At 43.9% G+C, this 57,671-nt stretch carries 48 protein-coding genes (1 of these 48 running past the window's edge); 24 read left to right on the top strand and 24 right to left on the bottom strand.

The genetic code is table 11. The annotated features are described in order from the left end of the window. The first annotated feature begins 1,287 nt into the window (after positions 1–1,287). The 7 genes from ABD960_RS21005 (at position 1,288) to ABD960_RS11915 (ending at position 9,791) form a co-directional block, all read left to right on the top strand. Positions 1,288–1,365 (top strand): potassium-transporting ATPase subunit F, encoded by a 78-nt coding sequence (locus ABD960_RS21005; protein ID WP_425563480.1) that lies wholly within the window; start codon positions 1,288–1,290, stop codon positions 1,363–1,365. Between the two features lie 12 nt (positions 1,366–1,377). Beyond that, the gene (gene kdpA, locus ABD960_RS11940) at positions 1,378–3,093 is read left to right on the top strand and encodes a potassium-transporting ATPase subunit KdpA (RefSeq protein WP_345331384.1); all 1,716 of its coding nucleotides are present in this window, start codon (positions 1,378–1,380) and stop codon (positions 3,091–3,093) included. 13 nt (positions 3,094–3,106) lie between these two features. Continuing rightward, positions 3,107–5,131, top strand: a complete 2,025-nt coding sequence (gene kdpB / locus ABD960_RS11935) for a potassium-transporting ATPase subunit KdpB (protein WP_345331383.1) — start codon at positions 3,107–3,109, stop codon at positions 5,129–5,131. 7 nt (positions 5,132–5,138) lie between these two features. Further along, positions 5,139–5,696, top strand: a complete 558-nt coding sequence (kdpC, locus tag ABD960_RS11930) for a potassium-transporting ATPase subunit KdpC (protein ID WP_345331382.1) — start codon at positions 5,139–5,141, stop codon at positions 5,694–5,696. Between the two features lie 31 nt (positions 5,697–5,727). After that, positions 5,728–6,810, top strand: a complete 1,083-nt coding sequence (locus ABD960_RS11925; RefSeq protein ID WP_345331381.1) for a porin — start codon at positions 5,728–5,730, stop codon at positions 6,808–6,810. Positions 6,811–6,906: 96 nt separating this feature from the next. After that, the gene (locus ABD960_RS11920; protein WP_345331380.1) at positions 6,907–8,037 is read left to right on the top strand and encodes a sensor protein KdpD; all 1,131 of its coding nucleotides are present in this window, start codon (positions 6,907–6,909) and stop codon (positions 8,035–8,037) included. Continuing rightward, entirely contained in the window at positions 8,034–9,791 is a 1,758-nt protein-coding gene (locus tag ABD960_RS11915; RefSeq protein WP_345331379.1) for a HAMP domain-containing sensor histidine kinase, read from the top strand. Before ABD960_RS11920 ends, ABD960_RS11915 begins: the two co-directional genes overlap by 4 nt. 340 nt (positions 9,792–10,131) lie before the next feature. Here ABD960_RS11915 and ABD960_RS11910 read toward each other — a convergent pair whose 3' ends face one another. Further along, positions 10,132–11,256: a hypothetical protein gene (locus ABD960_RS11910; RefSeq protein ID WP_345331378.1), complete on the bottom strand. Its 1,125-nt coding sequence runs from the start codon at positions 11,254–11,256 to the stop codon at positions 10,132–10,134. Between the two features lie 181 nt (positions 11,257–11,437). Between ABD960_RS11910 and ABD960_RS11905 the strand changes: the two genes are divergently transcribed. Continuing rightward, entirely contained in the window at positions 11,438–11,641 is a 204-nt protein-coding gene (locus ABD960_RS11905) for a hypothetical protein (RefSeq protein WP_345331377.1), read from the top strand. Between the two features lie 702 nt (positions 11,642–12,343). Then, positions 12,344–13,741, top strand: coding sequence for a hypothetical protein (locus ABD960_RS11900; protein WP_345331376.1), 1,398 nt, complete (start codon positions 12,344–12,346; stop codon positions 13,739–13,741). Between the two features lie 102 nt (positions 13,742–13,843). Here ABD960_RS11900 and ABD960_RS11895 read toward each other — a convergent pair whose 3' ends face one another. The 3 genes from ABD960_RS11895 to ABD960_RS11885 form a co-directional block, all read right to left on the bottom strand. Then, positions 13,844–14,491, bottom strand: a complete 648-nt coding sequence (locus tag ABD960_RS11895) for a hypothetical protein (protein WP_345331375.1) — start codon at positions 14,489–14,491, stop codon at positions 13,844–13,846. Positions 14,492–14,685: 194 nt separating this feature from the next. Continuing rightward, a complete protein-coding gene (locus ABD960_RS11890) occupies positions 14,686–16,227 on the bottom strand; it encodes a hypothetical protein (protein WP_345331374.1) in 1,542 nt (513 codons plus the stop codon). A 58-nt stretch (positions 16,228–16,285) separates the two neighbouring features. Further along, positions 16,286–17,272: a DUF6985 domain-containing protein gene (locus ABD960_RS11885; RefSeq protein ID WP_345331373.1), complete on the bottom strand. Its 987-nt coding sequence runs from the start codon at positions 17,270–17,272 to the stop codon at positions 16,286–16,288. A gap of 371 nt (positions 17,273–17,643) precedes the next feature. Here ABD960_RS11885 and ABD960_RS11880 point away from each other — a divergent pair, with 371 nt between their 5' ends. Both ABD960_RS11880 and ABD960_RS11875 read left to right on the top strand, forming a co-directional pair. Then, a complete protein-coding gene (locus tag ABD960_RS11880) occupies positions 17,644–17,838 on the top strand; it encodes a cold-shock protein (protein WP_345331372.1) in 195 nt (64 codons plus the stop codon). A 71-nt stretch (positions 17,839–17,909) separates the two neighbouring features. Then, positions 17,910–18,362: a cold shock domain-containing protein gene (locus ABD960_RS11875; RefSeq protein WP_345331371.1), complete on the top strand. Its 453-nt coding sequence runs from the start codon at positions 17,910–17,912 to the stop codon at positions 18,360–18,362. A gap of 326 nt (positions 18,363–18,688) precedes the next feature. Here the strand turns inward: ABD960_RS11875 and ABD960_RS11870 are convergent, their stop codons facing one another. After that, on the bottom strand, positions 18,689–19,321 hold the full coding sequence (locus ABD960_RS11870) for a TetR/AcrR family transcriptional regulator (RefSeq protein ID WP_345331370.1): 633 nt from the start codon (positions 19,319–19,321) through the stop codon (positions 18,689–18,691). Between the two features lie 453 nt (positions 19,322–19,774). On the opposite strand from ABD960_RS11870, the gene ABD960_RS11865 reads away from it, so the two are divergent. After that, complete coding sequence (locus tag ABD960_RS11865; RefSeq protein WP_345331369.1) at positions 19,775–20,425, top strand: DUF3667 domain-containing protein; 651 nt, start codon at positions 19,775–19,777, stop codon at positions 20,423–20,425. Between the two features lie 5 nt (positions 20,426–20,430). On the opposite strand, the gene ABD960_RS11860 is transcribed toward ABD960_RS11865, so the two are convergent. From ABD960_RS11860 to ABD960_RS11825, 8 genes are all read right to left on the bottom strand, one after another. Next, positions 20,431–20,895, bottom strand: a complete 465-nt coding sequence (locus ABD960_RS11860; RefSeq protein WP_345331368.1) for a hypothetical protein — start codon at positions 20,893–20,895, stop codon at positions 20,431–20,433. Between the two features lie 12 nt (positions 20,896–20,907). Next, the gene (locus ABD960_RS11855) at positions 20,908–21,318 is read right to left on the bottom strand and encodes a DUF4267 domain-containing protein (RefSeq protein ID WP_345331367.1); all 411 of its coding nucleotides are present in this window, start codon (positions 21,316–21,318) and stop codon (positions 20,908–20,910) included. 80 nt (positions 21,319–21,398) lie between these two features. Beyond that, positions 21,399–21,977, bottom strand: a complete 579-nt coding sequence (locus ABD960_RS11850; protein ID WP_345331366.1) for a Crp/Fnr family transcriptional regulator — start codon at positions 21,975–21,977, stop codon at positions 21,399–21,401. Continuing rightward, complete coding sequence (locus tag ABD960_RS11845; RefSeq protein ID WP_345331365.1) at positions 21,931–22,902, bottom strand: EamA family transporter; 972 nt, start codon at positions 22,900–22,902, stop codon at positions 21,931–21,933. Before ABD960_RS11845 ends, ABD960_RS11850 begins: the two co-directional genes overlap by 47 nt. 192 nt (positions 22,903–23,094) lie before the next feature. Continuing rightward, positions 23,095–24,165 carry a phytase gene (locus ABD960_RS11840; protein ID WP_345331364.1) on the bottom strand — a complete coding sequence of 357 codons (1,071 nt, stop codon included), beginning with the start codon at positions 24,163–24,165 and terminating at the stop codon, positions 23,095–23,097. Beyond that, complete coding sequence (locus tag ABD960_RS11835) at positions 24,166–25,200, bottom strand: hypothetical protein (RefSeq protein WP_345331363.1); 1,035 nt, start codon at positions 25,198–25,200, stop codon at positions 24,166–24,168. A gap of 24 nt (positions 25,201–25,224) precedes the next feature. Beyond that, entirely contained in the window at positions 25,225–27,933 is a 2,709-nt protein-coding gene (locus tag ABD960_RS11830) for a TonB-dependent receptor (protein WP_345331362.1), read from the bottom strand. Positions 27,934–28,151: 218 nt separating this feature from the next. Then, positions 28,152–29,717 (bottom strand): tetratricopeptide repeat protein, encoded by a 1,566-nt coding sequence (locus ABD960_RS11825; RefSeq protein ID WP_345331361.1) that lies wholly within the window; start codon positions 29,715–29,717, stop codon positions 28,152–28,154. A 234-nt stretch (positions 29,718–29,951) separates the two neighbouring features. Here ABD960_RS11825 and ABD960_RS11820 point away from each other — a divergent pair, with 234 nt between their 5' ends. Next, positions 29,952–32,282, top strand: coding sequence for a DUF7133 domain-containing protein (locus ABD960_RS11820; protein WP_345331360.1), 2,331 nt, complete (start codon positions 29,952–29,954; stop codon positions 32,280–32,282). Between the two features lie 11 nt (positions 32,283–32,293). Here ABD960_RS11820 and ABD960_RS11815 read toward each other — a convergent pair whose 3' ends face one another. After that, positions 32,294–33,103 carry a 3-keto-disaccharide hydrolase gene (locus ABD960_RS11815; protein ID WP_345331359.1) on the bottom strand — a complete coding sequence of 270 codons (810 nt, stop codon included), beginning with the start codon at positions 33,101–33,103 and terminating at the stop codon, positions 32,294–32,296. A gap of 159 nt (positions 33,104–33,262) precedes the next feature. Beyond that, positions 33,263–33,991, bottom strand: coding sequence for a GntR family transcriptional regulator (locus ABD960_RS11810; protein WP_345331358.1), 729 nt, complete (start codon positions 33,989–33,991; stop codon positions 33,263–33,265). 206 nt (positions 33,992–34,197) lie between these two features. On the opposite strand from ABD960_RS11810, the gene ABD960_RS11805 reads away from it, so the two are divergent. The 3 genes from ABD960_RS11805 to ABD960_RS11795 are packed head-to-tail and all read left to right on the top strand — an operon-like array spanning position 34,198 to position 39,807. Next, on the top strand, positions 34,198–35,997 hold the full coding sequence (locus tag ABD960_RS11805) for a class I mannose-6-phosphate isomerase (RefSeq protein WP_345331357.1): 1,800 nt from the start codon (positions 34,198–34,200) through the stop codon (positions 35,995–35,997). 18 nt (positions 35,998–36,015) lie between these two features. Continuing rightward, the gene (locus ABD960_RS11800; protein WP_345331356.1) at positions 36,016–37,413 is read left to right on the top strand and encodes a sugar porter family MFS transporter; all 1,398 of its coding nucleotides are present in this window, start codon (positions 36,016–36,018) and stop codon (positions 37,411–37,413) included. Between the two features lie 27 nt (positions 37,414–37,440). After that, entirely contained in the window at positions 37,441–39,807 is a 2,367-nt protein-coding gene (locus ABD960_RS11795; RefSeq protein WP_345331355.1) for a GH92 family glycosyl hydrolase, read from the top strand. Positions 39,808–39,820: 13 nt separating this feature from the next. Here ABD960_RS11795 and ABD960_RS11790 read toward each other — a convergent pair whose 3' ends face one another. Beyond that, a complete protein-coding gene (locus ABD960_RS11790) occupies positions 39,821–41,806 on the bottom strand; it encodes a LuxR C-terminal-related transcriptional regulator (RefSeq protein ID WP_345331354.1) in 1,986 nt (661 codons plus the stop codon). Between the two features lie 225 nt (positions 41,807–42,031). Here ABD960_RS11790 and ABD960_RS11785 point away from each other — a divergent pair, with 225 nt between their 5' ends. The 7 genes from ABD960_RS11785 to ABD960_RS11755 all read left to right on the top strand — a co-directional run bounded on the left by ABD960_RS11785 (position 42,032) and on the right by ABD960_RS11755 (position 48,054). Next, positions 42,032–42,364, top strand: a complete 333-nt coding sequence (locus tag ABD960_RS11785; RefSeq protein WP_345331353.1) for a magnetosome magnetite crystal formation protein family — start codon at positions 42,032–42,034, stop codon at positions 42,362–42,364. Between the two features lie 7 nt (positions 42,365–42,371). Further along, entirely contained in the window at positions 42,372–43,151 is a 780-nt protein-coding gene (locus tag ABD960_RS11780; RefSeq protein WP_345331352.1) for a hypothetical protein, read from the top strand. Positions 43,152–43,164: 13 nt separating this feature from the next. Further along, entirely contained in the window at positions 43,165–43,665 is a 501-nt protein-coding gene (locus tag ABD960_RS11775; RefSeq protein ID WP_345331351.1) for a hypothetical protein, read from the top strand. A 3-nt stretch (positions 43,666–43,668) separates the two neighbouring features. Further along, complete coding sequence (locus tag ABD960_RS11770; protein ID WP_345331350.1) at positions 43,669–45,105, top strand: ankyrin repeat domain-containing protein; 1,437 nt, start codon at positions 43,669–43,671, stop codon at positions 45,103–45,105. Between the two features lie 11 nt (positions 45,106–45,116). Further along, a complete protein-coding gene (locus ABD960_RS11765) occupies positions 45,117–46,091 on the top strand; it encodes an ankyrin repeat domain-containing protein (protein WP_345331349.1) in 975 nt (324 codons plus the stop codon). 86 nt (positions 46,092–46,177) lie between these two features. Further along, positions 46,178–47,122, top strand: coding sequence for a helix-turn-helix domain-containing protein (locus ABD960_RS11760; RefSeq protein WP_345331348.1), 945 nt, complete (start codon positions 46,178–46,180; stop codon positions 47,120–47,122). Between the two features lie 86 nt (positions 47,123–47,208). Continuing rightward, positions 47,209–48,054 carry an SDR family NAD(P)-dependent oxidoreductase gene (locus ABD960_RS11755; protein ID WP_345331347.1) on the top strand — a complete coding sequence of 282 codons (846 nt, stop codon included), beginning with the start codon at positions 47,209–47,211 and terminating at the stop codon, positions 48,052–48,054. 278 nt (positions 48,055–48,332) lie between these two features. Here the strand turns inward: ABD960_RS11755 and ABD960_RS11750 are convergent, their stop codons facing one another. The 5 genes from ABD960_RS11750 to ABD960_RS11730 form a co-directional block, all read right to left on the bottom strand. After that, positions 48,333–48,485 (bottom strand): hypothetical protein, encoded by a 153-nt coding sequence (locus ABD960_RS11750; protein ID WP_345332857.1) that lies wholly within the window; start codon positions 48,483–48,485, stop codon positions 48,333–48,335. A gap of 253 nt (positions 48,486–48,738) precedes the next feature. Next, positions 48,739–49,356, bottom strand: coding sequence for a dethiobiotin synthase (gene bioD, locus ABD960_RS11745; protein WP_345331346.1), 618 nt, complete (start codon positions 49,354–49,356; stop codon positions 48,739–48,741). Next, positions 49,346–50,497 (bottom strand): aminotransferase class I/II-fold pyridoxal phosphate-dependent enzyme, encoded by a 1,152-nt coding sequence (locus ABD960_RS11740; protein WP_345331345.1) that lies wholly within the window; start codon positions 50,495–50,497, stop codon positions 49,346–49,348. The genes bioD and ABD960_RS11740 overlap by 11 nt, the downstream gene beginning before the upstream one ends. 55 nt (positions 50,498–50,552) lie before the next feature. Beyond that, entirely contained in the window at positions 50,553–50,906 is a 354-nt protein-coding gene (locus ABD960_RS11735) for a Spy/CpxP family protein refolding chaperone (protein ID WP_345331344.1), read from the bottom strand. A 69-nt stretch (positions 50,907–50,975) separates the two neighbouring features. Beyond that, positions 50,976–51,749, bottom strand: a complete 774-nt coding sequence (locus ABD960_RS11730; protein ID WP_345331343.1) for an XRE family transcriptional regulator — start codon at positions 51,747–51,749, stop codon at positions 50,976–50,978. An 82-nt stretch (positions 51,750–51,831) separates the two neighbouring features. On the opposite strand from ABD960_RS11730, the gene ABD960_RS11725 reads away from it, so the two are divergent. Beyond that, positions 51,832–52,191, top strand: coding sequence for a GIY-YIG nuclease family protein (locus ABD960_RS11725; RefSeq protein WP_345331342.1), 360 nt, complete (start codon positions 51,832–51,834; stop codon positions 52,189–52,191). Positions 52,192–52,215: 24 nt separating this feature from the next. Here ABD960_RS11725 and ABD960_RS11720 read toward each other — a convergent pair whose 3' ends face one another. The 3 genes from ABD960_RS11720 to ABD960_RS11710 all read right to left on the bottom strand — a co-directional run. Further along, on the bottom strand, positions 52,216–52,698 hold the full coding sequence (locus ABD960_RS11720) for a fasciclin domain-containing protein (RefSeq protein WP_345331341.1): 483 nt from the start codon (positions 52,696–52,698) through the stop codon (positions 52,216–52,218). 131 nt (positions 52,699–52,829) lie between these two features. Further along, a complete protein-coding gene (locus tag ABD960_RS11715) occupies positions 52,830–56,051 on the bottom strand; it encodes a DPP IV N-terminal domain-containing protein (protein WP_345331340.1) in 3,222 nt (1,073 codons plus the stop codon). A gap of 61 nt (positions 56,052–56,112) precedes the next feature. Beyond that, a protein-coding gene (locus ABD960_RS11710; protein WP_345331339.1) for a penicillin-binding protein 1A crosses the window boundary here: on the bottom strand, positions 56,113–57,671 show its 3' portion. 769 nt of this gene lie beyond the right edge of the window; 1,559 of the gene's 2,328 nt are visible here — the last part of the coding sequence; the start codon falls outside the window, past its right edge — the gene reads right to left on this strand; its stop codon occupies positions 56,113–56,115.

Genomic DNA, 57,671 nt, shown 5'->3' with positions numbered 1-57,671 from the left:
CTTAAATATAAAACTGCGAAAAATGCAAAGAACAATAAATGTTTTAAAGTGATGTTTTTCATGAATTTGAAGTGATTAGCCTATAGATAACATATACACCAATCGGTATGTTCAGTAAAATATTTGAAGAATAACGAAAAAAGTACATATCAATGTAACCTGTTTAGCTGCCATCATAATTAAACATTTGCTGAAAGCTACAATTTACGCTTTCCTGAAGCTCTGAATATAACCAGAACATTGCGTTTGCAAGGCTCTCCATTATTGACGTAAGAGATGCCTCGCTGGCCGTCGGATTAGGTGATATCAACTTTAATCCATCCCTTGCATGGAAGACCCTGCTGATCCGCACACATTGCAACCTTAAGGGAGTTGGTGTCAGCGATGGCATTTATTACGGTTTAGAACAGAAGCAATATGATCCTAGAGCAGTACCCCTCGTCGGTTAAAGACCGCCCTCCGCTGAAATTACAAAGATTATAACAGACGTACGCAAAATGGCAATCAGTCTTCCATTTTGAAAGGGTATCACATATGTAAATATTCGATGGCTTCTGTTTAAATATATAATTATCAGGAGCCTATATTTTCATTAGGGTTTTGGCACCTGATTGGCAACAGGTGTTCACAAAAAACAGATCATGGATGCTTTTAGTCCCTCGTTCAACACGCAAAAAAGAGCTCAACGTGGATAGGAGGTGGTACCTGATATGGCATTGGTCAAAGTCCGGTAAACCTCTTAGTTACGTTTATTGCGGGTTCTCGTTATTGTTGCTTTTTAGGGTATTGTGCCCAACTGAAAAATTTACTATTTGAATGGCTGTAGGGCAGATACTGAACTGCTTACCAATTATTTTTTTAAAAGCGTTTTGCCAGCAAGGCTGATAAGCGTATTGATGGTTTCAGTGAGGGCTTTATCGCCGAACTATAGAGCATCAGTATACCCGCGGAAATAAGACAGAGGCGGCCCGTTGCTTAATACCGGTTTGACGACGCTTTTGCCGTAAACTGGAGTGATACCAGGTGAATTGACATTACCCTTTCCTAATGAAAAAGACCCTTCCATTTTGAAAGGGTTTTTTAGTTTCTGCTTTTTTATAATACACAATATTTAATTGTATAACAGGCAGTTAAGTTTATGAAAATCTCACTGGCACTTATTTGGCATTAGCTGTATCAAAAGTTTATAGTTATGCTCACATTACTACTTGTTCTGGCCATCATCGTCTGTATGTGGCTGTTCTGCAAATCCGTTGATTGGTTCGAAAAGATCTAAAATTTAAAGACATGATCGCATTATTCATTATTTCAATCGCAGTGTTCTTATACATGATATACGTCCTGCTTAAACCCGAAAAATTCTAAACTACATTAACCATGAATTCAGAGATCTTAGGCGTTGTCGCCTCCTTCCTGATGACCCTGCTCATCGCCGTTCCGCTGGGTAGGTACCTGGCCAAGATGTTCGCCGGCGAACGCGTTTGGACAGATTTTATGAAACCACTCGAACGCGGCCTGTTTAAATTGGGCGGCGTTAACCCGAATGAACCTATGGACTGGAAACAGTTCCTGAAAGCCATGCTTGCAATCAACCTTTTATGGTTGGTTTACGGCTTTTTTGTGCTGATATACCAGGACAAGCTTCCACTGAACCCGGATGGCAACCCAGGAATGACGCCAGACCTGGCTTTCAATACGATCATCAGCTTTGTGGTGAATTGTAACTTGCAGCACTACAGCGGCGAAAGCGGGCTGACCTACCTGACCCAGCAATTTATCATCATGTTCCTGCAATTTACCAGCGCGGCAACTGGTATTGCCGCTGCGGTAGCCCTATTCAAAGCATTCCGTGATAAAACCACAGAGAACATAGGCAACTTCTGGGACTTCTTTATCAAAAGTATAACCCGTCTTTTACTGCCCCTGTCCATCGTTGTAGCGCTGATCCTGACTTTCAACGGTACGCCATCAAGCTACGCCGGAAAAGATCAGTTTATTTCCATGCAGGGTGATACCGTAAATGTATCACGCGGCCCGGCCGCACAGATGATTGCCATCAAACACCTCGGCACGAATGGCGGTGGCTATTTTGGCGTAAACTCTGCGCATCCGCTGGAAAATCCTAACTACCTGACCAACATGACAGAGATTGTTGCTCAATTTATTATCCCTACCGCGATGATCCTGGCATTCGGCTTCTTTATCCGCCGTAAAAAATTAAGCTGGACCATTTTCACGGTGATGATGCTGGGCGTTATGATGCTCATGATCCCATCTATTAGCAGTGAAGTGGGCGGAAATCCGATGATCGAAAAAATGGGTGTAAGCCAAACCACGGGGGCCATGGAAGGCAAAGAGGTGAGATTCGGGCCAATTGCTACGGCCTACTGGAGCACATTAACCACAGTGACCTCAACAGGATCCGTGAATGGCATGCATGATAGTACAATGCCTTTGACGGGCGCCTGGCAATTGCTCGCCATGATGATCAATGGGTTCTTTGGAGGGTGCGGTGTAGGTATCCTGAATTATTTTGTTTATCTCATTATTGCTGTATTCATCTCCGGTCTGATGGTGGGCCGCACCCCGGAATTCCTGGGCCACAAGGTAGAGGCGCGCGAAGTAAAGATTGCTGCCCTAATTACCTTGCTCAGTCCATTTCTGATCATGGCCGGAACTGCGCTTGCTGCATTTGTATTTACCAATTACGGCAATGCGGACTGGGCGGTTAAACCATCGAACTGGCTAAATAATCCTGGCTTCCACGGTTTCTCAGAAATGCTTTACGAGATGACCTCGGCCAATGCCAACAACGGTTCAGGTTTTGAAGGTTTGGGTGATAATAATGTTTTCTGGAACGTATCAACCGGCTTTGTGCTTATCCTGGGCAGATTCCTGCCTATCATCGGTCCGTTAGCTATCGCTGGCCTACTGGCCAAAAAGAAGTATATACCCGAGTCTGCCGGTACACTGCGTGTGGACACCATGACCTTCGGTTTGATGACGTTCGCCGTGATCCTGGTGCTGAATGCGCTTTCTTACTTCCCGGCACTGGCCTTAGGTCCTTTGGCCGAGTATTTTTCCATGAGATAATAGTTTGAATAAAATGAAAAATCAATCTAATAAATTGTTTGAACCGGCTCTTGTTCAAACCGCTTTGAAAGAGTCGTTCATTAAACTGAACCCTAAGGTAATGCTGCGCAACCCGGTAATGTTCACCGTGGAAGTAGGTACCGTCATTATGGCTTATGTAACTTTCTACAGTTTGACCCATAAAGACCAGGGCTCTTTCGCATATAACATGCTGATCTTTCTGATACTATTGCTAACCTTGCTCTTTGCTAATTTCGCTGAGGCGATCGCCGAAGCACGTGGTAGAGCACAGGCCGACAGCTTACGTAAGACCCGCGAAGAAACACCGGCCAAAGTGATGAGTAACGGTTCGGTGATCACCAAATCATCGAATGAACTAAAAAAAGGCGATGTCTTTATTTGTGAGCCTGGCGATACTATTCCAACTGACGGCGAGATCATCGAAGGTTTGGCAACGATCGATGAATCAGCTATCACCGGTGAATCTGCTCCCGTTATTCGCGAGGCAGGCGGTGATAAATCATCGGTTACAGGTGGTACCAAGGTTTTATCTGATAAGATCAAGGTTCAGGTAAGCACACAACCGGGCGAAAGCTTCCTGGACAAGATGATCGCATTGGTGGAAGGCGCTTCCCGCCAGAAAACACCAAACGAGATTGCCTTGACCATTCTTTTGGCCAGCTTTACCCTGATCTTTATTATCGTGTGTGTAACGCTAAAACCCTTTGCAGATTATGCGAATACGCCGATCACGGTTGCAGCACTGATCTCATTATTCGTCTGTCTGATACCGACCACCATCGGCGGTTTATTATCAGCCATTGGCATAGCAGGTATGGACCGTGCACTGAGGGCAAACGTGATCACTAAATCCGGTAAGGCTGTAGAGACCGCCGGTGATATCGATGTTTTATTATTAGATAAAACCGGTACGATTACTATCGGGAACCGTAAGGCTACACAATTTTGGCCAGCGCCAGGTGTTCAGGCGGATGACCTGGTGCATGCAGCAGTACTATCCTCGCTGGCTGATGAAACCCCCGAAGGTAGATCTATTGTAGAACTGGCTGCAACCCACATCAAGTTGCCAAGTGCCCCGCAGGATTCTCAGTTTATCAAATTTACAGCGGAAACCCGTTCCAGCGGTATCGACACCCCCGATGGCCATGCCATTCGTAAAGGTGCTTTCGACTCGATGCGCAACCTGGCCCAAAAAGCCGGAAAGCAGGTACCTGCGGAAGTAGAGGAACGTGTGAAAATGATCTCATCAAACGGCGGTACACCTTTAGTAGTTTCATCGAACAGTAACATACTGGGCGTGATCGAATTGCAGGACATCATTAAACCCGGAATTGCCGAACGCTTCGAGCGCCTGCGTAAAATGGGTGTTAAAACGGTTATGGTGACCGGTGACAACCCGCTTACCGCCAAATTTATCGCAGAGAAAGCTGGTGTAGATGACTTTATTGCCGAGGCCAAGCCCGAAGACAAGATGAACTACATAAAGCACGAGCAAGCTACCGGAAAACTGGTAGCTATGATGGGCGACGGTACCAACGATGCACCGGCACTGGCCCAGGCGGATGTTGGCGTAGCCATGAACAGCGGCACCCAAGCGGCCAAAGAAGCCGGTAACATGGTAGACCTGGACAACGACCCGACCAAACTGATCGAGATCGTAGAGATCGGTAAGCAATTGCTGATCACCCGTGGTACCTTGACCACCTTCTCGATCGCTAACGATGTAGCCAAATACTTCGCTATCGTTCCGGCTTTATTCATCGCTTCGATACCAGCATTGCAGCACCTGAATATCATGGGCCTGAACAGTCCGGAAAGCGCGATCCTATCGGCGGTAATCTTTAACGCGATCATTATCCCGATGCTGATTCCATTAGCTTTAAAAGGCGTGGAATATAAACCGATCGGTGCCAGCGCTTTATTGCGTCGCAACTTATTGATCTACGGCTTAGGTGGGGTGATAGCGCCTTTTATTGGTATTAAGCTGATCGACCTTTTAGTTGGACTATTTATCTAATCAAAAAATGAAAAAATACTTTATACCCGCAATACGCTTGACCGTTGTTTTAACCGTATTGCTATGTGTGATCTATCCCTTGCTGATCTCTACCGTAGGCAAATTAGCTAAAGGCAAAGGCGACGGCGAAACGATCAGCCTGAATGGAAAAGTTGTAGGCTATGCCGATGTAGGCCAAAAGTTTGACAAGCCCGGCTATTTTTGGGGCCGTCCTTCGGCAGTGGATTATAACGCTGCCGGTTCAGCTGGTTCTAACAAAGGCTCAACCAACCCGAATTACCTTAAACAGGTGAGCGACCGCGTGGATATGCTGTTAAAATACCACCCTTATTTAAAGAAGAGCGACATCCCTGCGGACATGGTAACAGCCAGTGGCAGCGGCCTTGATCCGGACATATCTCCGGCAGGTGCACAGATCCAGATCCAGCGTGTTGCAAAGGATCGCGGTGTAAGCGTTGAGCAGATCACAAAACTGGTTGAGGAACATACCGAAAAACCAGCTTTGGGTCCGTCAACAATCAATGTGTTGAAATTAAATATAGCGCTGGACGAGCTGAATAAATAAGCGTCCGACATATCTCTATACTACTTGTAAAATGAAAAAATTTTTAATTGGTGCAGCTGTATTGGGCTGCACCTTATCTGCCCTTGCGCAAGACACGGTAAAGAAGTCAAGCAATCTAAACATCAGCGGCTATGCTGAACTGTATTATGGTTACGATTTTAATAAACCGTCGAACAACACGCGCCCGGGCTTTATTTATTCACATAATCGCCACAACGAAGTAAGTGCCAACCTGGCTTTTATAAAAGCCAACTATGACAATGGCAGCATCCGTGCAAACCTTGCGTTGATGGCGGGCACGTATGCCAATGCTAACCTGGCCGCTGAACAAGGTGTTTTAAAGAATATTTATGAGGCCAATGCCGGCATCAAAGTTTCAAAAACGGCCAACTTGTGGCTGGATGCGGGTATCTTCTCATCGCATATAGGTTTTGAGAGCGCCATTTCGAAAGACTGCTGGGTATTAACCAGAAATATCTCATCAGAAAATACGCCTTATTATGAATCGGGTGCGAAGCTGACCTACACTACCAATGATGGGAAACTGACCCTTGCCGGTCTTTACTTAAATGGCTGGCAACGCATTAACCGCCAGGATGGCAATAGCCGTCCGGCGGGTGGTGTGCAGGTTTATTACAAAGCAACAGATAAGATCACGCTGAATTACAGTAATTACCTGGGAACTGAAGGTGCTGACTCGGTACGCGTCCGCCGATTTTACCATAACTTTTATGGTGTTTTTCAGTTGACTAATAAGCTGGGGCTAACCGCGGGCTTTGATTACGGTACCCAGCAAAAAGCCAAGGGCAGCGACGAGACCAACCATATAATATCTCCGGTAGCCATTGTACGTTACCAACTGGCCGATAATTGGGCCATGGCCGGGCGCTTCGAATACTATCAGGACAAGAACGGGATGATCATAGCCACCGGTACTACCAATGGTTTCAGTACCAAGGGATACTCGCTGAACCTGGATTATTCACCGATCACCAATGCGGTGATCCGTTTGGAAGGTAAGGTTTACGACAGCAAAGACAAAATATTTATCCGCAACAATACGGCGGTCAATAACAACCCGTTGATCACGGCCAGCTTCGTGGTTGCATTTTAATGATTTAAGGATTTAGTTTTAGTTTTGTTGACCTAAGCCTTGTCAACAACCCGACCGCCTGGCCTGGACCTGGCGGTCATTTTAACCAAATAAGATATGATCAGTGATAGTAAAAACGGCTCGATAAAAGATTTTCTTGAACTGGTCAAAAAGTCCAGACGGGGTAAGTTAAAAGTCTACATTGGGATGAGTGCCGGTGTAGGGAAATCTTACCGGATGCTACAGGAGGCGCATTCCCTGCTGAAAAACGGCATTGATATCCAAATTGGATACATTGAAACGCACCTGCGTGCAGAAACCCATGCCTTGCTTGACGGTTTACCTGTGATACCGCGGCGGCACGTTTTCTATAAGGGTAAAGACCTGGAAGAAATGGACTTGCAGGCGGTGCTTAACCGGCACCCGGAAGTGGTTGTTGTAGACGAGTTGGCACATACCAACATCGAAGGCAGTAAAAATAGTAAACGCTGGCAGGACGTTATGGACATCCTGGAAGCCAGCATCAGCGTGATTACGGCTGTGAATATCCAACACCTGGAAAGTTTGAATGAAGAGGTAGAAGAGATCACGGGAATCACCATTACTGAACGCATTCCGGATAATATACTGCAGATCGCTGACGAGATCGTCAATATCGACCTTACGGCAGATGAACTGATCGAGCGCTTGAGGCAGGGCAAGATCTATGACAAGGCAAAGATCGAACGGGCACTGCAGAACTTTTTTCAGAGCGATAAGATTCTGCAATTGCGGGAATTGGCGCTGAAAGAAGTAGCTCACCACCTGGAGCGGAAGATAGACATAGAAGTGCCTAAACAGATCAAGTTAAGACCGGAGAAGTTCCTGGCCTGTATCTCTTCCAATCATGAAACGGCTAAGGTCGTCATCCGTAAAACGGCCAGGCTGGCGTCGTATTACCGCTCACCCTGGATCGTGCTTTATGTGCAGAGTAGCAGCGAAAGCATGGATCGAATTAAACCGGACAAACAACGTCATCTTATCAATAACTTCAAGCTGGCTACCGAGTTAGGCGCGGAACTCATCAAGATCAAAAGCGACCAGATCACCAAAACCATCATGAAAGTGGCAGATGAGCGTGAGATCACTACCATTTGTATCGGCAAACCGCACCTCAGCTTATTCCAGGTAATCTTGCGGACAGCTGTATTTAATGAGTTACTTAATAATATCGCAGCTAAAGAAACTGACTTAGTTATACTATCATGAAAATAAAAGCCAAATTGCGTCTCGGCTTCGGCTTCCTGTTCGCCGTAGTACTTTTTTTCGGCACTTTATCGATGTTTTACATCAATGAGATTGCCAAAAGTTCACGGGTTATCCTGAAAGATAACTATGAAACGCTGAACTATGTGCGCGAAATGCGAAAAGTACTGGATCAGAACCCCCTGCGTCTTGACAAAGATGACATCAAGCGCTTCAATATTTACCAGGACAAAGAAAAGCGTAATATCACTGAGCCCGGTGAACGGGCTGCCGTAAATGAGTTGGCTGCTGCATTTAATGCGCTTAACACACCATCAGCACCTGAAAGCGTACTGATGGCTGAACAACGCCGCATACGCGCCGCCTTGCTCCAGATCGAAGTAGTAAACATGCAGGCTATTGTCCGTAAAAATGATGCAGCGCAAAAATCTGTCGAAAATACAACGGTTTTGCTGGCTTTTGCCGGTACTTTTACGTTCCTCGTGCTTTTCAGCTTCAGCGTCAACTTTCCAGGATTTATATCAGGGCCCCTGCGAAAACTTCAGAATGGTATTGCCGAGATCAGCCGCCAAAATTATTCGGCCCGGCTGGATCTTCCCCACAATGATGAATTCGCTGATGTGGCACGTGCCTTCAACAGCATGGCCAGTCGTTTAAAAGATTGGGAAAACAGTAATCTTGCAACTGTACTTTCTGACAAACGAAGGATCGAAGCTATCATCAGAAAAATGCGCGATGCGATCATTGGCGTAGAGGAAAAAGGAGAAATACTGTTTATTAACCCTGCGGCAAAGGAGATATTGAACCTTGAAGAGAAAATGCCAGAGGGAAAAAAGATTAGCGAAATCAGCATGCATAACGACCTGCTGACTATGATCGTCAACGAACAGACGGCCAATAAACCCTTGAAGATCGTTGTAAACGGTAAAGAATCGCATTTTGTATTGGAGACCCATGAAGTAACTGTGCCTAATCTGTCCGGCAACAATGCTGAAGGTGTCAAGTATGCGGTTCGGCCGGCCGGGAAAGTTTATATACTGCGCAACGTTACCGAATTTAAAGAGCTAGACGAAGCCAAGACAAATTTTATAGCGACGATATCCCACGAGCTAAAAACGCCTATATCATCCATTAAAATGAGTTTAAAACTTATGCTGGATGAGCGCATAGGTAGCCTCAACGCTGAGCAGCAACAATTACTGCAACACATTAAAGATGATAGCGAACGATTGTTAAAGATCACCAGCGAACTTTTGGATCTTTCGCAGGTAGAGACCGGTAATATTATATTGAATTTCATGCCAGCTGATCCATTGCAGATCGTCAATTATGCATTGGACGCTGTCAAGTTCCAAGCCGAGCAAAAACAGGTTGAATTGGTTGTGGATGCTGACAAGAGCTTGCCCAAGGTTCAAGTAGATGTGGAGAAAACAGCTTGGGTGCTGGTTAATTTCCTATCAAACGCGCTTAGGTATAGCCCGGAAAAATCTAAGGTATTGATCGACGTTCACAAGATCGGCCCGGAAGTGGAATTTGCGGTAACCGACTTTGGTAAAGGTATAGATGAGCAATTTCAAAAACGATTATTCGACCGTTACTTTCAAGTTCCAACCGATGGGCAAAATAAATCGGGGTCGGGCCTCGGCTTAGCGATCTCTAAAAACTTCATTGAAGTGCAACAAGGTAAGATCGGATTGAAGAGTGCGCTTGGTGAAGGAAGCAGATTCTATTTCAGGTTGCCTGGTGTACAAGCTTAATAACGAGATTATGGCTATGAAAGACCTGTTAGAGTAGTTATCTAATTGGTTACACCATTACTTTAAAGGGTGCTAATATCTATTACGCTCACAGCCGGATGGCTATTTGTAAAACAGTAGGCTTGACCGTAGGGTGCATTTTTGGCTTTATTTGATTTAAAAGCTCACCGCACCACTCCAGATCAATCACATCAACTTACATATCAGAAACACCGCTGACCCTGCTCATCCGGGCACTTTAAGTATGAAGAATTACAAGCGTGGGACATAAGAAAGTCGAAATGATCACCGAATTTAAAACTGGCGTCTCAAGTCAAAAGATGGTTCAGTGCTCTAACGCTCATTTTGCTGATATGCTGTTGTCTTTACGCCGTTTAATTATATAAAGCTTTTTGTCATTATTAGTGAACAAAGCATATGCAATATTTTCGTTCGTGTAATACATATAGCCATCAATTATAGCCGGGGGCTGCGCTTTATTTTTGGTAAGCGTGCCGATACTTTTGCCATTTATTTTTATATCGGAAACACTCCGATCGTTAAACTCATACATAAATTCCTTTAATTTTAATGTATCATTTTTATACAATACATCAGTAAAGAGATTGCCATGGTAGAGCATCACGTCAAACCCCGGTGCATTACCGCCGCCACCCGAAAAGCGAACTTTTTCCAACTTAAGCTTTTGATAATAACGGTATTTTACATGAGGACGTAGAGTGATTTCTTTACCTCCCGGTACTTTTGAATTATGGTGCTTAAAAGGATTGTTCAACAGTAGTTTTTCTGTGTAGATATACGGAAACCTGTCCGTTACATCAAGCGTTGTGATAAATTTAAAACAATCACCATTTATGAAATAGGTCAGCATTGCGTAAGTATTCATGGCTTGTGTAGTTGGTATTTCGTCGCCAACCGGCTTGTTGGGCTCCGGGCTTATATAGTCATAGTCTACCAAAACCCAGGGAGAAGCATTTACGATATTTGAGATTTGTTCCTGCTGCTTATTCACATCCCAATCCAACCGATCATTTTGCATGGTGATTGGATAGGCTTGCTTATTGCCATTAAAACTCCATGTGTAATAATTGCGTTTTTTTTTATCTATGATAAACCCGTTCACAAATACGATATCATGAGGTTTGCTATGGATAATTAAGTAATCGGTGATCTCTCCGGCCTTATCGACCTTCGTAAATCGATTGTCTGTTTTGTTTTGAACTGAATAGGTGATCATTTTATTTTCCGGGGTAAAAAAATATTGTATGTCTTCCGTGCTCTCCAAAAACAGCGCCATTGACAATTTTGCGGATCTGACAATTTTTACGCTATCAAATGATTGATAACGCTCAAATTCGCTCGGCAGTTTGTCGCTTTCTATCGGTTTATTATTAAATATTTTTAATCCTAAAAAGGTAAAAAGCCCCCCAATTGTTACACCGCAAAACCAATAAAACATCCTCATATATTAGTTTAATACCCAAAATTAGTAAATATCACAACATTGTGATATAAATAAACCGTATTGCTTTACGTTTAAGATTTTTAGCCAAAGCTTGCTTATAAAAGATAAGTGATCATCCTATATCAATGAACGAATTCAAAGATTTTAATCGAGTTGAAGACAAACTTACGGTATTACGAGTTTGCCCGGTATTGGAGAAATTACGATTGAATTAAACCTGGAAGACAGTCTGGGTACAGACGAGCTTAAAGAAATAGCAGACCGGGCAACGTCATGGTTAAATCAGTTTAACGGAAGCGTGTTACAGGAGTTGAAGATGCAAATCGTTGCTGAGCTCACGGATGCGGCACGCCTTAAATTTAAAGCTCAAACCTTCGGACACTGAATTTATAAAACTTGGAGCTCACTTGAGCTTATAAAAATTTGCTTTTATCGGGATGCGGAAACCTCACTTAATTTTTGAATCGAAAATAGAGTATCCTGATATGTATATTTACTGTTTCTTAGATGAATCATCTTGATATCCGATCTTTTTGTTGACTACAAATAAATCTCCGTTGGTTGGTTTGGGGTGGAATCCTATGTATGAGGATGGGTTAAATTACTTTCAGTAAAAACAAAATTTATTTAAGATCATTTGATCTTAGGTGCATTTGATGTTATACATGTTTTATTGAATATAACTAAACCAAAGCTTATGGAACTTCTGAGAATATTTCAAAATTTAATTTCTTTAGTTGCGCCATTACTGGTATTTACTGCAACTGCATATTATTTGATACGAAGAAGAAATTTAGATTCCATTTTTCTATTTGTAGGAGCCGGAATAGGGTTTATTATGAGTTGTTTATTTACTTATCTTCCCTATTATGCAGAGTCGCGGGCTATGACCTCAGAAAATATGATCACTTATTATACGATAGGAGGAATTATTAGCCTGTTGGGTACGGTCGTCTTCGCTATAGGCCTGTTCATGTTAATTGATAGAGTTATACGGCTTAGTTCCAAAGAAGATTTATCAAAGAAACACTATAACATGTAATTGCAATTAATGGATATGTTATGTTTCAGCTGTGCAGATAAAATTATGAGAACTATTGTAAATCATATATTGCTGCTGGCTCTGCTTACGAGCAGTGCCTGCGGACAGACTAAAACTTTAAATGGAGTTTATGCCGGCCTGGAAGTTGTTCCTTCGGCTGTAATGGGCGGCGGAATGGATAGGTATGATAATGCATTTTTGTTCCGTCCGAACGGTACGTTTACCGATAAGCTTGAAGAAACAGACTGGAAAACCCGCGTTGATGGCAGCTACACCGTATCGGGTAAAAACATCACGCTAAAATTTACTAAAAGTGGTCGTACACATCAATACAAGCTGGATTCAGACGGTAATATAGACGCCGGAGGTTATTCACTGGTTTACCAGCCAAGTGATTCCAGTATACCTGCCGGCGTTTATGAGTTTAGTAAAATGAGCAGCTCCGGCGGAGGCAGCAGCGGTACGGTATATGTAGGCGTTGGCACAGATAATACACTGCGGTTTGACGGGAAAGGCCACTTTAGTAATAACAAGGCAAGGGCAACGGCTGTAATAGGTAACGTTGGCGGTGGCAGCAGCCGTAAAAGCAGCGGGGAAGGTACGTATACAATTAACAAAGGGCTCCTGACGCTTAAATTTGATAACGGTAAAACGGAAACCCATTCGTTTTTCTGCAGACCAGCTTATAAACCCATTATGGCCGTTATCGATGGCGGAATCTTTTTTATGAAAAATAAAGAAGGGCAGGAAGATAAAAGTACAGCTGGAAATAAGACCGGTAATGCGGCAATTGCTGAAAGTAAAAGCAACCGTACCGGAACAACTGAAACTACCTCTGTAACTGACCCTAAAGAAATGCTGCTTAAAGCCAATGCAGTACATGGAGGCACAATATTGGATGACTTAAAATTCATAGGTTTTACTGCAACCATGCAGGGATTAAAGATCAACAGTTATGTAGATATAGCCGGGCAGCGGTTAAGGCTTGAAGTTAGACAGAATGAAAAACTGGTGCAAGTGGAACAGGTTGAGGGGCAAAAGGGCTGGATGTGGCAACAAGACAAAATAAGTCAGTTGCCGGCTAACCGTGTTAGCGAAATGAGGGCTGCATTCAGCTCCGGTATTCTCGGGCTTCGTAAGGAACAACTGCGAAGACTGTCCATAAAAAACATCAAGGCCTTTAAGGCAGGAAACGCCATAACAACCGTGAAAGACGGTAAGCAATTTGTATTTATGCTCAACGAAGAATTTCAGCTCGTGGGCGAAGCAAATAACGCAGGAAAGTCGGTATCGAGCTCTGTTTACAAAGACTTGCGTACGAGCAATGGTTTGCTTTTGCCTTTTCAGGAAACGGCATCTTCAGGCGTACAGAAAAACGTTATACGGTATGATAAATATGAAGTAAATATTACATATCCTGAAACCATTTGGGATAAACCATAACATTATTAAGTTATTTTAGCGACAAGGCCTTATAACAAATGTTTGCGGGTAAGGTTATCTGTAAAGGCACTTTCCTTTATAATTAAGATATTTTATTCTATATCAATGGCCTGAGGATTCATCGTATTCAAAGCGTTTCAACCTGGCACTCCATTTAATGATTAAAGGAGATTGATCATTTCCTATGTTACGGGAAAGACCTATGGTTTGCTTGCCCGCATTCACCACTTCTAAGTTATCAAATATAATGGTCATAAGGTTGCCAGTAGGTTCCTCTGTATTTGATAGATCGATGGTTTGAAACAGCTTCCCGTCGCCTTTTCGTAAAATCCTCAATTTATTCATTATAGCTCTATCAATGCCTTTTATTTTTTTATAACTCCCCTGGAAGTAAAATCCCGGTAAAGACTGCGCTTGCATAATATCAACGTTTGAGAACGCTTGCTCCAGTTCCAGATCGGCCAGCTTAGATAAAAATACCAAATCAACAGGTAACTTTTTTCCGGTAGTCATATTTTGCCATGATCTGTTGCATTTATTTTCTGAGAAGACGAAACTGAAGACAGCCGAATACTTTTTACCCGAAAGTTCATACAGCGTAACCCGTTTGCTGCGCTCATCAAGTATACCCTCCAGCCTTATTGGAGAATTGTATTTGTCGTACTTGTAAATACCTATGGCGTTAAAATTCTTTTTAGAGGGCTCACCGAAATAACCCTTCCTTATCTGTAACGAAAGTGTGATTGGCATACTGCCAACGTTACCTTTAAAATTATAACACTCATACCAGCCCGCATAAGCATTTGTAGCAGAGCATAGCAAAAAGAAGCAAAAAATTTTAAAGCATTTATTTAAACATGCTAATCTTGATGATATCGCTTTTTGTACGGCATTGGATTTTAAAAACATTTTCTATAAATATTTATTATTTAAAAGGTAACCTATCAAAGTAAGCTTTTCATTAATAAATGATGATAAATAGGTGGCATAGGCTGAGAAAGCCGTCCGTTATGACTTGCCATTAATAAGGGTAATAGGTAACGCTCGTCGTAAGCGTTTCGTCTGGATTTATTTTTCAGTTTTTCCTCAACTAGATCAAGCATTAGCTTAGCATGGCCCGGCTCATTAGCAGCGTGATAGTGATATGCAAATACAAGCAGTATGCTGTAAGCGCTGTCAAATAACACGTGCTCCGGAACCACTCCGGTACCATCAACCCCTTCTTCAGCAAGAAGCACCAGTTCCTGCGGGTCGTGCGTAAAGTAAGCTTCGGGGAAATGAGCATCCAGATAATTAAAATAAGCTGTTTCGGCCAGCGCGAGGCTATTTACCAAATGATCAATATTTGCCTGAAGCGTTTTTCGGGGTTTACCTGCGTCAAAATGCCAGCCGCCATGCGGGTGTATAATTCTCTTGTCCTGCAATCTGTCTTCAGGTACCGATGCAATAGCCATTTGATAAAAGTGAAGATGAGCCAGTTCGGTATCTGCTTTGCGCTGCTGCCATTTTAGGAGCAGTTTATGTTGCAACCCTTGGTAGGCTATCAGCGCTTTATTATCATCTTCATATATAACCCATGCAAACCTACGGCCCGCTGATACATCTTTATACCACAACCAGATATTGAGTGCGGGTTGAGGTGCAATTGCCCAGCCTGAAGCTATCATCAGCGTATTCAGGCTGCCATTTAATAGTTCACCGGTTAGGTTAGCGCCATTTTCGCGTGCTTTACATGCTTGCTCAAATCCTTTTTGTAGCGCTTGCGGTGTTTTACGCAGCTCCAGAAATAAACGGGCGATGTATTCCTTTTCCGGTCCATCTGACGTTGTCACCTCATCGGCAAGTAGCGGTAATATCAGGTCTTCATCCAACCTTTTATTTCGCTTAACCTTGTTTCGCCTCGCTATCTCTCTTATGTTTAACAATTCCGGGTTTCGCAAACAATCATCAAAATTGTCACTTAATCCTTCATTGGATCCCAGTGTGCCATCCAGATAACTATTTACCAGCAAGCCATACCATTTCGTAATCAGATCTAACCGTTGCTGCTTTTCCGCCTCCTGCAATAAGTCATTAATAACTTGCAGGGCAGGGGAGGCTGCAACAGGTTTGCAATCGTTTTCATTTAGTAATCCGGCGTCGCACAATCTTGCCCAATTACGGCTCCCCGCATCAATGTATAGGTATATTTGCCCGTCGTCATGCATGGCATACGCATCTTCATCAGTCACATAATTTTTTATCCAGCCAGTATTTCCTCCAAAGCTTTGGTAAGTATCCGGCTGATCGCTTAACAACATCCGATAAACAAACCGATACTTTAGTAAAATATCGATCACCCTGAAATATGTGTAACCGGTATCATAAAGCGCTTGCACGCTGTAAAGTGATACCAGCCGTTCGCGTTTCTGTCGATCGGGCGCGTCTGCCTTATCTATCAGATAAACTGTTTCCTCAATTAGATCTTCAATTGCGTGCTGTGCCATGCTATTGATCTTGCTGCTGAGTTAAAGAGTTCCAACTTTTACTGTTTAATCGTTAAGTTTAGGAAATCATGCCGTCTCCCTCGTATCCGAGGATATCCCCATCTTCGGCGCTTACCCTTACCAGTTTGCCCTGCTTGTTAAAAACGAGTTGCAAACCATGCTCCTGTTCCCAATTACACTCACAGCTGAGCCGCAAATACACCTGCTGGTCCTCATAAGGCTCGCGGCTAACATAGCACTGGTTATAACGCACTTGTCGCCAAATTTGCTGAGGGTCTTTGATCTTCCATAGCGCATCCTCTTCTTCGTTGTAGCCAATAGCATCTAAAAACTCCATACAGTTTTTATACACGTGCGCTGATGCGGCAAGCCGGTCAATAGCAGTAAGTGACAAAAAATTTCGGATGGTTTCATCGGCCTCGGTAATAAATGCCTTATCCTCCGCCGGATTAAAGTCTGTATAGGTGAAGATAAGGGCCTGCCCGTCGAGGTAGGGAATAGCCGTTGGCGCTGATATCCACCAGTCATCAAACTGCTCATCTTGCAGTAGTGTGCCTAAAATTTCTGATTGCACCTCTGTTACTTCAATTGCGGCTCTTTTTACCGTATTTACGGTATTATCCAGGCTGATAAAAGCGGCCATCTTAGCGTCTTCGTCCATCGGTGTGGTATTGCTGAGTTTTTGGTAAAGCTCAGTTACATTGGTTGTACGGCTGATACCATCCGCATGGATAGTGATGATAGCCTTGCCGGTGTTCTTATCTATCCGGGCCTCTACACCTGTGTAGTGCAAACCACTTGGCAGCTCAAAGTAAGAATAGCTCATGGCATCGTAATAGGCCAGGCACATCCGGTAGGTGTCCGAACGGTAAAGCGGATCGTCAGGACTACAATTTAGCGAAGGGTGATATTTGCGTATGATCAGAAGAACATCGCCTTTTTTATCGGTCCCGGCAAGCGGATTTTGCTGTGCATATTCTTTTATACGCTTCTTTTTACCAAAAAGAATATCCTCATTCGGTTTTTCCAGTTCCCACCCGTTCATAATAAGTGCAATTTTTAATTGTGTAATTGTATAACAGTTATTAGCCGCCGGTGTTGACCCGAATTTATTTTATTAACTATCGTGATTAACGTTTTGGTAGTTTACACTTTTTTGTTTTGGCGGATTGAACCATGTAGTACAACTTCTTGTTTATCGCTTGTTTGGGACGCTATAAACTTATGCTGGGCAACTCCTCTCAAAATAGTTTGAATACTGTTGAAGTTGTATTTTAAACTTTTTTACGGTCAGAAAGCGAAAATTTAATTTAGCACCACGGTAGTAGGTGTTTAAATGAATTTTAAATTATTTTACCCTAAGTAAAATTATCTGATATATTAATCGTACCTTGCGGTTCATTTAAAATAATAATAATGCAAAAAGAAGGAACCGTGAAGTTTTTCAACACCGAAAAAGGTTTTGGATTTATTTCACAAGCTGATACAAAAACTGATGTTTTTGTACACTCTACAGGTCTTATCGACCAAATCCGCGAAAATGATCAAGTTACTTTTGACGTGGAGAATGGCAGAAAAGGTCTTAACGCGGTAAACGTAAAAGTAATTTAATTATCACTATATCTTACTCGTAACACCTGCTTAACCGGCAGGTGTTTTTTTTTATAACCACTTAATAATACATGGCAAGATCCAACGAAACATTTAACAAGAAAGAAAAAGAAAAAAAACGGCTTAAAAAACAACTGGAAAAAAAGGAAAAAACAGCCGAACGTAAGAATAATTCCAGTAAAGGTAAATCTTTAGAAGACATGATGGCTTATATTGACGAGAACGGCAATATTACCACTACGCGTCCAACTAACAATGTGCCTAAAGTTATTTCAGCTAAGGATATTGTAATTGGCGTTCCCCGTCAAACAGCGGAAGAGGACGAGCCTTTGAAAAAGGGAGAGATCATCTTTTTTAATAGTTCAAAAGGGTATGGCTTTATCAAATCTCTCACTATGGACGAAAATATATTTTTCCATGTTAATAACCTGGAATTCCAGGCAAAAGAGCATGATAAAGTAACCTTTTTAGTAGAGAAGGGCCCGAAAGGATTAACGGCTGTTAATATTGTTAAAGCTGACTGATACTGATATTATTTGATCAGTTAGAGCTTTTATCTTTTCGCTATTAATGATTGAACTGCGATTGAACAATTGCGAGGTCTTTTTCAATATTGAAATTTTTGCATTGCCTTTTTGTTGTTTGCAAAAAAATATATTGGCGAAAGAATATCCGCGATGGAAAGCTTAGGTGCTGAAGCCGCTGCCTGAATTACCAAGCCGGAACAGATAGGAGAGGGCCACCGTTATAATTACGCGCCGTTGATGGCTAAACAAAAAGGTTTAGCGCTAAGGCTGTGCAGTCATTCTGCAAAAAAAAACTTTAAGTTATTTGATTATTTGTAACTTGTTCAGGAATACATCATTTCGATCATTTGCTTTAGCGCTTGTTTAATTTGTTCCTGTCCTTCAGGCTGCTGAACGTCAATGCCGCAAAACGTGCTTTCCTGCATTTTAGCGTGCAGTGTTAAATAGTAAATGCCACCCATCAACAGCGCGTACATGGCCCTGAAGTTTTTGCAGCCGTCCTTAAAATGCGGATCAAAAACGGCCTGCAATATTTGTTCGCCTGTGTATTCGCGCTTTTGGTCAACCTCTTTTAACATGGGCGATTTATCGCTCAATCCCCAGGTAATTATCCGCCGCATTTCGTCGTTGCCAATCAGGCTGTTAAACTGGTCCTCCAAAACGCCATAAGCCAACCCTTTGCCTGCATCTTCTTTAGCCATTTGTATAATTCCAGCTACGTGTTCGGGTTGTATTTTCCAGTAATCTTTACTGTTCAGGTATTCCTTAACCAAACCATCCAGATCACCAAAATAATCATAGATCAGCCTGCGGTCAACCTTAGCCTCATTAGCCACGCCGCTAACACTGAGCCCCGAAAAGCCTCTTGTTTTAAGCGTACTGCCAAGTGCATCAATCAGTTTGGCCTTTGTGCGTTCTTTATTCCTGACGGGGCCGTCAGTAACTTTCCTTGTCATCTATGTTGAGTTTGGCGCAATTTGCAATGTTTTATACTATCTTCAAAACAATATCCTACAACGTACCTGCCAGGCAATATTTTAGAAGAGATAGGCGATAAATTTTACAGATAGTTAAAAAATATTTTATATCACAATGTGATGATATATTGGTATATTAGCGCAATTTAAACTATAACTGACTGTAAAACTGATGCAAAACCGGAGCCCCCTTTCTGATTTGCTGTTAAGCGTTGCTACATCCGCAGCACTGTTTTTTACGTGTTTTATCGCCGGTTATAATGTTAATCCATTACAACTCTGTTACTCATCGAGACCAAAGCATACAATACTATATAACCTTATCACTGTATGACCTCAAAATGCCTCAACTGTGCAGCCGACGTTACGTTAAATTATTGCCCGCGATGTGGACAAAAAGTTGCCACGCACCGTTATTCTATTAAGCACTTTATGGAGCACGACCTGATACATGGCGTATGGCATGTAGACAAGGGCATTTTATTTACCCTCAAGGAACTTTTTACACGGCCCGGGCACGGCGTACGTGAGTTCATTGAGGGTAAAAGGGTCAATTACTTTAGTTTTGTAACGCTGATTCTGCTTATTTTAACTATCTCGGCTATGCTTGCGCCCTACGTGCACATAAAAATGGCTGATTTAGTGCCGCAGCAGAGCCGCGAAATGATGAATTCGGTTGAGAAATTTATGGCTGCCTACCCCAAATTGGTGCTTATTATTTCTATCCCTCTTTATTCGCTCTTCAGCTTTGCCTGGTTTTATAAAGCGCGGCTTAACTATTCAGAGCATCTGGTGCTTAACTCATACCGCATCATACCCGAAATGCTTATCGGGCTTTTGTTAAGCATCTTGACTATATTTTACACTAACACCGCGGTGCTGTCCGTATTGTACCTGGGTTTTCTTACGCTCTTCTCATTTTTGTACAGTATTTTTTTCTACTATCAATTTTTTTCGGCTTACGGTTATAGCAAAAAATCGTTGCTTTTGAGAAGTGTTATGATGCCTGTTTCTTACCTGCTTTTGTCGTTTTTGATAGGCATTGTTGTAGGAGTTGTCAAGCTGCTACTCAAAATGCATTGAAGCTATTATTTAACAGCAGATAACCCTGCGGTCAGCGCAATCATGGCAATAGTTAGAAGCGCGGCCCGGTAAATAATTACACTGTCCCAAAGCTGTTGCAACTGTCTTATGTCGGTTGGTGTTCGTTTTTCCAAAGCCGCTTGCGACATTCTGTCGTTTATAGGTTTCGCTATCTTGATATAGATAGTCACGTGCGAAATCAATGCAATTAACGTCAATGCGAAAAATATTGCGATGTCCGTATTATAATTTATCGCCGTGAGTATCAAGGATGATAAAATGGCGGTTGCACCTATTATAGGCATTTTCTTGCCTGCAATTAAGTGGGTATGGCCAATCAGGTCGGCGATGGCCTGATCGCTGCTTAAAGTTGCGGCCTTTTTTACCACGATTGCATGAAAAACATCGGTTCCGTAAACAACGCCTGTAGCCAGCATCGCCAGCATTGCCAGTATTTGATTGACTAACATAAGCTTAGATTTTTACGGTTTTGTTTGGAATAGGAGAATGCTGTTAACAATCATTGCAAGGGCTGTAATTCCATGGATCAGCAGGTGCTCCGTATCCGCTGCGCCGTTATTGGATAGTACGATAAAAAAATCAGCCACCGGCACTATAACCGCGGCAGTAAATACCGAGGCTACCGCCTTCCGCATGCGCATAATTAACAGGGGTAATAATGAAATGCCTGTAAAAATGTCGCGAATGCCCTTGATTTGCCCGTAAGCAGCATCTGAAACATTGTTAAAGCTTACACCATAGCCCACCGCGCCGACATGTGGCAGCATTATAAAACGTAAGCCTATAAATATAATACCCGATGCTAAAATAAGCGTGATCCAGAAAGATACCGAGCGGGTACCCCATACTGTTTGTTTAATTTGTGTTTCCATTTTTTATGATGATTAATGACACAAATTTCCTTAACCGCACGCCCGATTTCGTTCACTCGGGTTAACTAATGCAACCGAGCTTATCCTGTTTTTGAGACAAGTCTTTTCCGTATACGGGATAATGATTGCGGTTTGATACCCACGTATGAAGCTATGTAATACTGCGGTATGCGTTGGGCAAGGTGGGGGTACGCTTGCAGAAACTGCCGGTAACGTTCGGCAGGCGAATCGCGGTAAAAAGATTTTAGTTGCTCCAAGCTGTTTATAAAAACGCTTTCAATGCCTAAGCGGCCCAGCTTTTCGCCCTCGTGCACGGTAACGTACAGGCGTTGCAAATTTTCAAAGCTGATTACCTGAAGGCGCGTATCTTCAATAGCCTGTATATTGGTGTTGGATGGTTTGCGCGGAATGAAACTTTGATAATTGCTTATAAATTCATCTTCGTTATTAAAATATAGCGTTTTGTGGTTGCCGTCATCATTCATATAGTAACGCACCAGGCCCTTTTCAATAAAGCCTACGTACCGGCAAACCTGTCCTTCCTCTACAAAAAAATCACCTGCTTTTAACTCGAGCGGCTTAAATAAGCTTTTGACGATAGCTTCTTCATCTTCACTGATGTTGATCAGATGTTTTATGGTATTGATCAATTGGCTCATAAGTGGTTGCGTTGCTGGTTACATTGTTATCGGCCTGTGCTGCGCGGTTATGGCTAAATACTCCGCCATTGAAAGCTATTACCGCTGTAAATATTAATACATAAGCGAATATTTGCAAAGCACCCAGCGGTTCGTGATATACAACACCCGATAGTACAAAAGCGATTATCGGGTTTATATTTAAAATCATGCCTACCTTTGAGGAGCTGATGCCGCTTAACGCGTATAAATTTAAAAATAGAGGCACTATGGTGTAAAATACCGCAATGATTTCTACATAAAAATAAAACTTAAATTCCGTAGGCGTTGAGCCGGCGAATGACGGATAGAAGGGCAGTAGAATAAGCGCTGACAGCAGGATATGAAAGTTAAGTACCAGGAATTTATCGAACCCTGTATTTTTATTTTGGCTGATTAGATAAGCGGCGTAAGTGAAGCCAACAATAGTGCTGTAAAACATATTGGTAAGGCTGGTATAAGATAGCAGCAGGCAGCCAACGCAGCTTAGTAATACCGACAACCATTGCAGGCGGGTAAGTTTATCACGCAGTAAAAAGTAGGCAAGCAAGGTTGTTAAAATTGGGCATACCAGGTAAGCAACCGAGGTAGCGCGCACACTTACATGGTTCATAACATAGATGAAGGAGAACCAGTTAGTAGTTAAAAACAGGCTACCGCCTATATTAAGCCATAAAATTGAACGCCGCCTTTTTGCAGGTAACGATTTAAAGAGCACTAAATTTTCCCTAAGCCTCTCCCGTTTAAATAATACCGATATCACCAGCATGATGACCGCGCAGCTGAAAACCCGGTAAAACAGGATATCCAAAGAAGCGTACGTGTGCAGCGGTTTAAGTACCAGGCTAAAAAATCCCCATATGGCAAAACCTAACGATGCGGCTAAATAGTATTTAAGTTGTTTCAATATAAGATGGATGATAGTGCAATAAACAATAGTTCGCCAAAACTATGTTTTTGCCTCGCCATATTTATCATCTGCAAATCAGATGTTGAACTATGAGGTTCATATATTGTAAGTATTGATAATGTGAACAATTGTCAGAAACAAAAAAATATCCGTAGTTGTTAGTCAACTACGGATATTTTGAGAAGATGATTATGGATTTACCTGCAGGGCATCTCCCGCCAAATCTTCCCAGCGGTAAAACTGAAAAGTCCTGTCGTCGCTCATGGCAACAAATAAGCCGTGTTTAAAATCATTGTTCAGCGGAACCGATACCATATCAGAGCCATCGCTGTTGCTGGTTGATACATGTATGCTTTTTACAAAAGCATTATCGCCTTCGCGCTTGTATACTTTAAATTGGCCTGCCGATTGATCAGAAACCAGGATATAACCCGAGGCCTTCCCGGTTTTATAAATGCTTATGCCCTCATGGTCTTCCAGAAATCCATCTTTGGCAAACACGTTAAGCTCCTGGTCACCTTTGGCCGGGTCGGCATAGTATTTACGTACGCCAAACTGTTCGTCGGAATAATAAATGTAGCCCATTTCGTTATCTACAGCGATGGATTCTATCTCCTTTTTGCCGCTGTACTTGCCAAACTTTCGCACCAGCATAGCTTTTACCATTCCGTTGCCTGCATCCTGCAGCAAATATTGCCAAAGGTAACCGCCCTGGGTTGGGCCGGTTTTACGGCCTACTATGGCGTACATTTTTTTATCAGGCGCGGTGTATAGGGCTATTCCCATCAAATCGCGGAAACCGGCCGCTTCATTTTCACCTTCAAAAACAGGGATGCCGCCGCCATCAACCGCTTTCATTTCCGGAACGGAAAATATACGTAGTTTATGAGTGATGCGCTCAGTAGCTACGGCAATATCCGTTGGCTTTCCATTCAGTATAAGGCCGTAGGCAACGTCAACATTGTTAGGCCGCTTTAAACCTTTAACTACTTTGTTCTTTATAATCTTGCCTTTTAAGTCGAACACATAAAGGGCGCCGTTAGCATCCTTATCCGTGCCAATAATCAATGATTTTGCCGGGTCAGCCGGGTTAACCCAAATGGCCGGATCATCCGAGTCGAACGCTACAGGCTCACTAACATACAAAGGCTTTACTACGATATCTTGTATTTTGTTATCAGTGGTTTTGCCATTAGGCTGCTGGCAGGCGCTTGCGGCAATGCACGCCGCTATAATGGATAGTTTTGATATTGTACTCATTTACTTGCTCAGGTTTAAAGTGATCTCCCCAGTTTCATCGTCGTTGTACTCTCCCTTAAGCGTAATTACCAGGCTTTTGCCATTTAAGGTAAATTCTCCCGAATATTTAAATTCAGCCTCCGTGCCGTCTTCCTGTTCAATGTCATCCGCAAACTCAACAGCACCGGCAAGCGTTTTGGTATCCAGCTCTTCTATACCGCCCTCAATTTCAATCTCTTTATTTACCTCTTCAACTTCGCCGCACTCTTCTACTTGTTCGGTTTCTTTAAGGGTTATCACAGCCTTAAATTCGTTGTACGCAAATTCAACTTTTATTTCTTCCACATCTGAGGCCTTCAGGTTTTTGACGTCATCGTTAATCAAGCCAAATAGTTGTACAAAGTTGTTAAATTGAGCCGCGTTGTTTACATCAACCTCGTACTCGCCAAAAACAGATTCGTCGTCCAGCACCTCGTATTCAAATTTGTTAGCCGTGTTCACGGTAACATTGGCGCCGGCATCATCTATTCCGGTTAACTGTATTTCAATTTTACGGTCGTCGGTGTTCAGTATGTCGTCATCAAAAAGGGCGCCATTAGTTTCAAATTCTATTTCAACCTCTTCAACACCCGCCGGAAACTCAAAGCTGCCTTTACCTGTGTTTGCATCAAAGTTCAGCTTCAGGTCAATGTCCTTATCTTCTGATGTGGTGCAATCATCTATCTCGTAAAACGCCTTGGCTTCTTTTATATAGTCCGATAGTTTATCGAACCCCTCAAAATCGGTTACCGCAAAATTTACCTTTACGGCTTTTTTCAACGGTACCACTGTGCCTTCAAGGCTTTCTCCGCTTGGGTCAACACGGTCAATCAGTCCCACTTTAAAGCTGAATTTATCTTCATCTTCCAGTCCGCCGTCGCCTTCATCAGCTAAGTTTATAATCTGCGGAAATTTATCGCCAACGTTAGGTGTAACTACGTTGTCGTTACGTTTGCTGCATGCGCTAACCGCTAATAACGCCAGCGCAGGCATCATAAAATGTCTTAATCTTTTCATTTCAATATATTGAAAAATGGTCTGTTATAAATTGAACTTTACGCCAAAACGCATCCAGTAAGAGTAAAATTCACGCTGTATATACTGCGTTGAATTTCCCTGGTAAGCCTGCAAAGGTTGGTTGGTAAGGTTTAGCGCCTCCACAAACAAGCGGAACCTGTTATTGACAGCGTACCCGGCGGTGGCATCAAGCTGCATACGGTTCTTTATAAAGATGTCTTCATCCTTAGTACCACCAAGCTCAGACAGGTAGCTGCCGTTAAAGTTGAGCGATAAACGGGCGGAGAACTTTTTGCCTTCATACGCCACAGACGCGTTACCCACATGGCTGGCCTGGCCCGGTAACCTTATTTCTTCGGTTACATTGGCATTGCCTTCGTTAGCCTCCCTGCTTTGTATACGCGCTTTAGAGTGTGTGTAAGTGTAGTTCAGGTAGACACTGAAGTCATCCAGAAACGGTATAAATGATAGGCGGCGCTGCAAAGCGATCTCAGCTCCCAATACGTCGGCATCATTACCGTTTTGCGATTGTGTGATATCAATACGCGGAATAATTGGTGTGCCGGTAGTAGGGTAGGGTGAATTAAAAATGGTACGGCGATAAATGAAGTTATCGAGTTTTTTATAAAATAACCCTGCCGATGCTATACCCACCGAACCAAAGTAATGCTCGGCCATCAGGTCGTAGTTAAGCGCTTTTACCGGTTTTAGGTTGGCGTTGCCGATAGTGGCAACCCGATCCTCACGGTTGATCTCCTGCGATGGGATGATCTCTGAAAAGTTAGGGCGGGCATATGAGTAAGTTACAGCGGCACGCAGGTTGCTGAATTTATCTAGCTCGTATTTTAAATGCAGTTGAGGCAGCACAAAATCATACACGCTGCTGCCGGTTACCGGGCGTATAGCCTCAAGGTCGCCATTGGCGGCTATGATAACGTCTTTGGAGCTGTAGCTAACCTTGGTGCGTTCGTAACGTACACCACCTAAAATCATGAGCTTTTTTATTTGCTGGCGGCCCATTAGGTAACCGGCGTAAACATCTTCAGATGCTTCGAATGACTCGAGCGCTTCGTCGGCTGCTTTATCTGCTATCTGAAGCTCAAATTGCGATGGATTAGCATTGAAATAACGCATCAGGCTGCTGATATCAAGCGGATTGCCTAAGTCATAACGACCGCCCATAAATTTATCCTTAACTGGCGAACCTGCAAATTGGTTAAGGTTAGGTACACCGCCCAGGTTTTCAAATGTGTTTTGGGTGATGCTGTAGCTTTTGTTTTTTGAGCGAACCTTACCACCAAACTTAATTAAACCATCGCTGCTATTTATTTTATAGGGTACGCTTACGTTTACCTTTGCTGTCAGGTTTTTATCTTTAGCAATGGTGTTACCCATACCCAGCTCGTCAAAGCTATATAGCGAGTTATTCTTATAATCCTCATCTGTTGATATGGACGGGTAGCGGGTATCGGCGTAATTTAATACGCTTGGTATTCCGGCTATAAAAGCGGCCTCATTGTCATAAGGGGTATTTTGTTCCGCATAGCTGTACTGCCCTTCGTAATCCAGCAAAAAACTTTTAAAAGTATGTTTGGCGCCCGCGTTTAATGAGAGTACAGATTGCGCCTCAAAACGATCCTTAGTTAGTTTTTCTATCTCCTCATCAGATGGTTTAAAAACATAGCGGCGGCGCCATTCGCGATCCGTGAAACGTGAATAAAGCGTACGGAAATAAACCTCATGATGATTGTTAAAACGATAGTCTAACGCCGAGCTTAAACCAAGGCGTGTGCGGGTAAGTTCATAATCGCGGGTCTCCAGTTCGTTATCATTAATAGCGCGCTCTATACCGTCTGAGCCGAGGTTGTTTTGGTAGTAATTGCTGTTAAGTAACAGGCCAAACTGTTCTTTATCACCAAAGCGCTGGCCGTATTGCAATTGCCCCTGTACGTTGCCTTTACGCATCAGGTTGTTATAGCCGCCACCAAGCGTACCGGAAATGGTCGGCTTTTTGCTTTGCGCGCTGCGGGTAATCAGGTTTATAGAGCCGCCGATAGCGTCGCCATCCATATCGGGCGTAAGGGCTTTGCTTACTTCGATGGATGCCAGCTGATCTGATGGTATTGCATCAAGGGCTACATACCTTACGTCAGCCTCGGGTGATGGTATTTGCTCGCCGTTAACGCTTGTGTTGGTAAACTGGGGAGCCAAGCCTCTTAATGACACATAGCGGCCTTCACCCTGGTCGCGCTCAATGGTTACACCGGGCACACGCTGTAGGGCTTCGGCCGCGTTGGGGTCCGGAAACTTGCCTATCTGATCTGCAGCGATAATATTTTTTATGTTATCGGCATTCTTTTGCTGGTTAAGCGCTTTGGCCTGGCCTTGGGTATAGCCGGTAACCACTACGCCCTCTAACGCGGCTTGCCTGCTTTTCAGCGTAATGTTGATTATCTTTAACTGCCCGGCAGTTAGTGATACATTTATGGTAGTGTCCCGGTACCCAAGGTAGCGTACCGTTAAATTCAGGTTACCGGGGTTTACGTAAAATTGGTAATCGCCATTCAGGTCAGCTGCGGTGCTCGAGGTGGTGCCGTTTACAAGCAGTGTCGCACCTGCCAGCGGTTCGTTTTGCTGTCCGCTTATTTTACCTTTAATAATGCCGCGCTGGGCCATAGCAATGCCGCTGCCGCACATCAAAATAAAAAAAATGAGTAGTTTTTTAAGTTCCATAAAAGTGACTTTGTTCTGTTTTGCGCAAATATTTATGGTAAACCGGCAACCTCCCGCATAATGTGGTGTTACAAAACGTATACACTGTTGTTACAGGTGTAAACAAAGCGTTATCAAGCGTAAACAAAATTATATAACTGTATGGTTTTCATTTGTTTATACTGCGCTTATTTAGCCATTAAGTTTCTGTTAAGGCCATGTTACGCTAAGCTTAATTGCTATTCTGTTACGGTTTTAATAAAGGATTGCAGCGTTTCGCCTTCATCCAGCCCCAGCTTTTTACGAAGCCGGTAACGTGCTATTCGCAGGCTATCCTGTGATATACCCAGCATGGTTGCCATATCCGCCGAGCCGAGGTTCATTTTCAGCAGGGCAAGCAAGCGCATATCTGATGGGGTTAAGCCTGCCGGATGCTCTTTTAGCTTGTCAAAAAAATTGTCATGCACCTGTTCAAACACAACCCGAAAATCTTCCCAGTTCTTATCCTGGTTGCTGTTAAGCTGTATCATATTTAAAAGCTTGTGTAACTCCCGGCGCTGGTCGCGTTTATCGTCCTTAATCATGGTCTTGAGCTTTTCCTTAAGCTCATCAAGCAACTGGTTTTTGCGGATGATGTGCAGAGTATGGCTGGTGAGTTCCTTGCTTTTTATATCGAGGGCATTTTTATAGCTTAATTTGCTTTGCTCATTCAGTTTTTGCTCATTACGTAATTTAAGGCGTTGCCTGCTTATAAAAGTAACGGCAAGCAACGCTATAAGGCAGGTAATTACCGTGGCGCCAATTGCAATAATGCGGTTAATTGTTTTTTCGCTTTTAAAGCGGTCTATCGCGCTGTTTTTTTGCTCTATCTCGAAAATAGTTTGCAATAGGGCCAATTGCTTCTCGTTATCCTCGGTAAATATTTTTAAAAATATATCACGGCTGGCCTCGCTGTAATAAAAGGCGCTGTCGTTACGGTTGAGCAGGTGATAAGCTTTTGACAGATCGCGGTAAGCGCTGCCTAACTGATACTGGTCTTTTAATTTGCCGGCCAATGCCACCGCTCGGCGTGTATAAACCAGCGATTGTTTATGCCTGCCCGACTTGCGTAACACATCGCCCAGGTTATTATATACCTCTATCTGGTCAGTCTCGTTATTGTTTTTCGTATTGATCTGCTCGGCCAGTTTAAAGTATTTAAGTGCTGAATCAAGCTGCAGCTTATCCTCGTGTATGCTGCCCAGGTTTTCGTATATCTTGGCGATTTCCCTGTTATTACCACCTGAGAGATATGTTTTTAGTGCCAGCTTTTGATAGTTTATGGCCTGCGGATAATTACCTCTTTTTTCGTAGGTATGGCCTATAAATCCATAAGCACCGGCAACGCCGTCTGGGTTGTTGTTAGACCGGTATAAATTCAACGCTTCGCGAAAGGCTTTTTCAGCGGCCGGGTATTGCCGAACCTGCAAATAGGTTTGGCCTATTTTGTTAACATTAGCGGCAAGCTTTAGCGGGGCGCTCATTCGCCGGAGTATCTTGTCGGCTTTAAAAAAATTATCAAGCGCTTGCGAGTAGGCAGTTTGCATATAAAATAAATCGCCCAATTCCTGGTAACATTGTGCCGCAACTACATCGTTCCCGGCAGCAAGCGCATTGTTTAAACGGTGCTTGGCATTTATAAAAGCCGTTTGCGAGTTAACCGTGTCGCCGGCGTGCCGGATAGTATTATAAGTTATGTTTTGCGTGTGCGACGATGCATCCGCATAAGTTGCCGTTACGAACAATAACTCACATAAAAGCAGCATTGAAAAAGCTTTTAAACAATAGCGCATCCCTTTCCTGTATAAAGCGTTAAATATATTGAGCCACTATTAACTCAGTGTTAATTGCAGGGTGCTGTTTGTTATGTAAGATGAAAGGAGTTCGATATTTTAACCGGAAGCTTTTAAGTACGATACTTGTTACAATCCTGATGAGCTTATCCTTAAAAAAATAAACATATTTGTGTGATACAACATGTTGAAGCTGCTACAAAAAAAATGTTTGTAAAGGTTAACCGTTTTAAATATTATTTGCTCTATGCGCTGTTGATAGCGGCTTGCCTAACCATTATTCAATGCGTGAGCCACAAACCTTTAAAGACTGGTGTAGTGTCAAATGTTAACCAGAACTCGGTGAAAGCGGCCATTGATACTCCCGACTTTAGCCGGTCGGACGTGTTAACCCCGAAACAGTCAATGGCGCGTATGCAGTTAGAACCCGGTTACGAGGTTAAGTTGGTAGCTGCTGAACCGCTTATAGTTGCGCCGGTGGCCATTAACTTTGATAACAGCGGCAGGCTTTGGGCTGTTGAAATGACCGGCTATATGCCCGATACTGCCGGGAATGGTGAAGATGCGCCTACCGGTAAAATTGTTATTTTGAATGATGACAACGGTGATGGCGTTTATGACAGGCGTACGGTTTTTGTTGATTCGTTGCGGTTGCCGCGCGCCCTTTGTTTTATAAACGGCGGCGTATTGGTTGCCGAGCCACCCAGGCTGTGGTTTTACCCCATTGAAGGCGATAAGCCAGGAAAAAGAACGCTGGTTGACCCGAAATATACCGAGGACGGAAACGTAGAGCATCAGCCCAACGGTTTGCTGCGGGCGATGGATAACTGGATATATAACGCCAAATCATCAAAACGCTATAGGTTTAAGGATGGCAAATGGTTAATTGAACGTACACATTTTCGCGGGCAATGGGGTATAAGCCAGGATGATTATGGCAGGCTTTACTACAATGACAACTCCTCAAACGTAATAGGCGATTATTTTTTGCCGGGCTTCGGCTATGGCAATGCCGATCAGCAAAATGTTACAGGTTATGCTGAGCGGGTGGTAGCCGATAACCGGGTTTACCCTGCAAGGCCGACGCCTGGCGTTAACCGCGGCTATACCAAAGGCACGCTGGATGAGCAATTGCGGTTGCGCAACTTTACAGCGGCTTGTGCCCCGCTGGTTTACCGGGGCGGTGTGTTTAATGATGGTACGATAAGTGCTTTTGTGGCCGAGCCATCGGCCAATTTGATAAAACGGAACCTGATCGGTTATTCAGGTAATATTACCCGCGGCAGGCAAGCTTACATCGGACGCGAATTTTTAGCCAGTACCGATGAGCGGTTCCGCCCGGTGAACCTTAACGATGGGCCGGATGGTGCGCTTTATATTACCGACATGTATCGAGGTATCATTCAGCACAAAACGTACCTTACCGAATACCTAAAAAATGAAATAATAAAGCGCCGGCTTTCACAACCATTAAATTGTGGGCGTATTTATAAAGTGATACCAAAAGGTAATAGCGCCAAATTTGTGGCTATACCAGCCGAGCCGGAAAAGCTGGTTGACTTATTAGGCCATACCAACGGCTGGGTACGTGATCGGGCGCAGCAAACCATTACCGATAAAAAATTGCTTGCTGCTGTTCCTTACCTGCAACAGGCTCTGGCCGGGAGCAATCAGTTGAAAACTATCCATGCGTTATGGACGCTCGAAGGGCTCAACGCGCTAAATGCCGAACGGCTTATTCCATATATAAGCAGTACCGATGCATGGCTGCGTGTTGAGGCGATTAGTATAGTGCCATCTGTTGTAAATAAAGCATCTTATAAAAGTTATTTGAGTGCTTTGCAGCGACTTGTACAAAATCGGGACGAAGTAACGGCTCCTTATATCGCTTATCTGTATCCGGTTCTATCTCGGTACGATAAGCCTGGCGCTGATAAATTATTGCAACAACTGGCAACTTTGTATCCTCAAAACAAATATGTAGCCGATGCCATAATCAGTAACCTGTCTGGTCGAGAAGCACAGTTTACATCGGTTGTAAAGGATACCGCAACAGTGTTTTTTAAACGCTTAAGCAAGATAGTTAATAACCGCAAAAGCCGCTTGCTTAATAACGACCCGCTAAAGCTGAAAAAAGAATTTCCGCGCGGTGCAACAATCTTCAGTACCACCTGTCAAACCTGCCACGGTGCCGATGGCAATGGAATTAAAGGGCTAGCCCCGCCGTTTAACCGTTCGCAGTGGGTAACAGGCGATAAACGAAAGCTTATCGGTATTGTGCTTAACGGGCTAACCGGTCCGGTAGAGGTGAATGATCATTTATACAAAGCCCCCGAAATAAACGGCGATATGCCCGGTATTGGCGGTGCCAAAGAAATAAGCGATGCCGATATAGCGCAATTGTTGAGTTTCCTGCGCCGTTCATGGCAAAACAAGGCTTCCGCCGTAACTGTAAAAGAAGTAATTACGGTACGCAGCCAGCTAAAGGAGCGCAATTCAGCTTTTACAGTTGAAGAGCTTGAAAAGGTTTTCCCTTAATCTTAACCCGATTATTTATTACCGGGCAACTCTTTTATTTCGATATTCCTGAAATCAACCGGCTGGCCTTCGCTTTGCAAGGCTATAAAGCCGTTGCTTAAAGGTGTGCCATCTTTTTTATACTTTGGGTCGTAGCCATTGGCCACGCCGCCGCCAACGGTGGGTTTTGAGTATTGCAGTACGGTATCGCCGTTAATGATATGTTTTATGAGCTTGTTCCCTAACACAATAAGCTCCCCCTTAACCCATTGGTCGCCATCGTATGTTTTTGATGATGAACTGATGCAATGATCGCGAGATACTTCGCCCTGGTATACTACATCGGTACCAGGTGAGCACATATTGCCGGTCGGCCTTGATTTGCCATCGCCCAGCCCGCCCAGCAACTGCATTTCTACAGATATTGGCCAATCCTGATCCTTAAGCATGGTACGCGGGTCCTGCGAATGAAACATTACACCGCTGTTAAGCAAAGTATAATCGGGCGCACCTTTTTGCAGTTTGCCCACAAACCTGTATTCAAACTTAAGGTGATAATGGGAGTAAGGCGTTTTATAATACAAATGGCCAAACTGATCGTTAAAGTCGCTGTACCGGTCGTATCTTATTTGTATAATGCCATCCTGCACGCGAAAGGTATTGCCAAAATTTACGCCTGTTTCATGGTGATTTATCTTTACAAACCAGTCGTTGACATCCTTGCCGTTAAAAAGTTTTTTCCAGCCTTTGGTAGTGCCGTTAAGCTTGCTGCCTCCTGAGCAGCCTATAATAGCGATACAAAAAATGCTTAACGCGTAGGTTAGTTTTTTCACCGGGATCATAATCAGGTTTTATTTAGTCGAATTGTAAATATAAGCGTTTAAATCACATTAATAGATGTTGCCTGGTTAAGCAGCGCACGGATTTTATAAATAACTTATTTTAAATACTTTATAATATTCCAAGGGTGTTCAGTACCGTGCTTAAGCAAGGCGGCTAACTTAACGCCGGCTTTCAACCGTATAAATAAAACTGTCAGCTTTATAATAACCCAGGTTGTATTCAAAAGGGCGCTCACCCTGGTCAAATACAAACCGTTTGCGGAAGAGAACAGGGGCAGATACAGCGATATGTAGCTTTTCTGCTATTATTTTATCTGCCGCCAGTGCGCTGATCTCTTCTTTGGATAGTGACGCGATGGTAAAATAATCCTGCTCTAATAACTCGTAAAGCGGGCGTTTAAAATCCTCGTCGCCGGTTAAGCCTATGCGTGGATGAAAGTAGGAGATAAAGTAAACAAAAGGCCCATCGGCTTGCCCGCGCACCCGCTCCATCTTCAATATTTTTCTGTCGGGCTTTATCTCAAAAAAATTCGCCAATTGTTCGTCCGGGTATACCCAGGTAACATGCAGCTCGAAATTCTTTATAGCGATGCCACGCAATTTCATTTCCTGCGAAAAGCTAAGCCAGTTATTTGATTTGGAGCTGATGGTTGAGTGGTTAACCTTAGTGCCTGAGCGTTTTTTCCGGATCAGCAAACCCTCAAATACAAGTTTATTAATGGCTTGCCTGAGCGTACTGCGTGATATAGCCAGAATTTTAGCAAGTTCCACCTCGTTAGGCAATACCTTACCATTTTGATAAGCTTCTTCTGCTATAAGCTTCCGGAGCAACTCTTCAGCTTGCACATGCAGCGGTATGGGGCTTTTATGATCTATGCTATACTTCATGCCTTATGTTATGCAAGTATAGTAAAATTGGATATTTGTTCATACATAACAGTTATTAGTCGCACGTTAGTTAATTAAAGACTATAAAATTTGCAATTCATAATAATGTTTATATGTTTGTACATATTATAAAACCAATTAAATTTTCGCTTTTGCTGATCTACCATTTCACTTACATAAGGTAGTAACGTAAAGCCTTTTAAGCAATGCAAAGTACGTCTCATAATCTCAACTCGTTACCCAATGCCGAATTGCGCAAAACGCAGCAATACATAATGCCGGCCAAGTTAGCTACCGAAACCATGGAGCAAGATGTTTATAATATTTATCCTTCGGCACATTTGGGTGGTGGTAAAATATTTAACGGCTTCGAGTCGCTGGCCGCCTATATCATTGAAAAGAAAACCGTTTTGATTGATGGTTATGGAGGTGTATTCTGGGCGCATATTAAAACCGGGTTGCAGCAATATTTTGACCGGTTAAATCTTACGGTGAACTGGATTGATATGGCTGGTTATTTAAAAGATGAAACGGAAGTAGAGCAGCTGGTAAGCCCTTTTTTGGGCAGCGCATCATCGGTATGGGGTACCAAAACCACTTTAACTTTAGCTGATTTATTTGATGATCTGCCCGCTATCCAGAAAGATGATAACAGCGCTATCAATATTGTAATCGGTACCGGGGCTGCACTATGCAAATGGAATGCCCCCCTTATCTACCTGGATATTCCAAAAAACGAAATACAGTTCCGCATGCGGGCAGGGGGTATAACCAATCTGGGTAGCTCAAAAATTGCTGAACCTGCCCAAATGTACAAGCGCCTTTATTTTGTTGATTGGGTGTTACTTAATCAGCATAAAAAACAGATACTGAGCCGTGTTGATATTATTGCGGATGCGCAATGGCCGGGTAATATTAACTGGATGTATCAGGCAGATCTTCTAACTGCGTTAGCAAAATTGAGCCAATCTGTATTCAGGGTACGCCCCTGGTTTGAGCCTGGCGCATGGGGCGGACAATGGATGAAGCAGCACATTCCTAATCTTAATACCGATGTAGTTAACCTGGCCTGGTCTTTCGAGCTTATCGTTCCGGAAAACGGGTTGGTTTTTGAAAGCGACGGCTATTTGCTTGAGGTATCATTTGATACGCTAATGTTTAGCAATAACCAAAATGTATTGGGTAAACACGCTGAAAAGTTTGGTGATGAGTTCCCGATACGTTTTGATTTTCTGGATACCTACCAGGGCGGTAATCTATCTATACAATGCCATCCGCGGTTAAAATACATCCAGGAAAATTTTGGCGAAAACATAACGCAGGATGAAACCTATTATATTTTGGATTGTGACGATAGGGCGAGCGTATACCTGGGTTTTCAAAATGATATCGATCCTGATAAGTTTAAAAATGCTTTAAACGATAGCCAGGCAACGGGTGAGGCGATTGATATTGAGCAGTACGTGCAGGTTCATCACGCTAAAAAACACGATCTGTATTTAATACCTAATGGCACCGTGCACAGTGCGGGTGCGGGTAACCTGGTGCTCGAGATAAGCGCTACGCCGTATATTTTTACCTTTAAGATGTATGATTGGGTGCGGCTTGACCTGGATGGAAAACCCCGCCCGATAAATATTGACCATGCCTTTAATAATCTGGACTTTGAACGCAAAGGCGAGCGCGTACAGCAGGAATTGATATCCAAACCAGCTGTTATCGCCGGGAACGAAAGATATCAGCTAATACATTTACCCACCCATGCCGACCATTTTTATGACGTGCACCGGATAGAATTTGATGATACGATACAAGTAGAAACCGACGGTAGCTGCCATGTACTCATGCTGGTTGAAGGGCAATCCGTAAGTATTGAAACTGCCGATGGTACCGTACAAAAATTTGCTTACGCGGAGACCTTTGTAGTGCCTGCTGCGGCAATATCATACCGGTTAAAAAACCTGGGCGATGGCAGGGCAAAAGTAATTAAGGCATTTTTAAAGTAACCGTAAACCTCAGTAATTATGCAAACAGCAAATAAAAAAAGCGGTACCTACCTATATCTGGTTTGCTTGGTAGCGGCGCTTGGTGGTTTTCTTTTTGGGTTTGATACCGCGGTTATTTCAGGCACCGTGGGTTTTGTAAAAGCTGATTACAGCTTGGATGCTGCCGGCGAAGGCTGGTTTGTAAGCTGCGCTTTATTGGGGTGTATTGTAGGGGTGATATTTTCGGGTAAGCTGAGCGACAAGTATGGCCGTAAGATTGTATTGATCATTTCGGCGATACTGTTCCTGGTTTCGGCATTGGGCTGTATGCTTGCCGGATCATTCACTGCACTCATTTTATTCAGGTTGATAGGCGGCCTGGGCATCGGCGTAGCATCCATGGTATCGCCGTTGTACATCTCTGAGTTTTCGCCGTCGCGCTACCGGGGTACAATGGTATCGTTGTATCAATTGGCTTTAACTATAGGTATCGTAATAGCTTATTTTTCAAATGCTTATTTGGTAAACCACGCTCATGATGTATACACGGGTGCGGCGCTAAACAACATCTTTTCGGTGCAGGTATGGCGTGCTATGCTTGGGTTAGGGGCAATACCGGCGGCCATATTTTTGTTTTCGCTGTTTGTAGTGCCTGAGTCGCCGCGCTGGTTATTACTAAAAGGTTCAGAAGCTAAAGCAAGGGTAATTCTAACAAAAATTGACGGTTCGGAAGCTGCAGAGCATGAGATCAAAGCATTTAAAGAACAAGGTACTGAAGATCAGACATCCTTACGCGAGTTGTTTAAACCGGTTTATCGTAAAGCTTTACTTATTGGTTTGTTGCTGCCATTTCTATCGCAGGTTTGCGGCATAAACGCGGTTATATATTACGGTCCGCGCATATTGGAGCAGGCTGGTTTTACATTAAACAATGCCCTTGGCGGGCAGGTTACCATAGGTTTGGTAAACGTGGTATTCACTTTCGTAGCTATTTTCACTATTGACAAATGGGGGCGCAGGCCGCTGTTGTTTGCAGGGGTAGGCGGAGCGGTTGTGGCGTTACTGGTAATAGGTGTGTTGTTCTATCTCAACATAACCGCCGGCCCGTGGATATTGATCTTCATTTTGGCTTTTATAGCCTGTTTCGCTTTTTCGTTCGGGCCTGTGTGCTGGGTTATCGTAGGCGAAATATTCCCGAACGGCGTACGCGGCGTTGCCATGTCGTTAGCCACCTTGTCATTATGGATAGGTAATTTCCTGGTGGGGCAATTAACACCTGCTATGCTCGAAAGCTTAGGTTCGTCATGGACCTTTTGGTTATTCGCAATTTGCTGCTCGCCGGCGCTTTGGTTAACCTGGAAACTAATCCCGGAAACAAAGGGCCGTTCGCTTGAAGATATCGAGAAACACTGGAAACTTTCTCAACCTAAAAATTAAAAGTATTATTATATCAATCCGTAGCTGATGAAAGCCAAAATAAATTTAATTGTAGTTGTTTGTGTATTAATGCTGATGAGCTGCAGTACCCGGCGCGAAAGTGTGTTGAAATATGTTGACCCGGATATTGGTACTGCGCACAGCCGCTGGTTTTTTTATACGCCAGCAGCTGTACCGTATGGTATGGCCAAGCTGGCACCATCAACTAACGGGCATTATGGCAATCCTTCGGGTTGGGAAGCTGTGGGTTATGATACCCGCCAAAACTCTATTGAAGGTTTTGTGCATTTTCACGAATGGCAGGTAGGTGGCATTAGCTATATGCCTACTACAGGCAAATTAATAACCGTGCCCGGAGACCTTGAACGCAAGCAGCCCGGTTACCGCTCGGCGTTTAATCGCAAAAACCAGGTTGCTCAACCGGGGTACTACAAAGTTTTGTTAGATGATTACCAGGTTACAGCCGAGCTAACCGCAACAAAAAGGGTGGGCTTTCAACGTTATACTTTCCCTCAGCATGATCAATCGCACATTATATTGGATATTGGGAATAAGCAGGGCGAGAGCGATATAGTGACTGATGCATCCATCAAAATGGTTGACGATACGCACTTTGAAGGCTTTGTATACACCTACCCAAAGTATGTAAAGATTTACGATCCAGAAGGAACCGTGAACATGTACATATACGGCGAGTTGAGTAAAAAACCGCTGAGTATAAGCGCCTTTAACGGCGAAAAGGTACAGGTTAACCAGCGCGAAGCTAATGGTGCCGGTGCAGGTTTGGTATTGAACTACAAAACGGCCAAGGGTGAAACCATCGAGGTAAAAACAGGCCTGTCATACACCTCCATTGCTAATGCTAAACAAAACTTTACGGCGGAGGCGAAAAATCTTTCGTTTGATAACGCGAAAAAGGAAGCCCAGCAAATATGGCAGCAGGAGTTGGAGAAGATTTATGTAGAAGATGTTGATACCATTAACAAAAAGAAATTCTACACCGGACTTTTTCATGCGTTGCTGGGTAGGGGTATAGCAAGTGATGTTAATGGCGATTACCCAAAGCATGGCGGCAAAACGGGCAGATTACCTGCACAAAGTAACAAAGGCTTAAAGGCGGAATTTATAAATACCGATGCCATTTGGGGCGGGTTTTGGAACATTACGCAACTATGGTCGCTATCATATCCGGAGTGGTATGGCAGCTTTGTAAACACGCAATTGCAGCTTTATAAAGATCGGGGCTGGTTTGGCGATGGTATTGCCAATAGTGAGTTTGTATCTGGAGTGGGAACCAACTTTGTGGGGCTGGCTGTGGTTGGCGCTTACAATACAGGCATCCGCAATTACGATGTTAAACTGGCTTATGAGGCTGTACGTGCCAATGAACTGGCTTATAAAAGCCGTCCGCTTGGCGCCGGAAAACTGGACACCAAGGCATTTATCGAATACGGTTACGTGCCATTTTTTGACCAAACCGGGCGTGATTTCGTGACAGACTCAACCGGATCAAATTTTGCCGGATCGCATACGCTTGAGTATAGTTACAGTGCTTTTGCCGTTGCGCAAATGGCTAAAGCGATAGGGAAACAGGCAGATTACAAGCAGTTCATAAAACTGTCAAACGGTTGGAAACAAATTTTCAATTCAACCAGCAAACTTATGCAACCCAAACGGGCTAACGGTAGTTTTATCGATAAGTTTGACCCATATCAGCCATGGCGGGGTTTCCAGGAAGGAAACGCGGTGCAATATACTTTTTACGTTCCGCACAATCCGGCAGGCTTGATCGCCGCAATTGGTCAGGACAATTTTAATAAGCGGCTTGATAGCATTTTCACAGTTTCAGAGAAACAAGGCTTTGGTGGCGGTAAAACCATTGATGCCTTTGCGGGGATAAATTCAATTTACAATCATGGCAATCAGCCCAATCTGCATATCAGCTGGTTGTTCAATTTCTCCGGCAAACCATGGCTAACACAAAAGTGGACAAGGCTAATTGGTAATGATTTTTATGGCCATGAGGAAATACATGGCTATGGCTACGGGCAGGATGAAGATCAGGGGCAGCTCGGTTCCTGGTACGTGCTCAACAGCTTGGGTTTATTTGATGTTAAGGGTTTCACGGATTCAAAACCCATTATACAATTTGGCAGCCCGCTGTTTGCCTCGGCACATGTTAAGTTAGGCAACGGTAAGGTACTTACAATAGAAACAGTTAATAACTCTGCTTCGAACATGTACATCCAATCTGCTGAATTTAACGGTAAGCCGCTTGATAATTGCTGGATGTATTTTGATGAACTGACAAAGGGCGGTGAGCTTAAGTTTGTTATGGGGTCTGAACCTAATACGGCATGGGGAGTAAAAACGCCTCCGCCGTCAGATCAATAATTCTTCTGTACGATTATTGATCTGATGTATCGTCATTACGTTCGTTATCGATGACGGTTTGTTCGGTTAGCATTCCTTTTTCAAGCGAGTGGATAAACTGGTCGAGGTTATCATCCTTTTCCAGCTTAAGCTTTTGTTTTAGCCTGTACCGCGCCATGCGTATGCTTTTCGGCTCCACACCAAGGCGGCCGGCAATCTCTTTTGTATCAAGCCCCATTAAAATATAGGCGCAATATTTAAGGTCGAGCCGTGTGAGCGAATTTGTGGCCCGCTCTTGTAAAGTGCTGAAAAAGCCGGGATGGATAAGATTAAGCGCCTGTTGTTCGCTCATGTTTTTATCCATACGCAGGTTTTGGTCAATAATACGGCTTATCTGCCGAGTTACCTTTGGATCCGCACCGCGCGATTTTTCTTTGAGCGAGCTGAGTATCGCGTTTTTTTCTTCCAGTTTAAGCGTGCCGGCTAATAGCTCTTTTTCGAGCCATTCTGTGCGGTCCTGCAATAATTCCTGTTGTGCCTGTAGTTTGGCGCTTTCTTCTTCTTTTAGGGATATCTGCAGTTCAGCTTCCTGCTTTTCAAGTTCGAGCCTGTCGGCTTCAGCTTTTTGCAGGCGTGCCAGCAGTTCAGCTTCCTGTGTTTTTTGTTCAGACAATTGTTTTTGCTTTTGCGCCGCTTTTAATTTATAGTGGTACGAACTGAGCAACAAACCCAGCAGTACAACACTTACTGTACCTATCGCAACGTATAACCAGTTTAAGCGGTAATTATAATCAGCCCGTTCGCGCAGCCTTGATATTTCTGTAGCTTGCTGCGCGGCATGGTACTGTTCTTCCAATTGCTGTACGATGGCCAGTTTTTGTCCGTCAAATACCTTTTTGTAATAGTCGAGATACTGTTTGTAATACCGCAGCGCCTTTTTTGTATCGCCGCTTTTTTCGGCGATAGTCGCAAGGCCAAGCACCATCCTTGATCTTGTGATGTCCGCTGCTGACGAAGCGGTTGCCAGTTCCGTTAATCCGGTCAGCAAAAATTGCTCGGCCTTTTTAAAATTTCGTTCCCGCAGTGCGTATTCGCTCAACATACCGTAACAATTTGCTATCACCTCATGTCCGTTAGTACGGCGGGCAATCTCCAGCGCGATGTTTATATAACGCTGCGCACTGTCTCTGTACGTTACCGGGTAATATTTAAAATAGCTGTTGGCAATGTTCAACGCGGTTGCCGACGCGTTGCTTTGGATAAAGATACGATCGCGGCTGTGCAGGTAATAATCCATAGCCCGGCGGTAGTAGGCCATTGATGAATCAAGCAAACGGCGGTTGGTACTATCACGTTCAAATACCGAAAAAAAACTATGCCCTACAGACATATAGCCTATCTGCATATCATCGCCCAAGGCGCTTTTACGGGCATTTTGTAAACTTAACAAGGCATATTTACGCTGTTTAAGTGTATCGCTGCCATAGGCGTAAATACTCGCGATATAATGATTGATCAATGAGCGGTAGCTATAGGCTCGCCTCTCCGAAACGTTCTGGATTAATTGATCGGCTTTAAGGAGTTCAGCTATTGCTTTTTCGTTGTCACCCTTTACCAACTCGAGCCAGCCTTTACGCAGCCAGGCGTAAGCGGTAAATGTTTTATTGTTGCTTTGTTTGGCACATTTTAACGCGCTATCTATGTAGGTGTTAGCTCGTGCTTCCTGCTCTTTACGCATCAAGATGTGGCCAACTGCGGCATAGCAAAAACTTTTAGTTCCGGCGTCATCATACTTTTTCGATTCTGATAAAGCTTTTAAAGCGGTAGCAAGTGACTGATCCGGATTGCTTTCATTCATGGCGCGAGCCAGCTCCGCCATCACAACGGGCTTATCCTCGCCCTTCGCTTTGCTTGCCGAGATCTTTAACGAATCTATAATCAGCTTTTGCGCAACGGCATTATTTTGAAAAAAGAAAGTGCACAGACAACTCGTAACAATAAATAACTTCTTTAACTGCATCGGCTTTAGGTACTTACGCTGCTTTGGTTTTATCGCTAATTATAGTAATTAGCCCTTGCAGCAGTATTGTAACATAATAAGTTATGAAATTGTTGTAGACGATTTGTAGACATAGTAGACGCAGCTTGTAGACGACTTGTAGCCGCCTATTATTTGGATGAGGCTTAAAAGCGCCCATACCTTTGTGTCAACATCATTCATTAATAACCTTTAAAAACAAAAGCTATGTCAAACAAAACAAAAGCCATTGTGGCCTACATTACTATCATCGGATGGATCATTGCTTATTTAGATTACAAAAAAAGCACAGACAAAAGTCCACTGGTTAATTACCACTTGGGTCAATCACTCGGCCTGATCATATTTTCGTTTGTGCTGGGCATCGCGGTTACCATACTGGTCTCTATCGTGCCTTCACTTTATTTTCTGTCAATGATTGTTAGCCTGGTATCACTTGTGTTATTGCTACTGGGCATCATAACTGCTAACAATGAAACCATTAAACCGCTGCCTATTGTAGGCAAGCTGTTTGAAGGTAAATTCAACTTTGCCTCCTAAACCTGTCATGCGGAAAGGCGGGGAGCTTGCAGCTTCCCGCTTTCTGTTTAACCCGATTGTTCACCTGATATGCATGGCCATGAACATCCGTAAGCTGTTAGCACGCCTGGGTATTTTCTCGATGGTGCAAATATCACTATTGAGTTGCGGGCAGCGTAATGCTCCTTACGAGGAAGCATTCAAATTGCCTGACGTGCCCTTGATCTTCGCGCTCGATGATAATTACTTACGTCCTGACTCAACTGACGTGGTGACCAGGCTTGACAGCCTTGGCCCGCGGCTAAGTGTAAAAATTCGGACGCTTAGCAAGGCCGATTATGATTCGTTGCGTGTAGATACCATGCATTTTAAGGATAAAAACTACTACAGTAATTGGGACGGGCAAAAACGCGGATATTATTGGCTGATACAGGGGCTCACCTTTTCGACGGGTACAAAGCGGGACAAGGACGGAAGAGAAATAGAAATTTATGATCGCATTGACGAGAACTTTATGCTTCAGCCTGTAAGGCAGCCCGCGAAAGGAGAGGAGTATCCTATCGTTAATTACGATGTAATGGACGAGTATTGGTCATCATTACGGGCGGATGCCGTAGGCGTTACCTGTATGGCGAATAATGAGTTACTCATCATGGCTCATCCTATACGTAAAAAGCTGCGCGGCCCGGATTATTACTATAAACTGCTGTCGTCAAAGGATAGCGTTGCAGTGCCGGCTTATCATGATAAGGTCGACTCCGGAAAACTCATCTGCCTGCAGGTACAAATCACCGAATTTAAAAAGTAAACCTGTAAAACTTATGCTTTTAGGTGCGAATAATAACTTAAGCACAACACGCGGCAGTAGCGAAGAGGAGCTTATTTGCCGATTGATTAATGCCGGCTGTTTTGCTGATGCCTATTTGTTGTTGCAAGCAGAACAGCCCGACTTGCCGGCGACCCAGTTTAACCTGGCGCTTTGCTACTATTCGGTAGAATGCTACAAAGAAGCATTAGCATGTGCTGAAAAAGCGAGGGTGTTGTTGCCGGTATTTCAATCCAAACCAAACCGGGATAACGATGTATGGTATAAAACCATGCGTGATAATCAAAATCAACTTAGCAATTATAAGCAAGCGCTTAGCTCCAGGTATATTGAACTGTTGCCCGTTCTGGTTGCTGACGCAATTGTGCGGCTGAAAACTGATTGCTGGCTGCAACTGAAGGATTATGCCCGGGTAATTGAAACAGCAACACCCATCGCATACAAAAACTACCTTAACATAACCGAGGCTTTAAACGTAGCCCGTAAAAACAGCTGATTTATGACAAACGATTTTAATAAGATAAGAGACGCTTACCACCGCAATATGTTTGCGCAACCGGCCGAACGTACTGATGTTATAGCTTTATACCGCGAACTTGCCGACCTGAACATCACCGGCGACGGTGAGGAAGGCCTTTACCATCTGGCGGCGCGGTTTACTGATACCGATGCCATACGCTTGTTAAATGATGCCGGTGTTAAACCCCGCCCGGCAAAGTATGGCGATACGCCTTTACATGCGCTCGCCACAACAAAGTTTGATTTAAGCAGCGCGGATTTAGACGAAAAGGCGAAACGTGTGTATGATACTGCCACTATACTGCTCGAAATAGGCGTTAACGCTAAAAAGAAAAATGATTCAGGCAAGCTCGCCTATTTTGATGCAGCCCTGGTTTACCTGTACCCAATGCTTGATGCGCTGGGAGATGCTGGTATTAAGATGGACGTTACCGATAGCGAGGGTAAAAACCTGTTGCATTTAATATGCGAAAAATTGGTTCATCGTAAAACTATACCGGGCGCAGTTGATGCTGCAGCTAAAACAGTGAGGATATTGGTTGATAAAGGGGGCATCGATCTGGAAGATAAGGATGTTTACGGCACCACACCTTTAACCTATGCGCAACGCAGCGGTGTAAAGGAGATTGCGGCAATTATATCAGGTGATGAAGAGGCCGGTGCTACAGGCGGAATGACGCTGCATGAGGCTGTATTAAACCGGGATGTTGAAGCTGTTGAGGCCGTCATAAATAATGGCGCGGATTTGAATGAGCTGTCTGACCAATATCGTAGTACACCTTTAATGCTGGCTTGCGAATATCCTTCGCTGCCAATGGTGCACTTACTTGTAAAAGCTGGTGCCGATGTAAATTACAGCACAGGTAGCGGGCAAACTGCCGTGTTACAATTGCTTACCAAATCGGTAAGTAACATGGGGCGGGGCATGAGCCAGGATACGCGGGATATTGTAAAGATGCTGCGCGCCCTGATTGATGGTGGCCTTGATTTAGACGCCGTAGTGAACAATGAAGGCGACACCGCGTTGAATATGGTATGCCAGGCGGGTTATATGGCCGATTTGAATACAGCCTTGGCTGGAGAACTGATTGACGCAGGCTGCGATATCAACAAACCTAACACCGATGGCAAAACGCCGTTAATGAGCTTTGCGCAACGTGGCAATGAGAATAAATTCGGAATAGCTGAATTATTGCTGGATAATAACGCTGATACCGGTTATACAGATAAAACGGGCAATACGGCACTTACCTACGCGGCGTCCAACAGCGACCATATGTCGGCCAAAAAAATTGTATCGTTATTGATTGATGCAGGGGTTGATAATGTAGAAAAGGTTAACAATGCCGGCCAAACCGCTATGGATATAGCCGTGCAAAATAATAACGAAGCCGTAGTAAAATTACTGCTGGTTTAAAGAATTACACTATGGATAACATGTTTTTGAACGCATGTAAAAATGCGCAAAAAGGAATAGTACAAGCCTTTTTAAAAAAAGGCGGAATAAATATTGATAAACGCGATGCAGTTGGTAATACGCCGCTTTATTACGTAGCTGCCAAAGGCGCAAAGGATATTGTTAAAATGCTGATTGATGCGGGTGCCGATGTAAACCTTGCCAACAACACCAGTGAAACACCACTGCACTGTGCGGCGCGTATTGGCAGTAAGGATATTATAAAGCAACTAACTGATGCCGGTGCCGACATAAACGCGGCTAATAATTACGGCCAAACGCCGGTGTTTTATGCTGTGCTGGCCAGCAAAACAGAAACCGCGCTTTACCTGATTTCATTAGGCGCCGATACCGAGGCGAAGGATAACGGTGGCTACAATATCTACGATCATGCTACGGCAAACGGTATGCGTGATCTTGTAAGCTCGCTATCAGCTAATAATGCCACACAAAAGGATGATCATGGTAATACCCCATTACACCAGGCGGTATATAATAATCAAAGTGAAACGGTTAATGCACTGCTGCGCCACGGAACGTTAAATCTGAACGAGTTAAATAATAATGGTGTAAGCGCGCTTATACTGGCTGTAGATAACTCCAACATTCATTTAGTGGAATTGCTTATTAAGAACAGCGCGGACGTTAACCTGCATGTACTCAATGGCAATTCTGCGTTGCATTACGCGGCGGGGATGGGTAATCATCATATAGGCAACGTATTATTAAATGCTGGTGCCGATATTAACTCGCGTAACAGCTTTAGCGAAACCCCGCTTATCGTAGCCGCGCAGTGCGGGTTTAATGATTTTACCGCGTTGTTGATTGAGCAGGGAGCCGATGTTAACGCGGTTGATAACAACAGCCGCAGCGCAATGGATTTCGCCAGCGAGCGGGGTTATACCGAAATTGTGGAGCAATTGCTGATGGCTGGTGCCGGTAGTTAATCGTTATCTGTAATTTCCAGGTGATTAAGGCGCATATCTTACGGTATGTGCTTTTTTGCTTACCGTCAAAATAAGTAAATTTGTTTATGGATGCATCGATGATACCCCGTATGGAGCTGGAAAAGTTTGCGCACGATGAGTATAAGGTGCCGCTACTCAACCTCGAACATTATCCGCTTGATTCAAAATATTTTGTAATACAAAACCGGGATAACTATCCGGTTAAGGATTATATATCGCCGCACCGCCGTAAGTTTTACAAGATATTTCATATGACGGCCGGAACAGGTGTTCTTATCATCGGCTTGCACCGCTATGAGATGGGGCCGAATGAGATAGCTTTTCTTCATCCCGACGAGATTATGGCATGGCAAACCACATCCGAAGAAACGGGCGGGCATTTTTGTTTGATACATCCTGCTTATTTTGAGCATGATGCCGACCATGTGCTGCATCTGCTTCGTCAATACCCTTATTTTAAACCCGCCAACTGCGTTGTACGATTAAACGAAGCTCAATCTGCCAACATAAACGGCAACTTTGAGGTAATGCTGAATGAGGACAGGGGCGATAATGTAGATAAGAAACAAGCCATATTACTGCAACTGCAAATGATGCTGCTGGAGGCGCAGCGTGCAGGGCGTACACGACCGGAAAAGACGGTATCAGAAGGGTATGGCTACATATATCGTTTCCTGTCGTTATTGGAGTCAGCCTTTAAGGTACAGCAGCGCGACAGTATTGTGAAGCTTAAAACCGCCGCCGAGTTTGCTGATCAACTGCATGTACACCCCAACTACCTTAACTCGCTGGTTAAAAGCCATACCGGTAAAACCCTACGCGAGCATATTCAGGACAGGCTGCTCTACGAAGCGAAGTCGCTATTGGTACAAACCGACTGGGACATCAGCGAAATAAGCGACGGACTGGGCTTTTCCGGACAGGCCGCATTCACCTCATTTTTCAGGAAGAAGGCTAATTTGTCGCCGTCTGTTTTCAGGAAAAGTACGCTGGCACCCGCCAATATTTGAAACTCGCAAATATCTCTATGATTTGAATAAGTGCTAGCCGGGTCATTGTAGCCACCTTTGTATCATACAATTAAATAATCATTGTCATGAAAACACAAAAAGTATGGTTCGTTACAGGAGCTTCAAAAGGTTTAGGTTTAACACTTGTAAAACGTTTGCTTAAGGAGGGTTATAAAGTTGCCGCTACATCTCGTGATGCCGCCGCGCTGAGCGAAGAGGTAGGTTATACCGGCCCCGACTTTTTACCCGTGCAGATGGATTTGGTTAATAACGATAGTGTGGCCAAAACCGTTGCTCAAATTATAGCTACATTAGGTGGTATTGATGTTGTAATTAATAACGCCGGTTACGGTCAGCTGGGTACTCTGGAAGAACTGACCGATGCCGAAGCCCGTCAGAATTTTGATGTTAACGTATTCGGCTCGTTAAATGTTGTCCGCAACGTGATGCCTCACTTTCGCGAAAAGAGGGCAGGGGCTTTCTTCAACATTTCCTCAATAGCAGGTTTTTTAGGCACCTTCCCCGGTTGGGGTGTTTACAATGCTACAAAGTTTGCTGTGGCCGGTTTTACCGAGGCCTTATCAGCAGAGGTAAAATCAATGGGCATCAGTGCTACTATTGTTTACCCCGGATATTTTAAAACCAACTTCCTGCTGCAAGGTTCATTACGCACCGCCGCCAGCCCGATAGCTGATTACAAAGAAGCCCGCGACCTGGAAGTGATCCATAATGAGCAGATCATCGGCAGTCAGCCCGGCGATCCGGAAAATGCCGCCGCTGCTTTCATTAAAGTAGCCGAAATGGAGAACCGCCCGCTGCATTTGTTCCTCGGGTCGGATGCATTCGCTATGGCGAACAACAAGATAGGGGCCGTTCAACAAGATCTGGATGCCTTTGAAAGCATTAGTAAATCAACCGATTTTCAAAAGTAACAGTCGCCCTGTAAGCAGCCAATAAACAAGACGGCAGGCCATCAAATCTGCCGCCTTGTTTTATGAAACAGCCGGAGTAAAAAATAAAACCTGATGCCTTCACTCAGGGCGCTTTCCAAACTTATGCGGCGTTGTTGCAACTCAATAAAATCCTTGGAGATAGCCATCCCCAGGCCTGCATAATGGTTTGCATGACCTGGTCGCTTTTTATTTATATCTTCCGCGCCAGGTGATATGCAACCTCTTTCAATGCCAACTCCGCAATTGCAATGGGCTTTTCAGCAGCACATGGCTTCCTGCAGCATACGGTAGATTTTGTCCACGCCGGCGCTCATGTCAATATACACCTTTAGCTTGCCACGCCTCGAGTGCTTCACCAGCTCTATGAACTCCTTTTCCAAATTGTCGCTGTTTTGGTTACTACCGGCCATACCTTTTATTAACTGTTATAAGAGTAAGCACGGGAAATGCATTTTTACCTTACCGGCGCGTAAGTAATATGGTATAAATTGATACCGCAAGGCTGATAAAGTTGTATATGAACGATTTATTCGTTATCAAAAAATCACCCACAAAAAACCTTACAAAATGTATAGGTATCTTTCAAAAACCGAAAGATATGATTCACAGGCAGGTGCCCGCTTAGCTCAGAAAAATGCCCGCTAATAGACGCACGACAGACGTTCAAACATTGATTTGTGCACCGGCCTGCACAATAGTTTCGTTATTAATAGAGGATAGTTGCGGAATATGGCCAAGCAATTTTACCCCGGTATAGTTGAGTATAAAATCTTCAGAATACTTATCGCTGTCGCCATTAAACAGTATGCCTTTAATAGCGATATTATACTGTTTTAATAAGGATATGGATAACAGCGTATGGTTAATACTGCCCAGGTAATTTTGCGATACCAGGATTACCTTCGCACCTAAATATTTGATCAGATCTATTATCAAATGCTCATTATTCAGCGGCACCATCAGGCCCCCTGCACCCTCAATAATCAATTGGTTATTGGTTTGCGGAAGTGTAAATTTATTCAGTTTAATGGTGATACCATCAATAGCTGCCGATTTATGGGGCGAATAAGGTTGTGTAAGCCGATATGTCTCCGGGTGAAAAACAGTTATGGGGTTGCTCACCATCGCTTGCAATTTCAAAGTGTCACTATCATTTAAGTCGCCGGATTGTATGGGTTTCCAATAGTCGGCTTTCAGTTTTTCAACCACAACGGCCGATGTAATGGTTTTGCCAATGCCGGTACCAATGCCGGTAATAAATAGGGGTTGCTTATCGCTCATGCAGAAATTTATTTAGGGTCTCGGTAAGTAATAATATCTCATCCGGAGTGCTGTAAGCGTGCAAACATATCCTGATACGTTCGCTGCCCTGCTGCACGGTCGGGCTTAAAATCGGGCGTACATCAATGCCTTTTTGCTGTAGTGTCGAGGCTATCAGCTTCGCCTTTTCGTTGCTTTTTAAGATGATGCACTGGATGGCGCTTTCGCTTTCAATGAGTGGAAAATCCTCATGCTTATCAATGGTACTTTTAAACAGCGCTATATTACTTTTTAGTGTAGAAATAGCTTCATCTGCATCCCTCAAAAATATATAGGCTGTTTTTACAGATGCCACTTGATGGAAGGATGCCGCGGTAGTATAAATAAACGCCCGCGCAAAGTTGATCAGGTAATTCCTTAGATTATCGCTGCCTAAAACTACGGCACCGTGGCAGCCCAATGCCTTGCCAAAAGTGATCACCCGTGCAAATACCCTGTTGTGCAAGCCAAACTGTTGTACCAAACCTGTTTTATATAAGCCGATGGCATGTGCCTCGTCAACAATTACGGCAGCGTTGTAGCTGTCGGCTAAATCAAGGATTTCAGCAATAGGCGATGAATCGCCATCCATAGAATAAATACTTTCAATACCTATATATATGGAGCCTTTAGCTGCCTTGAGTTTGTCCGCTAAACTTTGCAGGTCGTTATGTTTAAAAGTATAGCGGTTGGCGTTACTTAGCCGCGCGCCGTCAATGATGGAGGCGTGGGCCAGTTCATCTAAAATGATGGTATCGCCGCGTTGCGGGAGGGACGAGAAAAGGCCTATATTGGCATCATATCCAGAATTGAAAAGCAGCCCTGCCTCAGCTTCATGATAGCCGGCTATACTTGCCTCCAACTGCTCCGTATATTGCAGATTACCGGCCAGCAACCGTGAACCTGCGGAGCCGTTATGATTTTCTGGATATGCTCCAATTTCCTCGGCTATTTTTTGTTTCAGTTGCGGCGACCGGGCAAAGCCAAGGTAATCGTTCGAGCAAAAGTCGATCAGCGTATTCTCCGGTTTCAGGGTACGGTAATTGCCAGCCTGTTGCCTGTCTGCCAATCGTTGCTGAATGAAATCTGCCGCGCGTTTCAAAATACTAATGAGTTTGGGCAAAAATAAAAAAAGCGGCTGATAGCCGCTTTGGTATTTCTATAATAAAATGGCAGGCTTATTTACCGCCGCCGCCGTTCTGGCGCATACGGTTCATACGTTCCTGCTGCATTTTGTCAAACTCAGCGGCTTGTTCGGTAGTTAAAACCGCTTTTACCTGCTTGTTGGTTGAGTCCATCAGCGGGCGCATTGAACTGCGGAAATCGCCGCCGGCTTTACGCAGGCTGTCCATTTTCGTAAACTGCGTTTTGTAGATGGCCGTTACCTTGGCGGTCTGGTCATCGTTCAGTTTTAGCTGGGTTTGCAATTGCTTTGCCCTGTCTTCCGGATTAAACCTTCTGCCGCCGCCCTGGGCGTGGCTTGCTGCTGCTATTCCTAAGAAGAAGCAGCACATTAACAAAAATTTTTTCATCGTTTTTAAGTTGTGTTACAGATGCTTGGATAAATGTAGTTCCAAATAGTTTAGTTGCATCCGTGTAACTTAATTGTTGCCTTGCAGCTTTGATATGGATCGTTGCATCTGTGCCATCATGCTGGTCAGGCTCTCCATGGTAGGTTCAGGCGTTGGCTGCGGCAGTTGGGTTGATATATAACCTTTGGCCTTCCATATCTCCAGCACGTCCTCGCCGCTTATTTCGTAAGGGTCGTAAGCCGGGTTATCTGATATCAGTTTCAGTTTTTTATTATCCCTGAATTTATTGCCAATACGTTTATATACTACACCATCATTTTTTGATATCACCACGTAGGTTTCGCCGGGTTTAACCTCAGCCCAGTTGTCAACGTACTGACCTATAATTATAGCGCCGGAGGGGAGTGGTAACATCGAGTCCCCTTTGATCTCGAAGGCGCGGTAAGTCCCTTGGTTAAACATCGGCAGGTAAAACTTAGGTAACTGCGCTACATATTCAGGGTCGGCATAACCATTAAGGTAACCTGCGCTGGCTTTCATCGGTACCAGCTCTATGTTTTCGTTGTCATCCTTATCAACTGATATACTAAGCACCCTTAAATTTGCAGGGTTACCCTTTGGCTTAGGCGCCCATTTATCATCAATGGTCTCGTTTATAAAATCATCAATACTAATCTCGAAAAAAGATGCTATAGTTTTTAGTAAATCATATTTAGGTTCGGCGCGCTGCTCCTCGTAAGCGCCCACTAACGAGCGTTTTATACCTATCTGATCTGCAAACTGTTGCTGTGTAAGGCCCTTCTTTTTACGGAGGTATTTAATATTTGATGAAATAATTGACATAAAATTTGGATTTACTAAAACTGTTAGTATTTTTATGCTCATAAAATTAGTAATTATTTTTTAAACAACAAATTTTATTATCATGAAACGCTATATTTATATCATAACCGACCGTAACCGCAATAACTTACACGTAGGCCTTTGTGCTGATTTGCTAAAAACACTGGATTTTTACAAGCAGATGCCAACCCTGTTTTTTGACAGTGCACAGCAGTTAAGCCGCCTGGTGTATTTTGAGGAGATCAACTCGGAGGAGCAGGCTATGGAACGCTTTAAGTATGTAAGCACCTTTACCCGCCCGCAAAAGGAGAAAATGATAAGAGCCGTAAATAAGGAATGGATAGACCTGACCATCGGCCTGAATTTGGAAAACAATATGCGCCAGAGGCCGCAAATGCGCCCTGCACTAAGCAGCGTACGCAGGTCTGCCGTTACCTTTTAATATATAGCCCGACCTTTAGCTTTGCTACTTAACGGTTAGTGGGATAGGCAAGCTTACAGATAAGGCTGCCGTGAGTGTATGAAGCACCCCGTTACCGACCATAATATCATATCTGCTGATAATGGTTTGTAAGCCGAATGCGTCGGTAAGTATAATGTTTCGGTTGGTATTAACTTTAGCGTATAACGTACTTGGCGTTATGGTAGTCAATTTAGCCTGGCCATTACCCGCATTTATCAACCTCGAAACATCTGCGGAGGTTAACTTTCCCTGTAATATATAACCCTTAACATAACTAACAAGCGCAGCCTTGTTTTCGGGCTTGCGCAAAGTATCCAACATGCCGGCAGGTAAACCCTCAAACGCTTTGTTGGTAGGTGCCAGTACCGTAATAGGTTTAGTGGCTGTTATAGTGCTTTTTAATCCGGCCTGTTCTATCAATCCTACGAACACCGAAAAATTAGGTACGGATTTAAGATTATCATAAACACTTTTGTTAGATACCATTACACTGCCTTCAACACTCTTTGAAGTAATGGCATTTGTTTGCGCCCATGCAGACTGCAAAGAAATGAATACTAATAGAACCCCAAGCAGTTTAAACCGCATAAAAACTAAGTTACACATATCCCTAATAACTACCAGCCTGGTGTAAAGTTGAAACCAAACACCGGTTTTTTAACATCGGTACGGTTAAACGGTAAAGCGAAGTATGGCTCAAGTATTAATGCGCCAAAAAGATTTACCCGTAACGATATACCCGCGCTTAACGCCGGCACGCGCTGGTTATTGTTATACAATGGCGCATTTAAGTCCTGATAAGTTTGCCCGTTAGGATCAAGCACCGGCTGTCCAGACTCATCCCTCAACACATCGTAACCTAAAAAGTCTGGCCCTCTTTGAAACTTGATCTGGTTACCTGCATTCCAGGCTAAACCGGCATCAAAAAACAGGTTAAGATCAGTAAAAAGGAAGTTTGATTTGATCTGCGCTAATTTCTCCGGACCGGTAAATGGCAGCCTGATCTCAAAGTTGGCCACCGCTATGCGGCTACCCGAAAGCTGGTTAAAGCCAAAACCATTTGTTGGTAATCTGTCGGCATTGTAAAAGCTCTGCGATTCGTAACCACGTATCAGGAAAGGGTAACCTACATACAACGGGTATAAGTTGTTCTCGCCAAAGCGACCGGTACCGTATAAACGGCCGGCAAATGTAACCGGCGCCACGCGGATGTATTTACGCAAATCAATAGTAGGGGCGAAGAATTTATAGGTACCAAACACATATTGCGCTTCAATATGGTATCTGAAACCGTTTAACGGAGCCGTGATACCGAAGAATGAATTATCACCAATCAGCGCTACACTTGAGTTTACCAGTGCAAAAGAGTTGAGGTTAAATCCGAAATTTAAGTTATCAACTTCTGAATTCGGGACTTTTTTACGGTTAAAATCGTAATAATACAGTTGAGATGTAGCGGTATCTATTACATAAGTATTGCGGTAGCGGTCGGTGCGATAAGTGTTATATGATGCACCCAAGCCGAACTGAATACGATTAATACGCGAAATAGGGTAGGAGGTGAAAAGGTTAACCGCATCCTCAAAGTTACGGATGACGTAGCTGTCTTCATTATAAACACGTTCCTGGTTACCGTTTATTTCCTGTGTACCAACAGATGTATTATAGAAGCCAAACTGGTAAGGTATGTGCGATACACTGATGCCCTTATCCCAACGGCCTTTTTGATTGATGTAGGCTACCTGGGCGCCAAAATCGTAAATCTGTCCGTTTACTGATGCAGCGGCGTACAGTTGGTTTTGTCCTAATATATCACTAAAAATACCTTGAATGCCACTTGACAGGCCGGTTCCATAAAAGCTGTTCACACCGATGCCTATACCACTGCTCGCCAAAGCATCCAGTTTAAACATGGGTTTGTAAGGCGCGCTCTTTATTGAATCTGTACGCAGACGCGGATAGGCCAAAAAGTTATTCAGGTTGGAGTTGATCAGGTCAACGCCTACCGAGCGTGGCGGCGGCAGCATACCTGCGGTAAAGTCTACCGTACTGCTCTGTACCGTTTCCGGCTTAAAGTCGGTAGCCTTGGCATTATACAATGTATACTTTTGCGCGCGGTAGTACGAGTAAACAATATCATCGTTGTTAGATACACTCAGCGCGGGCGAAAACTCAGTAATACCGCTAATACCGGTAAAATAATTGGTGAGGCGCTCGGTTTTGCCGCTTGCCAATTCATAGCTGTAAAGGTTACGGAAACCATCCTGGTTTGACAGGAAATAGATTTTACTACCATCAGCCGAGTATTGCGGATTCAGGTTATTAGCGCCATCGAATACTTTTATATCGGTTATCTTGCCGGTAGCAAGGTCAAGTTCAGCCAGGTTGAAGGGAATATCCTGCGCAGTGCGTTTATCATAAGTAGTACGGTCACTACTGAAGATGATCTTTTTACCATCCTTTGAGTAGCTTGGCTGATAGTCGGAATATTTATCGTTCGTAAGCTGGGTTACTTTTTTGGTATCGAAGTTATAACTGTACAAATCGCCTTGGCCTTCATATAATCCTTGGAACACCACGTTCTTACCATCCGGCGACCATGACAGGTTACTGAATTGCTCAGCCTTGCCCATCGGGATGTTGTGCCGCATGCGGCCGCTCGGCACATCTATCACCACCATTTGGTTACGACCTTTATTGAAAACGCTGAATGCGAACTGCTTTCCATCCGGCGACCACGCGCCTGCAGACTCTATAAAGTTGAATTCATCAATGTGCGTGTTAGATATTTTGCTGGTCAGCTTCTTGATGATCTTCCCCGTCTTCGCATCAGCTAAAAAGAGATCAATACTGAATAAGTCCTTTGAAGAGAGAAAGGTAATATACTTGCCATCCGGACTAACGCTTGGTGCAACGTTCATGTCGCTGCCGTTCTTGTTGTCGATCACCTTAAAACCTATAGCCCTTTGAGCGGTGTCCTTCAGCATCGGTTTATAGGTTGCCTCTATTGAATTTTTCCATAAGGTAGACAGTGTTTTGTCGTCGTACCCAAACGTTCGCCTAATGCCGTACTGCAAACCAAAACGTGCGGTGTTTTTAAAAAACGGCACAATCACCGTATCGCCATAGGTTGAACCAATGAAGGACCAGAATGCCTCACCATACCGGTAAGGGAAATATTTGTTGCTCTCTGTAAGATCCTTTACCGTCGGAATATCCTTGTTCAGGTAGGCATCACGCATCCACATAGCGGTGTAAGCATCCTTTTTGCCGATGGACAGATACTCCGCCATACCCTCTATCATCCACAAAGGAATATTGTTCAGGTTTTCGTAACTGGTTGAATCCTTACCCAACAGAATATGGTATTGAAACGCGTGCACCAACTCATGGCCCAAAACGTGGCGGGTGGTGTGGTTGGTTTCCATTATAGGCATTACCACACGGTTTTTTAAACCCTCAGTAACACCGCCGGTACCCACGCTTATCTCCCCGTCGATAGCGGTGGTTTGCTGAAAATCGGGGTGGTTATTATAAATGATAATCGGGTTAGGGCGACTAAACGTATCCCTGAAAATCTGTTGGTGCAGCGTATACCAAAGCTCATTCTCCTGTGCAAAACGTCGTATCAGGCTATCATTCTTCATGTAATAGTAGATATCAAAGTGCGGCGTTTTGTACACCTTGAAATCGAGCTTTTTATAACGTACTTTATTTTGACCGAAGTACTGCGCCTTGCTTTGCTGCGGATTAAGTAATGCGATAAGCAGCACACTTAAAAGCGCGAACATGTATCGGGCTGATTTGCCGGTAAAAATGCAGGTGTAAAGTTTGTTCATAAATGCTGTGATAGAATGAAGCTAATTTACTGAAATTAAGGTTTAAGCGTGTGCAATAATATTATTGGCCCGGAGGCGGCGTTTCACCACCTTCGGGATTATCAGGCAGGGTAAGCGTAGGCTCTGTTACTGTACTGTCGGCGCTTACTTCTGTACTGTCTGTAGATGCGGTATCAACGCGGATGCGGGGCGATGGGCACATATATTGTTTAGTAATTTTAACCCATGGTTTCGGGAAAGGCCCTTCTGTGTATCCTGATTTCGGGTCGGCATAAACCATCTCCATAAACTTACCGAATATAGGCAGCGCGGTGCGCGAACCTTCGCCGGTTTCGGATGTTTTAAAGTGTACGCTGCGGTCATCAGCCCCTACCCAAACACCGGTAACCAAATCTTTGGTGATGCCCATGTACCAGCCGTCCACATAGTCGGAAGATGTTCCGGTTTTGCCGCCTATCTGGTTGTTCTTCTTCCACAGGTCGTACTCCCAAAGCGCTTGTGATGTGCCGCCAGGTTCTTCCATACCCCCTCTAAACATATAGAGCATTAACCAAGCCGTTTCCTCGCTGATTACGCGCTCTTTTTTAAGCTCAAATTCTTCAATTACGTTACCCTGATGGTCAGTGATACGTGTTACCAGCAATGGATCAAGCTTTTCGCCTTTATTTAAAAAGGTGCTGTAAGCACGCACCATTTCATATACCGAAACATCATTTGAGCCTAATGATACCGATGGGACCGATTTCAGGTAGCTTTCAATACCGCATTTGTGGGCGTAGTTAACAACTTTATCCCAACCAACCTCATTGGTTAGCTGTGCCGTTATAGAATTTACAGATTTGCCCATGGCCCAGCGTAACGACATTTCGCGGTATGAGAAATTAAAATCGGCATTGTTAGGCGACCATTCCTCATCCTTGCCCTCGTCTTGATAACGGATGGTTACCGGCTTGTCGGTAAACTTATCGCACGGGGTATAGCCATTATCTATGGCGGTAAGGTAAGCGAAAGGTTTAAAAGTTGAGCCTGCCTGGCGTTTGGCTTGTTTTACGTGATCGTAATTAAAATACTTATAATCAATGCCGCCAACCCAAACTTTTATTTTACCGGTAGCCGGTTCAAGCGACATCATGCCGGTATTTAATATTCGGGCATAGTATTTTATGGAGTCGATGCTTGAAAAGGTGGTGTCCTGATCGCCTTTCCAGGTAAATACGCGCATTCTTTTCTTAGTATTAAAGTACTCCTGTATCTTGGTGGTATCACCGTTGTATTTCTTTTTCAGGATGCTGTAAATAGGCAGGCGTTGTTCGGCTTTCAATATAAAGTCCTTTATTTCGTTGCCTTTTGAGTCGCGCCAGGGGTTTTGTTTACCCCATACGTTATTAAACCTGCGCTGTAAGGTTTTCATTTTATCGGCTACAGCTTCTTCGGCATATTTTTGTAACCGCGAGTCGATAGTGGTATATATCTTCAGACCATCCTCATACAAATCATAGTCGTTTTCTTTACACCACTTATCCAGCCATTTTTCAACGGCGCGGCGCAGGTACGAATCGCCATGCGAATCCTGGTCTACGTAGCTCAAATCAAGCTTCATAGGTGCCTTGCTGTAACGTT

This window comes from Mucilaginibacter defluvii (assembly GCF_039543225.1).
GTDB classification, from domain to species: domain Bacteria; phylum Bacteroidota; class Bacteroidia; order Sphingobacteriales; family Sphingobacteriaceae; genus Mucilaginibacter; species Mucilaginibacter defluvii.
Note: the sequence above shows the minus strand (reverse complement) of the source record. Positions and strands in the feature narration are given on the sequence as shown.

What these genes read in the sequence shown, in the direction of transcription:
- kdpA (WP_345331384.1), top strand. Translation starts at nt 1,378, where the DNA reads ATGAATTCAGAGATCTTAGGCGTTGTCGCCTCCTTCCTGATGACCCTG.
- ABD960_RS11900 (WP_345331376.1), top strand. Translation starts at nt 12,344, where the DNA reads ATGAGAACTATTGTAAATCATATATTGCTGCTGGCTCTGCTTACGAGC.
- ABD960_RS11910 (WP_345331378.1), bottom strand. Translation starts at nt 11,256, where the DNA reads ATGAGGATGTTTTATTGGTTTTGCGGTGTAACAATTGGGGGGCTTTTT.
- ABD960_RS11750 (WP_345332857.1), bottom strand. Translation starts at nt 48,485, where the DNA reads ATGGCCGGTAGTAACCAAAACAGCGACAATTTGGAAAAGGAGTTCATA.
- ABD960_RS11860 (WP_345331368.1), bottom strand. Translation starts at nt 20,895, where the DNA reads ATGTTAGTCAATCAAATACTGGCAATGCTGGCGATGCTGGCTACAGGC.
- ABD960_RS11785 (WP_345331353.1), top strand. Translation starts at nt 42,032, where the DNA reads ATGTCAAACAAAACAAAAGCCATTGTGGCCTACATTACTATCATCGGA.
- kdpC (WP_345331382.1), top strand. Translation starts at nt 5,139, where the DNA reads ATGAAAAAATACTTTATACCCGCAATACGCTTGACCGTTGTTTTAACC.
- bioD (WP_345331346.1), bottom strand. Translation starts at nt 49,356, where the DNA reads ATGAGCGATAAGCAACCCCTATTTATTACCGGCATTGGTACCGGCATT.
- ABD960_RS11760 (WP_345331348.1), top strand. Translation starts at nt 46,178, where the DNA reads ATGGATGCATCGATGATACCCCGTATGGAGCTGGAAAAGTTTGCGCAC.
- ABD960_RS11840 (WP_345331364.1), bottom strand. Translation starts at nt 24,165, where the DNA reads ATGAGTACAATATCAAAACTATCCATTATAGCGGCGTGCATTGCCGCA.
- ABD960_RS11820 (WP_345331360.1), top strand. Translation starts at nt 29,952, where the DNA reads ATGTTTGTAAAGGTTAACCGTTTTAAATATTATTTGCTCTATGCGCTG.
- ABD960_RS11810 (WP_345331358.1), bottom strand. Translation starts at nt 33,991, where the DNA reads ATGAAGTATAGCATAGATCATAAAAGCCCCATACCGCTGCATGTGCAA.
- ABD960_RS11920 (WP_345331380.1), top strand. Translation starts at nt 6,907, where the DNA reads ATGATCAGTGATAGTAAAAACGGCTCGATAAAAGATTTTCTTGAACTG.
- ABD960_RS11780 (WP_345331352.1), top strand. Translation starts at nt 42,372, where the DNA reads ATGCGGAAAGGCGGGGAGCTTGCAGCTTCCCGCTTTCTGTTTAACCCG.
- ABD960_RS11835 (WP_345331363.1), bottom strand. Translation starts at nt 25,200, where the DNA reads ATGAAAAGATTAAGACATTTTATGATGCCTGCGCTGGCGTTATTAGCG.
- ABD960_RS11770 (WP_345331350.1), top strand. Translation starts at nt 43,669, where the DNA reads ATGACAAACGATTTTAATAAGATAAGAGACGCTTACCACCGCAATATG.
- ABD960_RS11885 (WP_345331373.1), bottom strand. Translation starts at nt 17,272, where the DNA reads ATGAACGGGTGGGAACTGGAAAAACCGAATGAGGATATTCTTTTTGGT.
- ABD960_RS11730 (WP_345331343.1), bottom strand. Translation starts at nt 51,749, where the DNA reads ATGTCAATTATTTCATCAAATATTAAATACCTCCGTAAAAAGAAGGGC.
- ABD960_RS11830 (WP_345331362.1), bottom strand. Translation starts at nt 27,933, where the DNA reads ATGGAACTTAAAAAACTACTCATTTTTTTTATTTTGATGTGCGGCAGC.
- ABD960_RS11895 (WP_345331375.1), bottom strand. Translation starts at nt 14,491, where the DNA reads ATGCCAATCACACTTTCGTTACAGATAAGGAAGGGTTATTTCGGTGAG.
- ABD960_RS11825 (WP_345331361.1), bottom strand. Translation starts at nt 29,717, where the DNA reads ATGCTGCTTTTATGTGAGTTATTGTTCGTAACGGCAACTTATGCGGAT.
- ABD960_RS11800 (WP_345331356.1), top strand. Translation starts at nt 36,016, where the DNA reads ATGCAAACAGCAAATAAAAAAAGCGGTACCTACCTATATCTGGTTTGC.
- ABD960_RS11720 (WP_345331341.1), bottom strand. Translation starts at nt 52,698, where the DNA reads ATGGTATCTAACAAAAGTGTTTATGATAATCTTAAATCCGTACCTAAT.
- ABD960_RS11715 (WP_345331340.1), bottom strand. Translation starts at nt 56,051, where the DNA reads ATGAACAAACTTTACACCTGCATTTTTACCGGCAAATCAGCCCGATAC.
- ABD960_RS11790 (WP_345331354.1), bottom strand. Translation starts at nt 41,806, where the DNA reads ATGCAGTTAAAGAAGTTATTTATTGTTACGAGTTGTCTGTGCACTTTC.
- ABD960_RS11815 (WP_345331359.1), bottom strand. Translation starts at nt 33,103, where the DNA reads ATGATCCCGGTGAAAAAACTAACCTACGCGTTAAGCATTTTTTGTATC.
- ABD960_RS11865 (WP_345331369.1), top strand. Translation starts at nt 19,775, where the DNA reads ATGGAGCACGACCTGATACATGGCGTATGGCATGTAGACAAGGGCATT.
- ABD960_RS11925 (WP_345331381.1), top strand. Translation starts at nt 5,728, where the DNA reads ATGAAAAAATTTTTAATTGGTGCAGCTGTATTGGGCTGCACCTTATCT.
- ABD960_RS11915 (WP_345331379.1), top strand. Translation starts at nt 8,034, where the DNA reads ATGAAAATAAAAGCCAAATTGCGTCTCGGCTTCGGCTTCCTGTTCGCC.
- ABD960_RS11855 (WP_345331367.1), bottom strand. Translation starts at nt 21,318, where the DNA reads ATGGAAACACAAATTAAACAAACAGTATGGGGTACCCGCTCGGTATCT.
- ABD960_RS11880 (WP_345331372.1), top strand. Translation starts at nt 17,644, where the DNA reads ATGCAAAAAGAAGGAACCGTGAAGTTTTTCAACACCGAAAAAGGTTTT.
- ABD960_RS21005 (WP_425563480.1), top strand. Translation starts at nt 1,288, where the DNA reads ATGATCGCATTATTCATTATTTCAATCGCAGTGTTCTTATACATGATA.
- ABD960_RS11870 (WP_345331370.1), bottom strand. Translation starts at nt 19,321, where the DNA reads ATGACAAGGAAAGTTACTGACGGCCCCGTCAGGAATAAAGAACGCACA.
- ABD960_RS11765 (WP_345331349.1), top strand. Translation starts at nt 45,117, where the DNA reads ATGGATAACATGTTTTTGAACGCATGTAAAAATGCGCAAAAAGGAATA.
- ABD960_RS11735 (WP_345331344.1), bottom strand. Translation starts at nt 50,906, where the DNA reads ATGAAAAAATTTTTGTTAATGTGCTGCTTCTTCTTAGGAATAGCAGCA.
- ABD960_RS11795 (WP_345331355.1), top strand. Translation starts at nt 37,441, where the DNA reads ATGAAAGCCAAAATAAATTTAATTGTAGTTGTTTGTGTATTAATGCTG.
- ABD960_RS11755 (WP_345331347.1), top strand. Translation starts at nt 47,209, where the DNA reads ATGAAAACACAAAAAGTATGGTTCGTTACAGGAGCTTCAAAAGGTTTA.
- ABD960_RS11850 (WP_345331366.1), bottom strand. Translation starts at nt 21,977, where the DNA reads ATGAGCCAATTGATCAATACCATAAAACATCTGATCAACATCAGTGAA.
- kdpB (WP_345331383.1), top strand. Translation starts at nt 3,107, where the DNA reads ATGAAAAATCAATCTAATAAATTGTTTGAACCGGCTCTTGTTCAAACC.
- ABD960_RS11875 (WP_345331371.1), top strand. Translation starts at nt 17,910, where the DNA reads ATGGCAAGATCCAACGAAACATTTAACAAGAAAGAAAAAGAAAAAAAA.
- ABD960_RS11775 (WP_345331351.1), top strand. Translation starts at nt 43,165, where the DNA reads ATGCTTTTAGGTGCGAATAATAACTTAAGCACAACACGCGGCAGTAGC.
- ABD960_RS11805 (WP_345331357.1), top strand. Translation starts at nt 34,198, where the DNA reads ATGCAAAGTACGTCTCATAATCTCAACTCGTTACCCAATGCCGAATTG.
- ABD960_RS11890 (WP_345331374.1), bottom strand. Translation starts at nt 16,227, where the DNA reads ATGGCACAGCACGCAATTGAAGATCTAATTGAGGAAACAGTTTATCTG.
- ABD960_RS11725 (WP_345331342.1), top strand. Translation starts at nt 51,832, where the DNA reads ATGAAACGCTATATTTATATCATAACCGACCGTAACCGCAATAACTTA.